Here is a 57,671-nt window from a genome sequence, read left to right as displayed (position 1 = left end):
GGAGCAAAGTACTCAGCCCGTAGGGTGACATTGGGATAAAACAGGCGGCTGAGGCTTAGCTGTTGTGCGGAAGCAGCCGAATAATACAAAGACAATGCAAGAACCAGAACCAGTTGGTGAAGCTTCATAAGTAGGTACTTTACGAGTAGTGCTGTACGCAATAACGCCGGAATCAATACGGTATTGCCTGACCCGAATCAGAGTTTAGTTGTCAACTATATGTTGGTTTGAATAGATTGATTTTCTACCTTTTGGCCAAACATACCATTAAAACATGATAAAACTGCCCTCTGTTCAGAATCTGACGGGAGCTATTCAGCGAGTTGTACAGCGACTACCGTGGGTCGTACTGGTAGCAGCAGCCAAAGCTATACTACTCATCATCCTCATCGAAACGCCCCGCACCGACGAGGCTACCCATAATCTTCTGGTTCGGCTGATCTTTCTGCTATTTCTGGCCCTGCCCCTCCTGCTTACCGTAAGGCTGGTCGGTGAGCGAAGGCACTGGAGCCATACCGTACAGCTGGGGGCCGTAGCGGGCATAGTAGCATTGCTCATCGGGTACTTCTTTACTATCAACGAAACTCCCATTCAGCGCGACTACTACCGATTCGGGCTATTTATGGCCGCGGCTCACCTGCTCGTATCGTTTGCGCCCTTTATAGGCTACCGCGAGCAGCAGGGCTTCTGGGAGTATAACAAAACGCTGTTCCTGCAGATACTCTCCGCTACTCTGTACGCGGGTACCCTGTACATAGGACTCATCATTGCCATCGAGACCGTCCATTTCCTGTTTGATGTGGATTATCCGTTCCGTATCGAGGCCGACCTGTTCGTACTTATATTCAGCTTTGTCCACACCATCCTGTTCCTGAGCGGCCTGCCGGAGCGGCTGGATACACTGGAAGAAAACCTTGAATACCCCAAAGGACTCAAGCTGTTTACGCAGTACGTACTCCTGCCCCTCGAGGTAGTGTACCTCATTATCCTGTACGTGTACTCTGCCAAGATACTTGCTCAGTGGCAACTGCCCGAAGGGGGTGTAGCCTATCTGGTGGTGGCTTTTTCGGTAGCGGGTATCCTTGCGCTGCTCCTGCTGTATCCCCTACGCGACTCCGCCGAAGAGCGCTGGATACAGCTTTTTACGAGACGCTTTCACCTGGCCCTGCTGCCCCTGATCGTACTGCTTTTCATAGGCATATTCCGCCGGATCAGAGACTACGGCATTACCGAAAACCGGTACCTGGTAGGTATACTGGCGGTATGGCTTCTGGGCATCACAATCTACTTCCTGTTCAGCAAGCGCGACGACATCCGCCTGATTCCCCTGACACTCTGCCTCATCAGTCTACTGATAGCGGTAGGGCCGTGGAGCATATTCGGGGTGTCGCGCCAGAGCCAGGCCAACCGCTTCCGGGATATCCTGGCCCAGTACCAGCTCCTGAACGGCCAGCAGCAGGTGGAGGGGAAGGCCGCAGTGCCCCCCTCAGACTACGACCATCTGCTGTCGATAGTCAGGTACTTCCGGGACCGGGGCGAGATTCAAACGCTGCAACCCTTCTTTGCTCAGCTCCCCACCCGCAACAACCAAACTACGGTTGCCAATGCCATTGAACTACGCCTTCGGAATAGCCTTACGGCCAAAGCTGTACCGGGCGAAGGCAGCAGAACACTCAACTTCTCCTCCCGCTCAGCGCTCAACGATGTATACGCACTGGACATCAAAGGCTTTGAGCAACTGTGGATGTTTCAGGTGTACGGTGAGCAACGGATCGAGCAGGGCGGCTGGATGGTTCAACCGGTTCAGAATGGTCGTACGCTGAATATTTACCAGGGTAGTACCCGCATTACATCCTGGGACATTGCCACCCGCCTGGCCGAGCTGGAGCAGGAGTACGGTACCTCTTCGCACGAGGTGGATCCGGCGCGGCTCCGGTTCGACTTTCAGAATCAGACTCACTCGCTACGGCTGGTACTCAGGTCAGCTTCGCGCAATGGCAACAACTATTCGTACGAAGGAATCTTGCTGTGGAGGTAGTCCGAATGCCGGAATGTGGAGTACTAACGAGGTAGTAACTTTAGTAAGGAAACGGCTTTCCTATATCCAAACCTTATATCTGTTGTTCATGAAATATAGATTACTGATTATTCTCCTGATCCTGGCCACTACCACCTTTGCCCAGTATTCTGAAACTACGACCTACGCCGAAAGGCTGGGCTACCCTAAAGGCAAGAAGGTAATTATCATGCACGTGGACGACGTGGGGATGTCCTACGAGTCCAACCAGGGTACCATTAAAGCACTTACCGAAGGAGTGGCTACCTCCTTCAGCATTATGATGCCCTGCTCGTGGGTACCCGGCTTTGTTCACTACATGAAGCAGCACCCCGGGCTGGACGCTGGCCTGCACCTGACGCTCACCTCCGAGTGGAAAGACTACCGCTGGGGACCACTGGCTGGTAAGCCTACTGTAAAGAGCCTGGTAGACGCTGAAGGTGCCCTGTGGCCCAGCGTGAGCGACGTAGTCAAAAATGGCTCGCCGGATGATGTGGAGCGGGAGATCCACGCTCAGATTGACCGTGCCCGCTCCATGGGCTTTGAGCCTACGCACCTGGACTCACACATGGGTACTCTCTTTGCTACACCCGCTTTTATCGAACGCTATGTGAAAGTAGGGATGCAGGAGAAGATCCCGGTGATGTTCCCGGGCGGCCACAATACCGCCATTCAGGTTGACGAACGGATGTCCCCTGATATGCTGGCGATGACACGTCAGATCGGAGGTCAGCTCTGGAGCGCAGGCCTACCCGTACTGGACGACCTGCACAACAGCAGCTACGGCTGGAAAGGCAACAGTAGCATGTCCAAGAAAGAACTGCAGCGCTACAAGACCGAGAAGTACATCGACGGGCTGAAAAACCTGAAGCCCGGCCTCACGATGGTGATTATGCACTGTACCGATCCGTCGGAGATATTCCCCCGCATCTCCGACTCCGGTATTACACGCGAAGGCGACCTGCTGGCTATGATTGATCCCGAGCTACGCAAGTACATCGAGAAGGAAGGCATTATCCTGACTACCTGGCGCGAAGCCATGCAGCACCGCCAGCAGGTGAAGTAGGTAAGTATATCCACATAGAGCCTGTGCAGTGACTTCATAACCCACTGCACAGGCTCTGTTGTTTTTAGGCCTTTATAGGTCAGATGTATCGTATCAAAGGCTCCACTCTTACCATTAAATAAATTTACAGACAAAAAAATTGCCTCCTCTTCGAAGTCGTCCAAACAGCTAATATCTTTGTGTAGGTATAACAGTATCAGCCAATTAATTAGTAAATCTCTTTTTAATAAAAACTATTATTGAGAGATTATTCAGCACCCTCCTACTTAAAAGAATGAAAAGAGTATTTATTTATTCCTGCGTTTTTGCAGTCTATTTCCTATTTATTGAGATTGTATTGCGCTTATTTTATTTTGGGTTTAACGAAGGATTCTTCAATCCTCACAAGTCCCTGCTCACTAAACATTATCCCGAACTGATTCCAATTATTGATCAGGAAGTACAAAAAGAGGATAAGGCTAAGAAAATTCTGATCCTGGGTGGTTCGGTTGTGAGTACGAACTGGTCACATTTAGAAACCAGATTAGAAAAACTGCTCCAGCCTCATTACCCTGATAAAGCAGCCATTCGCGTTTACAATGCAGCTGCTCCCGCTAATACTTCGCTGGACAACCTCATTAAATACAAGTTGTTAGCCGACTATGACTTTGACTTAGTAATCTACTACGAAGCTATTAATGAGAACCGGTTCAACAACGTACCTGCCAAGTTTTTCAGGGAGGACTACAGTCATGTAGAATGGTATAGGAACATCTATATGATTCTGCAGCATCCCGAGCTAGACTATACAGTCGTACCCTATACATTCCATTTTATTTACAGGAAGCTCAATGACCTTTTTACAAAGTCGGCTAGTCTTGATATGAATGGCGTGCCCCAGAACGACATTGTGTATGGAAGCGAAATCAAAACATCTTCACCCTATCGGAAGAATATTCAGGAGCTGATCAACTTGGCTAATTCCAGAAACCAGCAACTACTGCTAATGTCTTATGCTCCTTTTTTTCCGGAGGGCGTACAGCTCACGGGAAGTAAAACGGATGAGAAGTACTTTGGAGGCTGTAAGTTTCGCTCGAATATATTGATCTGGGGAGATGTCACGAATGTGAAAAAGGGAATAGCTGCTCACAATAAGGAGCTCAGAGAGCTGGCTGCTTTGAACAAAGTGAATTTTCTGGATATGGACCAGGCCATGGTTCGGCGCAAAGAGTACTACTGTGACATATGCCACCTAAGCGAGGAGGATGGCGTACAGTACTTCGCCACTATCATCAAGGATCATATATTGAAGAAGCAATTACTTTGGCGAGATCATCAGAAGTACGCTATTGTCTACGCGGAAGCAACTCATAGGCAGTAAAGTCACATAAGCCTATCGGTAATCAAAATCTATATAATAAACTACTAACACTATAAGCTAAAACTGCATCTCACGAGCAATGGCATCAGGCTACCCAAATAAGAAGTGGAGATATGGGCGCCAATGAAAAAGGATAATAAAAAAGTAAAAACCTCCGGGGGCAGCCCCCGGAGGTTTTTTATTACAAAGTTAAAAGCTAATACCTAACCGCTAATAGCTACTAACTATTACAGATCAATGGCTTCGCCGTAGGCTGCTTCGGTAGCACCTTTCACCGCTTCCGACATGGTTGGGTGCGGGTGGATCGAGCGAAGGATCTCGTGTGACGTAGTTTCGAGCTTACGAGCCGCTACTACCTCAGCGATCATTTCGGTTACGTTAGCACCGATCATGTGAGCACCTAACCACTCGCCGTACTTGGCATCGAAAATCACTTTTACAAAACCTTCGCGTACACCACCGGCGGTAGCTTTACCCGACGCGGTGAATGGGAATTTACCTACTTTGATATCGTAGCCGGCTTCGCGGGCTTTCTTTTCAGTCAGACCTACCGAGGCGATTTCAGGCTGGCAATAGGTACAACCAGGAATGTTACCGTAGTCGATAGCTTCTGTCTTGTGACCGGCGATCTTCTCGGCACAAACGATACCCTCAGCCGTAGCTACGTGAGCCAGTGCAGGACCAGGCGTACAGTCACCAATGGCGTAGAAGCCGGGAACGTTGGTCTCATACCACTCATTCACCGTAATCTTGCCTTTGTCGGTTTTGATACCTACTTCTTCCAGACCAATGTTCTCGAGGTTAGCGATTACACCGGCGGCCGACAGTACTACATCTACTTCGAAAGTCTTCTCTCCGTCCGGAGTCTTCACCGACACTTTACAGCCTTTGCCGCTGGTGTCTACTTTCTCAACCGAAGAGTTCGTGTAGATCTCGATACCATTCTTCTTGTATTGCTTAGCCAGTTCTTTGGATACGTCCTCGTCTTCTACGGGTACTACGTTCGGCATAAACTCTACGATAGTTACCTTGGTACCCATGCTCGCGTACACGTAAGCAAACTCTACTCCGATTGCACCCGATCCGATTACCAGCATCGACTCAGGCTTATTCTCCAGGCTCATCGCCTTGCGGTATTCAATTACCTTCTGGCCATCGATCTTGATATTAGGCAGCTCACGCGCACGGGCTCCTGTAGCGATGATCACCCCCTTACTGGCTGTATAATCTGTTTTTTTGCCATCCTTGTCGGTTACCTCTACGGTCTTGTTGGCTTTCACCTTACCGGCACCCATGATGACGTCAATCTTGTTTTTCTTCATCAGGAATGATACTCCTTTGCTCATTCCATCGGCAACGCCACGGCTCCGCTTAATTACTCCGGTGAAGTCAGCTGAGTAATCGCCTACATTGATACCGTAGTCTTTGGCGTGCTTGATGTATTCAAATACCTGCGCACTTTTGAGCAGGGCTTTTGTAGGAATGCAACCCCAGTTGAGACAGATTCCACCTAAACTTTCTTTTTCTACGATCGCTACTTTCAATCCCAGCTGGGATGCACGGATAGCAGCCGGATAACCTCCGGGGCCGCTTCCGATGACGATCACATCATATGTTTGAGCCATTTCCTATTGATTTTTGGTAAAAATGGTTTTACTGAAAAACGCTACAAAGTTAAGACGATTTGCGGGAATGCCTACACCGACACCGGATGGTATTTGCCCGAACCCAAGGTCCCTGTCGAATTGTTATTATCTTTGCTGCCCCTGGTACCTATGTAGGGGTAAAGCCCTGACGGTCATAAATCATCGGGCGGCAACGATTGTTGGAGGAGTACTTCTAATGGATCCGGCAACCGTAGTAGGTAATAAGTATTTTAAAAATTAACTCTTTTCAATATGACACTTGAACAGTTGAAAGACTTGAAGGCCAGAGTAGAGGCCTTGGGGAGGTATCTTTGACTACGCTAATCGTAAGCAACAACTAGACGACCTCGAACAACAAACCGCCCAGCCGGAGTTCTGGGGTGACTCCGAACGCGCTGAGCGTACCATGAAAGAAATACGTGGCCTGAAGTTCTGGACGCAGGGCTACGAAGAGCTGTCGCGCCTGCGCGACGACCTGGATACCATCTGGGAGTTTTACGAAGCCGACGAAGCCACCGAAGAGGAGGTAGACGAAGAAGGCCGTAAACTCGCCGCCAAGCTGGACGAAATAGAGTTCCGGAAAATGATGGGTGAAGAAGGTGACGAACTACCCGCCGTGATCGAGATCAACGCCGGAGCCGGAGGTACCGAGTCGCAGGACTGGGCCTCGATGCTGATGCGGATGTACATCATGTGGGCCGAGAAGAACGGCTACAAAGTACGTGAAGTAGATATACAGGACGGTGACGTAGCGGGAGTAAAATCCGTAACGCTCGAAATCGACGGCGACTACGCCTACGGAAACCTCAAGTCCGAAAACGGAGTACACCGTCTGGTGCGCATCTCGCCCTTTGATTCCAACGCCCGCCGGCATACGTCCTTTACGTCGGTGTACGTGTACCCGCTGGCCAACGATGATATTGAGATTGAAGTAAACCCGGCTGATATTACCTGGGATACCTACCGCTCGGGTGGTGCCGGTGGACAGAACGTAAACAAGGTGGAAACGGCCGTGCGTCTGCACCACAAACCTTCGGGCATAATCATTGCCTGTCAGCAGGAGCGCTCGCAGCTCATGAACAAGGAGGTAGCCATCCGCCTGCTCAAGTCACGTCTGTACCAAATCGAGCTGGAAAAGCGTAATGCCGCACGCGCCGAGGTGGAAGCCTCCAAGCGTAAGATCGAGTGGGGATCGCAAATCCGCAGCTACGTACTCGACGACCGCCGTGTCAAGGACCACCGGACAAACTACCAGACTTCTAATACCGATGCGGTACTGAACGGTGAAATCAATGACTTCATCAAGGCGTATCTAATGGAGTCATAAAATAGAATACCTCCGGAAACAGTTATATTTCCGGAGGTATTTTTATAAATTGCTCTTATAACTACTATGTGCATTAGCCATGACAGGAATACGCTATATAACCGACGAAAAAGGGAATAAGACAGATATCGTTATTAATCTTGAAGAGCATCAGGAGCTAGTAGAAGATATTCTGGACGCCCTACTAATAGAATACCGTAAGAGCGAAGATTCGGTTTCACTGGAAGATTTTGTTACTGAATTAAAGAACGAAGGGAAGCTGGATGTCTGAGCAGTATTTAGTCAGAATAGCCTCCTCAGCGCAAAAGGAAATTAAATAACTACCTCCCAAAGAAATTGCCCGTATAATTCCTGCTATTCAAAAGCTTGCCGAGGAGCCTCGTCCATCAGGTTGTAAAAAGTTAGTGGGAAGTAAAAATTACTATAGAATACGCATCGGTGAATACCGCATACTTTATATAGTTGAAGATACCATACGGATTGTAGAAGTTTCGGGCGTCCGTCATCGCCGTGAAGCTTACGATTGATCTCTATGCCGCTCCACTACCACCGCCTGGGTCACGGCCCGCACGTACTACTTGCTTTTCATGGCATTGGTCAGGAAGGAGCCAGTTGCTACCAACCCCTTGCCGACGCCCTTGGCGACTACTACACCATCTACGCATTTGATCTTTTCTTCCACGGGCAGAGCAGGGATCTTTTATTACCTGACACCATTTCCGAAGACAAACCTATCACCAAAGCAGCCTGGAAACAGATCATCCAGGACTTTTTATCTTCCCATAGCATCGACAGGTTTGATGTAGCGGGGTTCAGCATGGGCGGCCGCTTTGCGCTGGCTACGCTTGAGGCTTTTCCCGAGCGTATTGATAAGGCTTTTTTGATGGCTCCCGACGGTGTCTCTGAGCACCCCCTATACGGATTGGCTACTCGCCTGGCTCCTGCCCGGAGGCTCTTTCACTGGGTACTTGATCATCATGAAACCCTTATACATGCGGCCCGGCTCCTGGAAAAGACCCGCCTGATCAGCGGAAGCCTCGTACGCTTCGTCCAGCACATGCTGGCTACTCCCGAAAGGCGACATACTGTGTACCATTCCTGGGTGGCGTTCCGGCAGCTACGCTTTGACATTCCTGCTCTCTATAACACTCTTCAAAAGCATGGCGTACTGGTATACCTCTTCATGGGGCGCCACGACCAGATGCTTCGCCCGGCTCAGGTCGCGCCTCTATCCCGCCTCCTTCCTCCTGACCAGTACCATATCCTCAACTGCGGACACACCCGATTAGTAGCCCATGCAACCCCTTATATCTCCACTTTATTAAAATAAGTTACTTATTACTTGACTTTATGCAAGTAAAGAGGTAACTTTCTCATCGTCATAAACTTATATACGCTATGAATGTAGTTCATCGTATTGAGCGCTGGGGTGAAACGCATCATCCGGCGTGGCTTGACATCGTTCGTATTGCCCTTGGAGTACTGCTTTTCGTAAAAGGAATCAGCTTCATCAGCGATACTACCCGTTTGGCCCAATTAGTTAACGGCTTGAACTTCGACCTGTGGTCTGTAATGGCGGTACACTACGTGGCCTTTGCCCATATCTTCGGCGGCTTCCTGATTGCCCTGGGCAGCATGACCCGTCTGGCCTGTATTCTACAGATACCGATCTTATTTTTTGCTGTATTTTTCGTAAACCTACGTATGGGATTCTCGTACCTCAACTCCGAGCTCTGGCTCTCTGTTATCACGCTCCTTCTAGTGATTGTCTTCACCGTTGCAGGATCCGGTAAATTTTCAATGGATGAATGGATGAGAACGCACGACCATTGAAATAGCTCACTGAGGACGATGATCATGAGAGGCCCGAATCGGGCCTCTCATTTTTTTGGCTTAAAAAACCAGCCTATCCCTACCGTCGAGATCAGCAAGAGCGCCAGCAGGAGCACCTGAGTAGCCAGACCCTCATTGGGATGTTCGAGCAAGTACCGGATTTCTTTGGCCTTAGTACCGGCCCATACAGTTAGTATAGTACGGGGTACCATTCCCAGCGCCCCTCCCAGCAGCATGCGCCTCAGGCTGGCTCCCGCCAGGGCAAACAACAGGTTGGTAACGGCAAAAGGAAGTACCGGTGAAAGTTTGGTAAAGAATATCAGCTTCAGCTGATTCTCCCGAAAGCGAGTCAGGATAGTTTTAGCACTGGGAAAAGCCTGTTCCAGATACAGTAGCATCTCATTCGCCTTCAGGTAACGGGCCAGGAAGTACACCATAGCAATCGCTACTATATTCATGGCAAACAGCAGGGGGAGCGAGATCCACCCCAGTATGTACCCATATACCAGCGCCAGGAAGCCCGGCGGTACCAGAGCCAGTGCCGACGCTACGGCCAGCGCCCCCGTCAGCCCTACCCACTGCATCAGGGTCCAGCCGGTAATACTACTCTCGTGGGTAATAGCCCAGCCCGTAAACAAGGAGCTGGTCACCAGTGGCATCACCGTCAGAAGCGTACTGAGCAGAAGCGGGAGCGGGTACTTGCGTAGAAAAGAATTAGCCAAGCAATAAGTATTTGTTTAGGAGCAAAGGAAAGCAGATTCAGCCATAAGTAAAACCAGGGACTCACAAAGCCGCTGATCCGGATCTTTTATTCCAACAATCCACCGAACGCGTCTGTTTTAAACACACAGCTCTTTTCCAGTACTTATACAAACGATACTACATACATGCGATTCGGAACCAAAGCCATACACGCGGGCGTAGAGCCTGATCCTACCACCGGCGCTATCATGACGCCCATCTACCAAACCTCTACCTACGTGCAGGAAAGCCCCGGCAAGCACAAAGGCTACGAATACTCCCGTACCCACAACCCTACGCGTACGGCCCTGCAGAAAGCCCTGGCTGCCCTTGAAAACGGTCAGCATGGCCTCTGCTACGCCTCCGGACTGGCCGCCACGGACGCCATACTGAAGCTGTTCCGTCCCGGCGATGAAATCATAAGTACCAATGACCTGTATGGCGGTACCTACCGGATCATGAAGCGGATATTCGAGCCACTGGGCCAGGTGTTCAGCTTTGTGGATATGAGCGATATCTCCAACGTGGAGCAGGCCATTACGGATAAGACCAAGATGATCTGGGTCGAAACGCCTACCAATCCGCTGCTCCGGATTATAGATGTAGCCGCCGTGGCAAAGCTGGCCCGCGATCGGGGTATTATGTGCGTTGTGGATAATACTTTTGCGTCGCCCTACCTGCAGAACCCGCTGGACCTGGGCGCTGACATCGTGATGCACTCCGTGACCAAGTACCTGGGCGGACACTCAGATACAGTAATGGGTGCCCTGGTATTGAACGACACGGAGCTGGCCCAGCAACTGGCCTTCATCCAGAACGCCAGCGGAGCCGTACCCGGCCCACAGGATTGTTTTCTGGTACTACGCGGCCTCAAGACCCTGCATATCCGTATGCAGCGCCACTGCGAAAACGCCGGACGCATAGCCCAGTGGCTGCAGGAGCACCCCAAGGTAGGTAAGGTATACTACCCCGGCCTGCCCGACCACCCCGGCCACGAGTTGGCCGCCCGGCAGATGCGCGGCTTTGGCGGCATGGTATCTTTTGAGCTGAAAGGTGATGTATACGAGGAGGCCGTCAAGGTGATGGAAAGCCTGGAGGTGTTCTCTCTGGGAGAGTCGCTGGGCGGTGTAGAGTCGCTGTGTACCCACCCGGCCAGCATGACCCACGCCAGTATACCGGCAGTAGAACGCCTGAAAGGTGGACTCAAAGATACCCTGATCCGGCTCAGCGTAGGTATAGAAGATGTGGAAGACCTGATCGGAGATCTGGAAAAAGCAATCGGTTGACGATTGCCGCCCCGAAAGCTTGGCGAAGCGTAGCAAAACCCGTAAATTTGGGGTAATCAAACACTACAATCCGTACAGTACTGTACCTTAACACAAGTCTAAATGGAATTATCCGGAAAAGTTATTTCGCTGCTCCCAGAGGTCAATGGCCAGGGGAAAAACGGGACGTGGCGTAAGCAGGAATTTGTTCTTGAGATTCAGACCCAGTCCCAGTTCCCGCGCAAGGTATGTATTACTATGTGGGGTGATAAAATTGATCAGTTTAACCTGAGAGAAGGTGATAATGTCACTGCCTCTATTGATATCGAAAGCCGCGAGTACAACCAGCGGTGGTATACTGAAGTAAAAGCATGGAAAGTGGAGAAAGCCGGTAGCGGCGGTGGAAGCAGCCGTAGCAATGCGGACTTTTCGGAGTCAGCAGCTCCCCTCCCACCCAGCATGACTTTCTCGGAAGACGAATCAGACGATCTACCGTTCTAACTAACAAAAAAGGAGAGCCCGGGCTCTCCTTTTTTGTTAGTCCTGGCTCCTATTACAGATCCAGCCTGGCCGCCAAACCTTTCATATCTCAGCAGGTTATACCAGAAGGTCCACACCTTTACTGCTATGGATATTAATAAAGCAATAGACTTACTTTCGGATAAATTATACAATTGGGTCAGAGAACTGATCCGGCTCCTGCCCAATATTGCTTTGGCAGCTCTGGTACTGGTGCTGGGGTTCTTTGTCGCAAAGTTTGTCAGGCGGCTGGCGCTACGGCTCATTCAGCGGGTTTCTTCGCACGGCACCGTCAACGCCCTTTTTGGCTCCCTGATCTATACCATCTTTGCCGGAGTTATCATCTTTATCGCGCTGAGCATACTCAATCTGGATAAGGCCGTTACGTCCATTCTGGCCGGAGCCGGTATTGCGGGTATAGCGCTGGCGTTTGCCTTTCAGGATATTGCCGCCAACTTCATGTCCGGTATCTTTCTGTCGTTCCGGCATCCGCTACGGGTAGGCGACCTGGTCAAGACCAACGACTACTTTGGTACAGTCATTGAAATCAACCTCCGGGATACGGTGCTACGAACTCTGCAGGGACAGCGGGTAATCATACCCAATAAGGAAGTATTCCAGAACCCCATCGAAAACTTTACTACCACAGGCAGGCGCCGGATGGATATGACAGTAGGCGTATCGTACGGAGATGACCTTCGTAAAGTACAGGACCTAACCATACGCGCGGTGGAGAAGGTCAGTGTCCGGGATCCTAATGAGGAAGTTACCTTGTTTTTCGAAGAGTTTGGGGACAGCTCCATCAACTTCAGCCTCCGGTTCTGGCTCAATGCACCCGACCAGCCTACCTTCCTGCAGGGGAGATCTGAAGCAATTATGTACATCAAGGAAGCCTATGATCAGAATGACATCATGATCCCATTCCCGATCCGGACGCTGGACTTCGGCATCAAAGGCGGCGAGAAGTTGTCCGAAATGGATATCAGCCTGCTGAACGGTACCCGCTCATAAGGGTACCTGTCTACTGGTTCAGACGCCGTACTACCAGAAATAACGGATAACTTATTATCATAAAGAGCAACGCGTATTGGCTGCTGGCCATATCCTGTACCACAACACCTATCAGAAAGGCAATGGAAGCAATCAGCATGACGATCGGGAGTGCCGGATAGGCCGGTACCTTCCACGGACGCGGCAGTGTGGGCTCTTTCCGGCGCAGCGCCAGCAGCGAAGCAAAACCTGAAGTATGCCCAAGCACAAAAAAGAAAGTAGCAATATCGGACAACTTCTCGGTAGCTTCCTTGCCAATCAGGATCAGCAAAATGGCCAGTGCGGCAGTGAGTGGCATAGCCAACGAAGGCGTACCACCCTTATTTACACGTGTACCGGCCCTTAGAAACAGACCGTCACGGCTCATGGAGTACAGCACCCGCGGGTTGAACAGTAGCTGGGCGTTGACAATACCTAGTATTGAAATCATCAGAAACAGCGTGACGATCTTACCCGAACTCTCTCCAAATATAAGCCCAATGGCATCGGCTGCCGCCAGCTTCGACTGGGCCAGTTGGTTCATGGGCATAATGTACAGAATAGCCGCATTACAAAGCAGGTAGATCACTATGATCAGCAGTACACCCCCTATCATGGAGCGGGGCAGGTTGCGGGTAGGGTCCCGGTCTTCTTCGGTAAAGTAGGCAGCCGTATGCCAGCCATCATACGTATAGAATACCGCCTGTAAGGAAAAGATCAGCGGCCCCAGCCAGCTACCGGTGGCGGCGATCTGGCTGGTGGTAGCCATCGCATCAGCCGCCGACACTTCCTGCCCGTAGATGTAGCAGATTGCCACAAAGGCAAACAAGCCTACTGCCTTAAGGAAGCTCATGACATTCTGGAAATTGCTGGCCAGTGCCAGTCCCAGCCAGTGTACCACTGTTAAAGCCAACAGCAGTACGATGGCCACGTAGGGCTCCTGCCCTTCCAACCCGGGCAGCAGGAGCGCCAGGTACTCACTCATGGTATACACGCCAAAGCCCAGTGCCGCGCAGGTACCCAGCCAGCTATTGATACCTACCACAAAACCTGCGTAGCTGCCGAATGCCCGCTGGGCGTACACGTACCAGGCTCCCGCTTTGGGTACGGAGGTACCAAGTTCGATGGTACACAAGGTACCCAGGAAGGCATATAGGCTCACCGCCAGCCATACGCCCATAATCAGCCACGGATCACCCAGCTGCGCCGCAATGGGTCCCGGCTTACGCAGGATACCCGTACCGATGGTACCTCCAATGGTAACGGCTATACCGAATCCAACACCTAGTATTTTTAAGAGCTCATTGCGGGAAGTCGTAGAAGCAGGCTGCATGCAGGAGGAACAGTAGATTAGACCATTCCGAAAGTACCGAAACTTTTAGATACCAGAGCAGACGGGATAGATATTTTTGCAGGAAAAGGTAACTTGCTTCAATAAACTGACGTACCGTACGTCTTCCGGATCCGGAACGACTTTCACTGATAAGCTTACACCGCTATGAAACTACAAGTACCTGCGATGCTGCTCTGGCTGACCCTGGCTACCTCCTGCCAGTTTGGAAAAGGAGCCAGCTATACACCCTCCCAACCCTTCCGCGATTACTGGTACAACGGCCAGGCCGAGATCAGCCGGTACAGCCTTCAGCAGGTACAGTACGGGGCACAAAACCCGGGCGAGGCAGTACTTATATTCGTAACCGAAGACTTCCTGACGGATAAGCAGGTGAAGCTCGAAACCGAAGATAACTCCGGCGACGCTACTTCGGTACTTAAACTCAACAGTATCCGCCGCTTCGTAACCGGCATTTACGACTACTCCCTTTACTCTTCCGTATTCACCCCCGTCAATACTGAAAAGTACCCTCATAGCCTGAAAGTAACCATGTCGGCTCAGGACTGGTGCGGACAAACTTACACTCAGCTCAACCGGCGTGGCAAAGGCTACGAGGTAATGGGCCGGTCGTATTTTGAGAAAAATGTCGAAGAAGATTACAGCTTCAACGACGCCTGGTTGGAAGATGAGATCTGGACCCGCCTGCGCTTCGCGCCGGATCAGTTACCTATAGGTGATACCGAAGCAGTACCTGCCGCCTACGCCGCCCGGCTGACCGGCCAGCCCCTCGAGCCTCAGAAAGCCATCGGCTCCATGACGGCCTACGAGGGTACTGTATTTAAAGGAAGAGCCCTGAATGTGTATTCACTGCTCTATCCGGAGCATAACCGCGAGCTGCGCATCGTATTTGAGAAAGCCTTCCCGCACGAGATAGCCGGCTGGGAAGAGACCTATACTTCACGGGGCAAAGTACTTACTACCCGCGCCGTCCGTACCAGCCTGATCCGCTCCGAGTACTGGAAACATAATGCTCCCGGAGACACTACACTACGGCAGCAGCTGGGAGCTAGGGGATTCTGAAACCGGGCTAAAAACAAAACCGGGCCACCTGATGGCGGCCCGGCTAATTAAATGATAGGATATAGTAGTTACTTCTGCTCCAGAGCTATTACCTGTTCTCTGGCGGTAGTGATAGTCACTTTCTTGGATACGACTTCTTCATTGGTAATCATCTCGAAGTAGTAGGTGCCGTCACCCATTTCTTTCAGATCAAACTTGCGCTTGTAGTACTCCATATCTTTGGGTAGTGATTCGCGGTGCAGTACGTTGCCATTTTCATCCTTGATCTGGATGGTCATACGAGACGTAGCGGATTTTACAATGGCCAGGTTCACTTTGGATGAATTGGCAACCTGATACATTCCCAAATTGAATGACTTAGGTTTCTCAGGGCCCACCATCATGTGGTTGTCGGCGAAGCTGATCAGAGGCAGCGACAGAGCAAAAACAAATAGTAATGTGCGGATTGATGATACTACATTTTTCATGGCTAATAGATGTTTTTAAATGGCTAATTTATTTTTCGTTCCTTGGCTAATACTATTATTCATGAAAAGTCTGTGCCATGTGCCATACCAAATAAAAATAAATCCATACACTAGTATAACCCATTGATAATCAATAAATAAATTACTTAAAAAATATATAGCAATCCATGCAACGCTCAAGTTAACGTTCGCTTTCGAACATTTTTGTTCGGTGGTGAACAGGCCGTACAGTAGTCTTAGTCCGGAAGCCGCCAAACGAAAAGAGGCAGGAACCTGCTGGTCCCTGCCTCTTCTATAATGCTACTATATACTTACAATACGGCCTCGGCTAATACAAGTACTTTATTGTTCAAGACCTCTACCACACCGCCATCAATCGTATATACCTGCTTTACAGCACCCGTATCCACTACTACATCTCCACGACCCAGTGTACTCACCAGTGGAGCGTGGCTGTTCAGGACCTGAAACTGCCCTTCAGTACCCGGGAAGGTAACGGCTGTCGCCTCGCCGGCAAATACTTTCTTATCGGGGGTGATTATTTCTAAGTTCATAACTTTTTTAGCTATTAGGGGTAACTATCGGGTAGTAATGGCCTAAGGCACCTCTACCCGGTAGCTACTGTCTGTCTTTTTATCGGACCGCTTCGGCAAGCATTTTCTCTCCTTTGGCAACGGCGTCCTCGATAGTACCTACCAGGTTGAATGCCATCTCAGGGAGGTGATCCAGGTCACCGTTCATGATCATGTTGAAGCCTTTGATAGTATCGTTGATATCTACCAGTACTCCTTTAAGACCTGTAAACTGCTCAGCTACGAAGAAAGGCTGTGACAGGAAGCGCTCCACACGACGTGCCCGTGATACCACCAGCTTATCGTCTTCTGAAAGTTCTTCCAGACCCAGGATCGCGATGATATCCTGAAGCTCTTTGTAACGCTGCAGAATGTTCTTCACGTTCTGTGCGCAGTTGTAGTGAGCATCACCCAGGGTCTCGGCCGAAAGGATACGTGATGTAGAGTCCAGAGGATCCACCGCAGGGTAGATACCTTTCTCAGATACTTTACGGCTAAGTACCGTAGTAGCATCAAGGTGAGCAAAGGTAGTAGCCGGAGCGGGGTCAGTCAAGTCATCGGCAGGTACGTATACGGCCTGTACCGATGTGATAGAACCACGCTTGGTAGAAGTAATACGCTCCTGCATGGCACCCATCTCGGTGGCCAGCGTAGGCTGGTAACCTACCGCCGAGGGCATACGTCCCAGAAGGGCCGATACCTCAGAACCCGCCTGCGTAAAACGGAAGATATTATCGATAAAGAAAAGAATATCACGTCCCTGTCCCTGGCCGTCGCCGTCACGGAAGTACTCCGCTACCGTCAGACCTGACAGTGCCACACGGGCACGGGCTCCGGGAGGTTCGTTCATCTGACCGAACACGAAGGTAGCCTGTGATTCTTTCAGAGTGTTGTAATCTACTTTAGACAGATCCCATCCGCCTTCTTCCATGCTGTGCTTGAAGTCGTCGCCGTATTTGATGATACCAGCTTCGATCATTTCGCGCAGCAGGTCATTACCTTCACGGGTACGCTCACCCACACCGGCAAATACCGACAGACCTGAGTAAGCCTTGGCGATGTTGTTGATCAGCTCCTGGATCAGTACGGTCTTACCTACACCCGCACCACCAAACAAACCGATCTTACCACCTTTTACGTAAGGGGCCAGCAGGTCAATTACCTTGATACCGGTATAGAGGATCTCAGTACCCGTAGCCAGATCTTCAAATTTGGGAGCTGCCCGGTGAATAGACATACCATTGGCAGTATCTATAGACTCAAGTCCGTCAATGGCTTCACCTACCACGTTGAAAAGACGGCCTTTGATTCCCTCACCAATCGGCATTCTGATAGGTGAGCCATATGATCTTACTTCCATGCCGCGCTGCAAGCCTTCGGTACCATCCATCGCGATCGTACGAACGCGATCTTCACCCAGGTGCTGCTGACATTCGAGTATTACTTTTTGACCATTCGGTTTTACGACTTCCAACGCATCGAGAATAGCTGGGATGCGCTCGCTGTCTTCAAACGATACGTCTACAACTGGACCAATTACCTGCGTAATTTTTCCTATGTTTGTCGCGTTTGCCATTGTGAGATATGATTATCGTCAAGTTGTTATTTCAAGGCCGCAAAATTAGAATATAATTTGGTCAGTACCAATAGCTGCCCCACGCATTTATTGGATATTTTTTAGAAAATAACCCTGTTTTTACGATGAGTCTATTGAAGTTTTTTAGAATGGCGACGTTTAGTAATTATGAGACAATTATTTTTTCAGAGAGACTGGAATACCAACGAACTACGCAGCGCTTTGGGAGCGCTCATCGTACTGGTCATAGGTTTAGTTTTTTTTAGTGTTAAAATCGTTAATCCGCTCGCTAACGCAACCCGTTGGGATGTGCTCAGCGAGCTGTCCGAAGTGTCTGCCGCAGTGGATGTTCTGCGTCTGGAAAACTGGCAGTACGGGGTATCCGTGCCCTCTTACCTGGTGACGGAGCAGTTTGTAGCATCCACTATGGAAGTAGACTTCATGTCGGTGTGGATGCTGCTGGGTCTGGGGGGGATAGGTATATCTCTTATTCTGGCGGGCCTCACGACACTGCCCCGCTTCTGGTACCTGGGTAGTATGGTGGTTTTTATCCTGCTACTGGGCGCCTCCCAAACCGAAACCCTGGGTATATTCGGTGAAGGCAGCCGTACTTTTTTTATTTTGATGTTGCTGCTGTATGGTGGCCTCAGCTACTACTTACACGCGTTCAGGACCGACGTATCCGTTGGCTTTCGTATCCTTGCCTTTCTGGCTGTATCGGTAGGCCTTGCGGTGCTGGCTGCCTTTACGTCTACCGTTCCCTATCCTGCGCTCACCGCTGCTGCATACTCCACACCTCTGTGGCTGGTACTGTCGGTGCTGTTTCTGCTCATCTCGGCTACCGAGATCATGGCCGGACTGGTGTGGCTTAGTACCAGTTCCAGGGTAGGCATGGGTCGTTCGTCGCTGAAAAACTTCCTGATCATCGCTATTCTGTACCTGGTGTACCTGCTGCTGCTATTCCTGCGCAACACCCGCCAGATCGACTGGGACATGACGCTCGTAAACCCGGCGGTACTGGCCATAGTAGCCGGCCTGCTCGGGATCTGGGGCTTCAGTGCCCGCAGTGAGTCTACCAATGGAGTACTCTACTACCGCGAAGCCGGCTTCTGGATCTACATAGGACTCTTTGTGGTTACGGCTGCTTTTGCGGGTTATGCGGCCGCTATGGCCAATGACCCCCTGCTGGAAGTACTCGAAGACGTAGTAGTAAATGGTCAGCTTGCCATGAGTGCAGTCTTTCTGTTTTACGTCCTGGCCAACTTTCTGCCGCTGCTGCAGCAAGGACTGGCAGTACATAAGGTACTCTACAAACCCCTCAGGTTTGGCCTTACCCAAACCCGCCTGCTGGGCTTTGCCGGATTTGTGATCCTGATCTCTACCCAGACACTGCTGCCCATATACCAAGCTGTGGCCGGGTACTTCAACGGCCTCGGCGACCTGTACACTACTACCCGCGAGTACACGCTGGCCGAGCAGTACTACAAAATGGCGCTGCAGCAGGAGTTCCAGAACCACAAGTCCAACTACGCGCTGGCTTCACTGGCCCTGCGGCAGGGCGACCGCACCGCCGCGGCCTTTTACTTCCGGCAGGCTACGCTCAAGAACCCATCCCCGCAAGCTTACGTGGGGCTCGGCAATGTACTGGTACAGGAAAACCTGTTCTTTGACGCCGTATTCAGCCTGCGCGAGGGTATCACTACCTTCCCTAAGAGCGGTGAGCTGCTCAACAACCTGGGTATGCTGTATGCCCGTACCAACGTAGCTGACTCGGCCTACCTGTATCTTGAGCAGGCCGAGCGTACAGCGCTTCGCCGGGAGGTACCCGCTACCAACCTGCTGGCTATATGGGCCCGCAGTGCCGACGCTACTCTGCTGGACTCGCTGACGCGGCAACTGGATGAGCGGGAGTATCCCTCCTGGCAGGCCAACTGGCTGGCCGTGCAGAACCTGCGTCAGGACTTTACTGATCGCCGCTTCCGGCAGGAGGCCATTCCGGCTGACTCGCTCCTGAGTGTATCGGGGCTGGCCTATGTATACAACTTTGCCCTGAATCAGGCCCGTCAGGATAGTCTGCTCATACAACTGGCGCCTAGTCTGGCGGACAAAAACCCTTTCCTGGCTGACGACCTGCTGCTGGCTTCGCTTTACTCGGAGTTCTACAGTGGTAATAAGCTCCGGGCCCTGGAGATTATGAATGCCTGGGTGGAGGAAGGCGGTGAAAAGGAGCCGCTCTTCCGCAAAATAATAGGACACTGGTACCTGCAGCTGGGCCTGTATGACATGGCCATTGAGGAGCTGTCGCTGGTCAAGGGGCCGGAAGGTCTGCTGGGACAGGCACTGGCGCAGGCCCTATCGGGTCAGGTAGCGGCCGCGGCCATACTGCTCGAGAGACTGCAGGACGAAGGGGCTAATCCCGCGGTACAGGCCCTGCAGCAGAGCCTCTCCGACGGGATGAAACACGTTACGGCTACCGACACGCTCCTGGCTACTGCCCAGGCTAAGCCTTCGCCCGTGACCTTCCAGAGGGCGCTGCAGGCCAATCCGCTGGATGCTGATGTCGTGGTGGCAGCTTCTAACTATTTCAGGCAACAAAAGCAACCCACAAAAGCTTACCAGATAGTAGTGAACGCGTTGAGATTCAACGATAGTTCGTCCCGTATCTGGGAGCAGTATGCACTGCTGAGTCTGGATCAGGGTCTGCTGCAACAGGCTGACGAAGGGGCCGCCAAAGTACAGACCTACGCGTCGGCCGCCGACTATCAGGCTTTTACTGAGCGCTATCAGCCCAGAAAGGCTCTTATCGAAAAACAGCGCGAGGAGTTTCGTTGATTTTTTATTTTTGATCTGACCAGTACTACCTATGACTGTACACTGGAAAACCACCGGCTGGCAAAGTGAATACCGGATATTCAGGGAAAAGACCATCGTCGGAATCCTGAAAAAAAGCTTCTGGGATAAGACTGCCTACGGTGAATATAACGGACACCTGCTGCGCTTTCAGACCCAGGGACTCTGGAAGCCCTCTACCCGCATCCTGGATATAGAAGGGACGCGGGAGCTAGGCAGGATTGAGTATGACAGCTGGAAAACCTCGGCCCGCATAACCTACGAAGATCAGCACTTTGACTGGAAGCGAGCTTCGTGGAGGAGCAGTAGCTGGTCGGTATCCAATGAAGAAGAGCAGGTAGACTATCAGCAGCAGGGATTCTGGGAAAAACAAGGTGTGATCGAATACGAATGGGCCAGTCCGGCCATAGTACTGTGTGGTCTGTTTATATCGTAGCTCCTGATGCAAGTAGCTTTCCTGGCTGGCTGTCCAGCTGAGCGTCCATAATCCTAAGTGAGACTCTATGAAAATCATCGAAACCAGTAATATCTCCAAACGCTATGTAATGGGTACAGAGGTGATCGAAGCCCTGAAGTCTGTGAGTATAGCAGTCAACAGAGGGGAGTATGTGGCCTTTATGGGGCCATCCGGATCGGGCAAATCTACCCTGATGAACATCATCGGCTGCCTGGATACCCCCACTGCCGGCCGCTACGTGCTCAACAACAAGGACGTAAGCGACATGAGCGAAAATGAGCTGGCTGAGATCCGCAACAAGGAGATAGGATTTGTGTTCCAGACCTTTAACCTGCTCCCGCGCATGTCGTCGCTGGAGAACGTGGCTCTGCCGCTCATCTACGCCGGCTACAACAGGACCGACCGTACCGAAAAAGCCATGCTGGCCCTCCGGAATGTAGGCCTCGAAAACCGCGCCGGCCATAAGCCCAACGAGCTATCGGGGGGACAGCGGCAGCGCGTGGCCGTAGCCCGGGCGCTGGTCAATGACCCGAGTATCCTGCTGGCTGACGAGCCTACCGGTAACCTTGATACCAAGACCTCCTACGAGATCATGGACCTCTTTGACCAGCTCCATAGCAAAGGCAATACTATAGTGATGGTGACGCACGAAGAAGACATAGCCCGCTACGCGCACCGCATCATCCGCCTGCGTGACGGCCTTATTGAGTCGGATACCGTCAATCCCAATCCTACGAAGGTGGAACATCTGGCCAAAGAAGCCCGCGAACAGGACCATTAATGACACTTGTTGGTATCCTGTATAGATCAAAACCTGTTTTCTCTTAAAATCTTCCGAACTTTGCCCGGAAGATTTTTTGTTTTCTATGAATCGGCCCCCGTACCTACGGGCTGGCTTCTCTTTTTATTATTGATCAGTACTTTATGAAGATTAACTTTTCGGATATAATACTTTTTGAAAACGACGACTTCCTGCTCGTCAACAAACCACCCCACCTGGCTACCCTCGACGAGCGTACCGCCGACCGGGGCGGCAGTGTACTGCGCCTGGCCCGGGAGTACCATCCCGACCTGCAGGCAGCCCACCGCCTCGACAAGGAGACCTCCGGGGTACTGGCCTTTGCCAAGCATCCCGAAGCTTACCGGCACCTGTCGATGCAGTTTGAGCACCGCGAAGTGACCAAGCGCTACCATGCCGTCACCAACGGCATCCACGATCTGGACAGCATATCGGTATACCTGCCTATCCTGCCGCTGAAGAATGGTACCGCCGTTAAGATCGACAAGGTCAACGGTAAGATAGCCGAAACCATATTCAACACCCTGAAAGTGTACCGCGGCTATACGCTGGTGGAGTGTATTCCTATTACGGGACGTATGCACCAGATCCGTATCCACCTGTCGTGCCTCAACGCACCCATTGTCAACGACCCTCAGTACGGTGGGAAGCCCATATACCTGTCAAGTATAAAACGCAAATTCAACCTGAAGAAAGAAACCGAAGAGCAGCCGCTCATCCAGCGGGTAGCGCTGCACGCTTTTGCGCTGTCATTCGCACTGATGGATGGCGAGCCCATTCGCATTGAAGCTCCCTACCCCAAGGACTTTGACGTGCTGGTAAAGCAGCTGGATAAATTCGGTGTATAACTAAAAAGAGCGGAGGCCAGGCCCCCGCTCTTTTTGTTTATGAATCCTTCGTACTTACATCACGCAAAGCCAAAGGCAGCAATAGCGTATATAGCCAGGAGAAGGAAAAGGATAACGGCCCCGCCGAAGATAAGACCAAGCAGAGCGGCAGCCTTGGACGACCGGGGCGACTCTCCTCTTCTGATCTGACTTAGTCCTACGATACCTAGTACCAGTCCTGCTATACCAAATAGTATGGCTATTCCAGGTACAATGCCCAAAATCAACATCAGTAGCCCAAGTCCGCCAAATATCAGGGACAGTCGGGGTATGGTTTTGGACTGTCCGTTGGCTCCGGCTTCCTTAGGTGCCGAGGCTTTGCTGATCTTTTTCTCCAGTTTTCTGGTGATCATCCGCTCCTTCCAGCTGGGTTTTGCGTGAGTTTTTTCGGCTTTGTACGCCTCTCTTATCGCCTCAGCAGGAATTACGGCGGAAACATCAGCAGGTGATACTACTGACTCCATACCTTCAGCGGCAGAGGCCGTTGCCACGGGGGCCGTTGCCACATCACTTGAGACCACGGCAACATCTTCCACGGTACCTACTGGTTGTGTTGATGGAGCCGGGCTTGATGAAAGTCTTGTTTCTTTCTTTGTACTAAAACTTTCAAATTGGGGCTTACTCATTTGGGGGTACTGGTGCTTTTGGCAAGCAGAAATAATACTGATCAGAACGAGGAAGAGTAGAGTTGTTTGTTTCATGTACAAAAGGTTAAAAAAAGAATAATACATTTTAGAACAATTAGGTAATGGTCAGGCACCTACCTATAGCTCCTAGAGCAATTAAGATGCCGCATAGGCTACAAAGAAGGCCAAAAAATAAAGAAAGACAAGTACCAATACTCCATTGAGTACAAGACCTAATATAGACAAGACCTTAGAAGATCGGGGGGCTGCTCCTCTTTTTGCCTTTTTAAGTCCAACTATACCAAGTATCAATCCGACAATTCCAAGAAGAAAAGCAACAGCCGGTATACCCGCCACAAGAAGTACTACTCCTGCTACTCCGGTAAGAAATGACAGCAAAGGTGCTACTTCGGTTTTGCCACCAGCCCTTGCTTTTTTAGCTATGGCCGCTCTCTCCGGTTTCTGATATTTCCTGCTGACGAGTTGTTCCTTCGAAGATGATGGAGTCTTTGTGGCTGAAATATGGAGGCTATTTTTTTTGTCGCCAATAGTTTGGCCAACAGATTTATCGGGTACTATTACCTCTATACCTTCTGCCGACGAGGCTAAATAATCAATACCTGGAGCTGTCAGTTGTGGATCAGCCTTTAGCTGAGTCTCCTGTACAATTGTTGGGTTATGGTCCGCAGAGGCTGGTTGATGATAGCTTATAAACTGCGGCTTACGAATAAGCGGATAGGAATATTTCTGACAAGCAGAAGCAAAGACGAGTAGAAATAACAGTAGCTGGATCGGTCTTCTCATATACATGGCGCTGGATGATATACTAAGTAAGGCCTTGGTACTTTGTGCAAAAAAAAGCGTGAGGCCAGGCCTCACGCTCTCTCTATATATATTGCTTCTGTTAGAATTTGAAGGCAACTCCGGCGTGCAGTACGCTAAATCCAGAGCCTAATTCAGCGAATAAAGCCGTGCTGGGTTTGAAGTAGTACCTGCCTCCAATGTGGGCCAGAAGTGAAACGCCATCGCCATAGCTATCGTAGATACCACCATAGTTGATATTACGGTAAGCAAGTCCTAAACCGGCATAAAGGTCGAATCTTTCGTCATTCAGGTTTAGTAGCTCGTTGAAGTGGTATGAACCACGAGCACCAATGGTAAGTACTGACCATCTGTAGCCCAGATACCCTCTGCTTGAATAACCTCCCAATGCACCTACGCTGATAGCGTCATGTACACCTACTTCGAAGGATCCGCCAAGACCTATACCGCCGTAGCCGTATGTACCTAAGCCGATACCTACATTTAATAATTTATCGCCTTTTTCATACTGTGCGAATGCAGACTGAGATGCCAGTGTAAACATGGCCATTACAACAAAAGTCAAGAAGAATTTTTTCATGTGCTATTGAGAATTGTTTGGGTGAGTAATTAATAAGACAAAGTAAAGCTATTTTTGTTTGCTCATGAACAAATGAACTTGTCAACTTAGCAAATGGCTAGTTAGAGCGTATAAAAACACGTATGAACTGTATAAAAGCCTTTCTCCTGAAGTAGTGTAGCTTCCTAACTAGTTGTACTTTTTCTAAAAATCCACGTCCTGGTTGTAAACAGTCATACCTATACTGACTACTAAGTACAGGATTCATTAGGGCTTTCCAGTGACCATTCAGCTCTCATCCATACGTCTGTTTTAAGTAAAGTACAGGTACTGCATGGGTAAGTAGAGGCATAAAAAAAACCGCCCCGGCATTGGTAGTGACCGGGGCGGTTTGTAATTATTCAGGGGCTATGTACTAGTTATAGCCCGGGTTCTGAGGTTTCAGATTCGGGTTGTTCAGCATCTCCTGTACACCCAATGGGAACAGCAGGTGCTTCTCAGCCAGGGGTACGTTGGTGTTCAGGTTCACGTGACCTACGAAGTTGTCAAAGCCTTTGGTCTTTTCGTTGAACACCTTGCGCAGGCGCACCATGTCAAACCAGGTAATGCCTTCGTACGCAAACTCGTACCAGCGCTCCCGCCATACCGCCTCCCGGAATGAAGCCTGGGTGAAAGTACCCAGCTCCGGCGTCTTGAGCTGAGCGCGGTCACGTACCTTCTTGTACGCGTTGTAAGCTTCCTGCGTAGGAGCTCCCAGCTCATTCTGCGCCTCCGCGAAGATCAGCAGTACTTCGGCGTAGCGGATCAGTGGTACGTTCAGGTTGTCGGTACGGGTACCGGCTACACCTTCCGCGCCGTTGGCCGTCTGGTTGAAGTGCTTGAACACGTAAGGTGCTCCCAGTTCGAAGCGGGCACCGTTACCGTTGGTAAAGTAGGTCGTATAGAACCAGCCTTCCTGATCTTTAGTACGCAGATCGCCTGCTTCGTACGAGTTGTAGAACGATGTAGTAGGCACCGTACTACCTGTACCACCCGGTCCGGCAAATGTAACGGGCTTAAAGTTCGGGAAGTAGTTACCCATAGGGTTACCGGCTACCGAAGCATTGTACTGAATCATGAACAGATGCTCAACGCGGTTTTTCAGGCTCTCGCGGTGTACATCCTTGTAGGTAGGGAACAGGTTGATTTCCGACGGGTTGGCATTGGCATAATCAATCACCTCCTTGGCCTTGTCAGCCGCCAGCTTGTAGTGCGAAGCACCTTTGCTCAGCGGGAATCCCGCCATGGTCAGATACACCTTCGACAGCAGCGCCTTCACTGCCGCCTGGTTGGCGCGTCCTGATGGATCCATCCAGGGCAGTCCGGCTTCCTCGGCCGTTTTCAGATCGCTCACAATAAGATTATAAATCTCTTCCTGAGAAGCTCTGGAAGGTGAGAAATCTTCGGAAGTAGCGGTTTGCGGCTTGGTAACCAGCGGAGCATCCCCCCACAGGCGAACGATATTAAAATAACTCCAGGCCCGGAGGAAACTAGCTTCGCCCAGAATCTTCTTTTTCTGAGTATCAGGCATCGGCGTAATAGGCGGTACCTTTTCCAGCACCATGTTGGCATTGGCTACTACGCGGTACAGGCCATTCCACCAGTTGACGATGTGCATCGTATACCCATCGTACGAGAGCGAGTACAGGTTGTTCAGGTCCGAGTTCTGAGCAGTTTCGGTGGTAGCGGTACCTGTTACTGCTTCCAGCATCTGCCAGTTAGATGAAAAGATACCGGCGCCATCCCCGTAGAACCGCAGTCCTGAGTAAGCCGCTGCAATGGCCGCCTCGGCGTGGTCTGGAATGTTATAAAAGCTTTCCGGCGTAAGGTTGGATGGATCCTTCTCCATCAAAAAATCATTACAACTGGTAGGCCCGAGCAGTACAGCCCCACACAGGAGTATCTGACCAGCCTTTTTCAAATTATATAACTTCATATTGAATATTATTTAGAAAATAAATATCAAACTTATAATGTAAGTTGAATACCTCCCATGTAGATGGTTGGCTTGGGATAGCCATGCCAGAGGATACCCTGCGAGAATACGTTGCTGGCTGCATCTCCGTTGGTAGGTGTAGCCTCAGGATCGCCATGTGGGTACTTGGTCAGCAGGAAGAAGTTCTGAGCCGACAGGTACACGCGCAGACGGCTGAGTCTCATCCGTGACGTCAGTTCTGAGGGTACGTTGTAGCCCAGCAGCAGGTTACGACCACGAATGAAAGAGCCGTCAAACACCCAGCGGGTATCTACATTGGTTACGTAGCCGGCACGGGTCTCACGAATTTCGGCGATGGGTGAATTCTGGTTCTGCGGTGTCCAGGCATCCAGTACTGACTTGTAGCTATTGGCAATAGCCTGGCGGTCTTCGCTTGGGTGCAGGGTCAGATCAAGTACGTCGTTTCCGTATACATACTGCAGGTCAAGGGTCAGGTCAAAGTTACCGAAACGAACTGTGTTCATTACAGAACCCCAGCCTTTAGGGTTACCGTTACCGATGATGGTACGGTCGGCATCTGTGATAGCCTTGTCACCGTTCAGGTCGCGATACTTGATATCTCCGGGCTGCATAGGCAGGTTGTTACGGTAGCTACGGAACTGAGCTGCCTCATCACGCTCGGCTTCACTCCAGACGCCATCCCGGATAAGTCCCCAGAAGGAGCCTACCGGCTGACCAATGCGGATGATACTGGTTGGGTTCGTGAAGTTAGGACCACCCACTCCGAAGATGTCCGAAGGAGTAGCCAGCGACAGTACCTTGTTGCGGTTGAAAGAAGCATTGAAGTTAGTTGTCCAGCTGAAGTTGCTTCTTTCTACGTTAACAGTATTCAGAGATAGCTCTACACCCTGGTTCTCCATTGAACCAATGTTCTTCCGGATTACAGCGTAACCACTGGTACGGGGTACGGGAGCATCCAGTAGCATATCCGTTGTCTTACGGTAGTAGTAATCAGCTTCGAAAGATATCCGTCCTTTCAGGAAGCCTACTTCTACCCCTACGTCACTCTGGGCAGTTCTTTCCCAGCGCAGGTTAGGGTTAGCCAGACGGTTGATACCAGTACCACCTACACGGGTATCTCCGTATACAGCAGAGTAGTTGGAGCTAAGCAGCGACAGGGATGAGTACGGTGGAATCTCGGAGTTACCCGTTACGCCATAGCTGGTACGTACTTTCAGGTTAGAGATCAGGTTATTTCCTTTCAGGAAGTCTTCCTCGGATACTTTCCAGGCCAGAGCCGCCGACGGGAAGAACGAGAACTTGTGGTTGTCTCCAAACTTAGACGATCCGTCGGCCCGGCCGGTTACAGTCACCAGGTACTTGTCTCTCAGGCTATAGTTAATACGGCCAAAGTACGAGTTAAACGCGAAGCGTGAAGCGCCCGATCCAACCTGAGGGTTAGTGGCACCGGCACCCAGGTTATCAAAGCCAAAGTAGTCCGTAGCAAAGTTCTGGATGTAGGCCCGCATAGCAGTAGACCTGGTTTCCTGCCACGAAATACCTGCCAAACCCGTAAAAGCATGGATACCATTAAAGGTCTTGGTATAGGTAAGGTAATTCTCCAGCGACCAGAACATCTGTTTGTTAAACACTTTCTCGGCCGTACCAAACTGCGATATGGCCAATGTACGGGTGCTCGACTGGTTTATTTCCTGGCCAATGGCGTTTACACCCAATACGGTACGCATTTCCAGGCCTGGTGCCAGCGTGAGGTTCGTATACAAGCTTCCCAGGGTAGTCTGGGTACCTATGATATACTTCCGGCCCATCAGGCGGTGTATTGAGCTCATAGTACCTTCAGCCTGTGGGTAGTCACGGTTATTAGCGAAAGTACCGTCGGCATAACGTACCGGCAGGAACGGGAAGTCCTCTACGATCTGACGCGATACGGCATCATTGATATCCGACAGGTTCTCGGTCTGGTGGTTGTAGCTGAGGGTAGCACCTATTTTCAGCCATTTTTTCACCTGGTCGTCGATACTAAACCGGGTGGCGTAGCGGGTCTGGTAGGTAGTCTTGATCAACCCCTGCTCGTCGCGGTAGTTGAGCGACAGGGCATAGGTAGTGCGGCTGTTACCTCCGCTTATACCCAGCTGGTGGTTCTGCGACACCCGGTTCTGGGTAGCTTCTTTGAACCAATCCGTATCGTGCAGGGGATTCAGGTCAGCATCAAAAACACCGGGGAATTTAGCCGCATAGTCTCTACGACGCTTAACAGGGTCCAGGTTAGCATACTTGCCCGATGCCCAGCCGGCCGGATCATACTTGGCGATGTTGGCATAGGCCAGATCTTCCACTTTCAGATATTCTCTGGCATTCAGTACCTGAGGCCGCTTGGGACCAATGGTAGGCACGCTCAGGTCAGTGCTGTACGTTACCTGTCCTTCACCCGCTCTTCCTTTCTTGGTAGTTACCAATATTACCCCGTTTGCACCACGGGCACCGTAGATAGCCGTTGAAGAAGCATCTTTCAGTACCTCTACCGATACGATATCGTTGGGGTTGATGTAGTCAATGGGTGAGCTGTATTGAGCAAGGTTAGCCTGAGGGAGCATTACTCCGTCCACTACGTACAGCGGGTTGTTGGAAGAGTTGATAGAGCTGAATCCGCGGATACGTACGTTGGTTCTACCCCCCGGACGACCGGAGTTGGTATTGACCTGTACACCGGGCAGGCGACCTGCCAGCATCTGGTTCAGAGAAGGAGCCGGACGCTCTTTAAGTTCGGCCTCTTTTACTGAGCCTACGGCACCGGTCAGATCTGATTTTCTAGCCGTACCGTAACCGATTACCACCACTTCATTCAGTACCCGGGTATCTGATCCAATGGCTATATCAACGGTGCTGCGGTTACCTACCGGTACTTCCTGGCTTGTATAACCTACAAAGCTGAAAACCAGAACGCCCCCGTTGTCAGGCACCGAGATGGTATAGTTTCCGCTTCCGTCGGTAGTGGTTCCGACATTGGTTCCTTTCACAACCACGTTAACACCAGGCAGACCTTCTCCGCTCTCCTGATCAGTCACCTTACCTTTTACTGTTTTGTCAACAGTTGCGCTTTTAATAACTAAGCTGGATGCGTTGAGGGCACTGGCCTGGGTTCCGATCGGGCAGGCTAGCACCAGCAGTATGGGCAGACTCTTATAGAATATGTTCCTGGGGCGGAACATATATAGTGAAGTAGATTTTTTTTTCATTGGTTAAGTCTAAGTTGAGATTTTCACTGTATATACCTCATATACAGGCAAGAAAAGGCGAGTAGATCAGGATGTGTGCTCTGTCATAGTGTTTCATTTTGGGTTAAACATTACATAATTAGAGAGGTACATAAAAAATGATTATTACACTGATGCAATAATCATTTAGCTAAAAACTACCTGATGATCGAAACGATGAAGCATATAAGTGTATAATGGTTACACCTTATCGGTTACAATCTGATGAAGCAGTAGTACTATTAAATCAGATAATGACACATTATACTCATATAAAGTAAAATTTTTTAAAAAGATTTATTCAGCGGTCTATTCCTCTGTATAGTTGTATTATAAGGCACCTTATTCAGCTACTTACCAGCATAAAAAAGCCCGGCTGCCATAGGCAGCCGGGCTCTGTTGCGTATCACTACTACCTGTCAGGTACAGATAGCAGAATTAATATAGTGGGGACCGTCTCAGTTCGTCAGCTCTTTTCTGAGCTTGTCCTTAAATACCTTCTTAAATTTATCCAGCTTGGGTGCTACCACAAACGCGCAGTATCCCTGCTCGGGGTTATTGGCGAAGTAGTTCTGGTGGTAGTCTTCGGCTCTGTAAAATGTCTCAGCTTCGGATATCTCCGTCACAATAGGCTTACCGAACGCTCCTGATTGGTCGAGCTCACGCTTCACCTGCTCAGCCAGTTGCTTCTGCTCTTCATTGTGGTAGTAGATCACCGAGCGGTACTGCGTACCTACGTCGTTACCCTGGCGGTTGAGCGTGGTAGGGTCATGGCTGCGGAAGAAAGCCTCCAGTAGTTCGGCGTAGCTGATCTTGCTGGGGTCGTAGTTGAGTTGTACGCACTCGGCATGGCCGGTGGTACCTTCGCACACGGCCCGGTAGGTAGGGTTAGGTACCTGACCGCCCGAATACCCTGATACCACATTGTACACTCCGTCCAGTGATTCAAAAACGGCCTCTGTACACCAGAAACAGCCCGTTCCGAAGGTTGCCGTTTCCAGTCCTGCCGCGGTTGAAGTAGGTTCGCTATTCATTTTTTTGGTTTGGTTTTTGGTTGATTGAGCATAGGACGCCCCTGTTACCATACTCAGTAGCACAAGCGTGAAAAGCAGGAGGGTTGTTTTCATGCGAACTATGTTGTTCTTTTGATTAGATAATTTAGTAACGTATCGTGGCTGCGGAAAGTTTATCCGCTCAGGCCCTGATTCCATAGCCATTTTCATGACCTATCTTCACGTCAAAGCTCTGCATATAATATTCGTAGTAAGCTGGTTTGCGGGCCTGTTTTACATGCCCCGGCTGTTTGTGTACCATACCGAAGCCCAGCAGCTCCCCGAGCCCGGCCGCGACGTACTGTTCAACCAGTTTATCAAGATGGAAAAGCTGCTATGGGGGGCCATCATGGTACCAGCTATGTGGCTGACCATTATTACCGGTGCTACTATGCTGTACATCACGCCCGACTGGATCAACCAGGGCTGGATGCAGCTCAAGCTGGGATTTGTGGCGGGCCTGCTGGCGTACCACTTCTATACCCGCGAGCTTCTGCTCGAAATCCGCCGCGGACACTTCCGCTTCTCGTCCCTGCAGCTGCGCCTCTGGAACGAAGTAGCTACGGTATTTCTCTTTGCTATAGTATTTCTGGTAGTACTTAAGAATACCCTCGACTGGATCTGGGGCGTAGTAGGGCTGATAGCCTTCGCGGTAGTGATTATGTCCGCCGTACGAATTGCCAAGAAGGTACGGGAGAAAAAGCGGGGGTAGCCTTTAATTTTAATATGGTAGCAAGGAGGTTATAAAGGCTCTTAGATATTTATTTCACCGGTGCCTACTGTTACGTCTCTGTATACAAATAACCAAAGGAGCCAAAGGCTACCACCTCTGGCTCGATTACTCTAACTTCTGCCGTCTATACCTGCGTATAGATATTATTATCTAATCCTGCGTTCCTGTTACTTTATATACGATGGTATCGAAGAGCTTAGTACCTGAATTAGTAGCAATAGCGTTTTTAGAGATAGTAAAAGTATTGCCACTGATGGCAGTAATATAAGTACCCAGCGCAATACCAGCCCCTGTAATGTGATTACCAACTTTCCATGCATCAGGCTTGCTAACGTTTCTAATCACATTTTGCCCGGAAATCACATCGCCTATTGTTGGTTCATGGTAGCGCGACCACCAGGTGCTGAACAGGTTATAGTTTCCGCTATTAATACTTTCTGGAATTCCGCTGATAGTTATAGTACTTCCGCTGATAGCCGAGATTGTACCAATTGGGCTTACATTACTAGATAAGGTTTTTGTTCCCAAATAGCTTTCATAGTTAGTAGTAGTCCGGTTAATGATGTGATCTCCCACCTTAACAACACCAGGATCATCTACAGTAAAGGTTGCAGTACCAGTAGCAGGATCTTTGGTTAATGTCTGAGTGCCTAAATTAATAGTATTAACAGCCTTATTTACGTAGTATATGGAACCAGGATCATCAGCAAATTGAATAGTTTGTACTGTTAGTGTATGTCGATTCAAAGCGGCCTTTGAAGCTGCACGCTTGTTGCTGGTCAACTCAGTACTTCCCTGGCTGCCTCCCTGATTATGTCCACCTTCTGCCAATGAGTTACCTATAAAGTTATACTCCGAGTCAGCCCATACGGGTAGAGCCAAGTTGCCCCCTCCGCTACTCAGGCTACAGTTCTGGAAAGTGATATTTACAGCTCCCCACTTCCAAATTCTGAGTGGTGCTCCCTCATATTCTGCTTTTGTATTGGCAAAGACGCAGTTTTGAAATAAGATTGATGAATACGCTACTATGTGATGATCTACCGAAGAAGTAGGAAATCCAAAACTAAATCTGCAATCTGTAAGTATAGCCGGATTAGTACCAGATACACCTGCTCCACCAAAAAAACCAATACCACCAAATCGTTCAGCATGCATACCCCATGCCTTAACCGTAGATTCACCGTTGGCATTCTTTGCATTGAATAAGTACTTCCCCCCGTAGTTTCCTCCAAAAATATGGGGTATATTCCCTGTTCTAGTTCCATAACTAGCCCCATCAAATGCATAGTAGCACGTTCCAACGCTTCCACCATACCAGAGCAGATTCCGATTTTGATTGTTGCAGCTAGCTACTCCTACCTTGTTTCCTTTTACGACACAGTTCCTCCACGTAATTTCGCTGCCCAAAGGGGCGCCAGGCATATAGGGTTCAATTAGGAACCCAACCACAAAATCTGTAACCACAACGTCTTCAAAGGTACATTTGGCTGTTCCGGAAACACTGCTGTTATAATATGCAGTCATACCAGGATATCCTCCATCCTCAGGAACTGTTTTCGAAAATGGATCAATAACGATTCCTGCATATGGTGAATACTGACTGTCCCTAGATCCATTAAGTACATAGTTATTAATATCAAGAAGGGGCTCCTGGGCCGCAGTCAAAATCTTATTGACAGGGTTTTGCCCGTCAATTTTAATCTTAGAAATTTTTATACCCCGACTATTTGTAATACCAATTGCGAAAGTATTGTTATACGAGGGTAAAATACGAGTGGCATTCTGGCTGCTTTCTAGCTGGGCAGCTTCCCCTTCTATACTTAATGATGCATAGTTGCTGAATGTATAAGCCCCTGATCTTCTACCAATTATCCATGGTCTTGAAATGTTGTAATCGCCTGCCGGTATGTATAAATTACGTTTAGCTTTAATACAGTAGTCACTGGCCTTTTGCAAAGCCACAATATCGTCCTTCCCATCGTTAGGCACAGCTCCCCAAATCTGGGGGGTGATACGCTCCACGTTTATTACATACCGCCTGTTACCATGCCGTAAGACCGTAGCCGAGTCGTCTTCGGTGCTGCAGTTTGCATCATAACAGTAGGTAAAAATCTGACCATTTTTGATAATCTGTACTACTTGGGACGTATCAGCTTTACCAGCCCTAAGCTGTGTTGCTGTCAGAAATGGCACTCGTTGCGAAGCATAATCAATAATCTTATTTAAAGCTTCAATTTCCCGGTCTGGATGGATATATTGATGTTTAGATATGTCATAGTTTTCAAAAACCTTAGTGCGAGCCTCGCTTTCCGAAACCGGCTTTCCTTGCGAAAAGCTTAAATAGGGGAACAACAATAGTATAAAAAAGATGTATTTCTTGGTCATCATGGTAGAGGAGGAGTTAGTAATAGCATAAAGCTTAAAAATGATTATTTACAGTAATTTTATTCTTATGTTACCTTTAATACTATGATATATTTCTACATTCAATTAGCTAATGGACTATATTTTTACATACAGATAATATATTATATACGTATCTTCTTATGAATATCGGGAGCCATGTATATTAGCAAAAGTATTAACTAATGTCCCTAGTTATGTACATATACAACTGTATAGTACAGATCTTCTCCCCACTCAATATTTTCATTGTATCTATCTACCTGACAGCATAACAATCAGGAATAGAGCTTTGCTACCGTATACTAAACCAGACTAATAAGTAAATAAAGCAAGAAGTTGACTCACATACCACCATCAAGAAATCTATAATAATAAACAGGTTGAAGAGTTAGAAAAAAAATCATAGCATAACTGTTATGCACAATTTTGAACAATCAACTTTGGTGCCAAAATGAATATTCAATATCTATTTATAGAAAAAACAACTATATCAGACTTTGAAATAAATAATGCTCCGCTTATCAGAACATTATTCCAACAAATCTTTACTTAAAATACACTCTAAACTTATAATACATTTATATGCCCATAAATAAAAACAATTCATAACCTGAAGTACATCAGTACAAGTCTCACTATAAAGGCTTCACCCACTGTCCCTCAGCTCTCCTAGATATTGACAGGTGAATAATTAAGAAATATCTATCTTCATAGCTTTTGGCAAGCTACAAAAGAAGTAATTACGAGTCGCTACTAAACCGTTGCGTCGAGCTGAGAAATAAAGGTTGAGAGCAGACATAGATAGCTACAGCTTTCAGACTATGCCAAGGTTGGGTAAGCCAGACCTTGAAGAAATACCGAGAATGAGGAAGTGCGGCATTAAAGGAAGGCAAGCGTACGGGAACTCCTACTCGTCTGTCCGACAAGCAACTTATTGAACTAGTGACCGAGTTAAAGCATCATGGTTTAAGTGGTGCTGTATGGACTATAGTACGATCCGTCACAAGTAGGCAGATTGCTCAAGAAGGCTGTTGAATAGAAAAGGTCGGAACGCCGAAGCGGCCCCAGCGTAAAGCGCGTCAACAGGATGTTCAAGCGCTTAAACAATGGCGAAAAAAATGTCTTCCTGAACTAAAAATAGCTGAGGCTGAACAGCGAGTAGCTTTATACATAGATGAATCAGCTTGTTACTAACTACTCTGTTTGCTCATACGTATGCTCTCAGGGGGAGAGCACCGGTTATAAAAGAACGAGCAGGAAGAGAGCATTAAAATCCTATCGCTGCTGCGGTAGCTCCCAACGAACGCTTTTATGTAGCTGGTCAAGCTCAGCCCTTTACAAGCGGGGATATAGTTTGCTTCCTAAAAAAGTTGTGCGGGCACAATCATAGGAAGAATCTGCTTATTATTTGGCGAGGCCGCTCGGCGGATGGCGCAACTATTCATCGTTCTCAGGCAGTGGAATATTTATTACGCTCAAAGCCGGGACGAATTCATGTAGAGAAATACCTGTTTACAGTCCAGAGCGGTCCGCCGCCGTGGCTAAATCCCGCAGAGCTATTGTGGAGCCAGCTTAAAGGAAGAATGAAGAACGTAACATTCATGAATCTTGAGCAACTCACAAAGACAGTTACACAACAAATTAACCTATTTTGAAAAGAGCTTCAATTAATCAAGACGTTCTTCCGAAATATGAAGTTGCTTTTACTATCAATTATTTCTCGTAGCAGTAATAATGTTCACTTCATAAATAGACTACATACTTCACCTCCCTCCTTTATTCTTTTCCCTTAATAAGTGGTAGTCGTCGTTGAGCTGGCGGGTGTATATATCCAGTTCGTCGGATACGGCCTTCAGCATGCTCATGTACTCTTTTTGCGTTTCTTCATCCAGGCCGTAGTCCTGAATGATAGTCACCAGGTTGACCATGTTAGCGATGGGCTTGCGCAGGACGTGGGAGATATCAAACAGGATCTGCTCAAGGGTGCGGGCGTACTCTTTCCGTTCGGTCACATCCTGCAGCATACCATACCAGGTGATCGCTCCATCTTTGTTTCTTTCCAGTACCGAATCCACAAAATGCCAGGTGGTCTTCTCCTCCTCCGAAATAATCCGGAATTCTACCTTCCAGACATTCTTATCCCGGAGCGCCTCGTTGATGCTCCCCTGCACGTGGGCTATATCATCAGGATGAATGACAGTAAAAAAATGGTTCGGACTGGCTTCGAGCAACTCAGGAGTCAGTTTGCGATGTACCTTCGTGATTCCCTTGCTCACGAATGAAAAAGACATTCTACCGGATTCATTAATTTCAAACTGAAAAATAACGCCCGGAACATAGTCCGTCAGCTTTTTCAGCCGTACTGCATCCGATTCGATTTTATTGGCCTGCTCTATGATCAGCCGCCTTTTTTCCAGCAGGTCCATAGCGCGCTTGGCAAGCAGTTGCAGGGCTTTCTTTTGGATCTCCGGCAGATCTCGGGGCTTATCATCTATGATGCATACCGTTCCTAATACGGCTCCCTGCGGCGTCTCGAGAGGGGCTCCGGCATAAAAGCGGATATTAGGCTCACCCACTACCATAGGATTGTTCCTGAATCGTTCGTCGTCAAGGGCATCGTTCACCACTAACACTTCATTGGGCGTATGCAGCGCATGCTGGCAAAACGAATACTGGCGGGGTGTTTCTTCAACGTCAATACCTACTTTGGCCTTAAACCACTGCCGCTTTTCGTCCACCAGCGATACCAGCGAAATAGGAGTATTAAAAATGGCCGATGCGATTTGTGCCAGTTCGTCCAGTTCCTTTTCGGGTGGCGTATCCAATATACTATACTTCGACAGCTCGCGCAGCCTTTCTTCTTCAGTCATGGCTATGTGGGTTAATCCTATCCGTTAGTGCAGATAAGCAGACAATTTGTACTCCTGTATACTTATACAAATAAAAGAGATTAAGTAACCATTTTTACCTTATTGACCAGCAAAGTACCGCACTAGCTTGTGAATGTACTGGAGAAATAATAGTCTACTACTACCTTTTGATAAGTAGAGGCATATTCTAACCTGTTACTAATTAACCGATGAAGTATACTGAGAGGCACTATATGTCCCGGAGCAGGGACTCAGCGATAATAGGAGGAGCGAAGCGTGCGGATGCAGGTCAGACTACTTTAATAGCCGTAAAAGCAATAATCCTTCTAATTCCTGTTGCCAGTCCTTAGAAGGATTATTTGTGTACCGAAGGCGGGACTCGAACCCGCACAGGGCAACCCCCACACGCCCCTGAAACGTGCGTGTCTACCAATTCCACCACTTCGGCGTACGACGTTTGAGAGTGCAAATATACAGCAACAAATTTTAATTAAGCAAGAGATCAGGCGCAGTAAATGCAGAAAAATTATCGTCCATTGCCTACCCTCTTCTTTTTCAAGCGACTAGAGAGTTACGCTTTCGTACAGTGCCGGAATATGTACCGTAGCAAAGCCGGCCTTCTCCAGCTTAAGCTTGAAGGCTACCTGGGTTTCGTACTCGCCGTGTACCAGAAATACCTGCTTTACCCGCCCGGGATCCTGACAGGACAGGTAGTCGATCATTTCGTTATAGTCGCCGTGGGCGGAGAACGAATCCATTACCTCTACCCGGGCCCTGACTGGTACAGTCTCCCCAAAGATCTTAACCTCCTTGTCACCCCGCCTCAGGGCTCCGCCCAGGGTATTGGGTGCACTGTACCCCACGATCAGGACGGTAGTACTGTGGTCTTCTACGTTGTTGCGGATGTGGTGCTTGATGCGGCCCGCCTCGGCCATTCCGGATGATGATATAATGATACACGGCTCATCCCGCTCGTTCAGCGCCTTGGAGTCGGCCACATCCGAGATGTAGTGCAGGTACGGGAAAGCAAAGGCATCGCCATCCTTCTCGATGTAGTCCAGAATATCTGGATTGAAGTAGTCGCTGTTTTCCTGCATCACCCGCGTGGCCCGTACTGCGAGTGGACTATCAATGTACACCGGCAGCCGGGGTAGTTTACCCTCGCTGGAGAGTTGGTCGAGGGCGTAAATCAGCTCCTGCGTACGATCTACGGCAAAGGCCGGAATCAGAAGCTTGCCGCGTCGCTCTACGCAGGTGTCGTGCACGATCCGGAGCAGGTGGTCCCTCATGTCTGTGTGGGGCTCGTGCTGCCGGTTACCATAGGTAGATTCACAAATGATGTAATCAGCCTGCGGGAATGGCTCCGGGCTCCGTAGTATGCTATCGTTGGGCCTACCGATGTCGCCCGTAAAGGTCAGCTTTTTATATGTACCTCCATCCGGTATAGATAGATGCACCGCCGCACTACCCAGCAGATGGCCCGCATCCGTAAAGAAGGCCTCTACCTCATCATCTCCCAGACTAAAGGGCTGATGGTACTGTACGGCGCGGAACTGGCTCAGGGCCCGCTCGGCATCCTGTGCGTCATAGAGTAGCTCCAGCTCGGGGCGTCCCTGTTTGCGACGACGCTTGTTGATCCGCTCCACATCCTTCTCCTGGATATAGGCGCTGTCCAGGAGCATGAGCCGGCACAGATCAGCCGTGGCGGAAGTGCAGTAGATAGGTCCCCTGAAGCCCTGACGTACCAGCCGGGGTATCAGCCCCGAGTGGTCGATGTGGGCGTGCGAAAGGATCAGGTAGTCGATCTCCGAGGCCTTGAAGCCAAAGTCCTGGTTGAACTCATCCGTCTGGATACCCTGAAACAGGCCGCAGTCCAGCAGTAGGCGGGTACCGCGTTCGGTGGTGATGAGGTGCTTGCTGCCGGTAACGGTACGGGCAGCCCCGAAGAACTGAATACGCATAGGCTAAAAGGTTAAGTCCAGATCAGGTGCGGCAGCGTATTGTGTTACTCCGCCAGCACGTATACAGCATCAAGGTTACGTCCAAGACCGTCATAGTCCAGCCCGTACCCTACCACAAAACGATTCTCGATTTCAAAACCTACGTAGCGCAGGCTAATGGGAGTTTTGAGCGCCTCCGGCTTGTGCAGTAGTGTAGCTACCTCCACCGACGCGGCTCCCTGCTCCTTAAGCTGACTGATCAGCTGGCTCATGGTAAGCCCGGTATCGACGATATCCTCGATAATCACTACCTCACGATCCTGCACCGGTTCGCCCAGGCCCAGGATCTGCTTTACTTTTCCCGTCGACTGCGTCTGCTCGTACGAAGCCAGCCGGATGAAAGTCACACAACAGTCCACCTCCACCTTTTTGAGCAGATCCGACGCAAACATAAAGGCTCCGTTGAGTACCACCACAAACAGCGGATTCCGGCCCCTATATTCACGGTTCATAGTCTCAGCCAGCTCATCAATTCGTTGTGACAGAACCTCCTGGCTAATAAAAGGCGCAAAAACTTTATCTTTTACAGTAACCATATCGTTAATAAGAAGGAGGCGAAATTAGTCTATTTTTCAAAAACACGCCCCCTGCCAAACGTAAATCTCAAATCTAACGTTACTTGGTCAGATTTCCGTAACACCCAAAAATGAAAAGACTGAAAGACCTGTTAATCCTCCTGTTTGTAGTTCTTTCTGCCCTGCCTCAAGCCCAGGCTCAGTTATACTCCTCGGCCGAGCTGGACAAGAACTACGACATGCTCCTGAAAAACCCCGGTGTGCAGATCGAGGCCACTGAGGCTATTAACCTTTTGTATAACTATAAGTTTGACGAAGCCGACAAAGAGTTTCGCTGGCTTAAGTACCGCTACCCCAACCACCCCATGCCGCACTTCCTGATGGGACTGGCGGAGTGGTGGAAAATCGTACCAAATACCGAAAACACCGCCTACGACGACCGGCTGATCGCCCAGATGGACTCCAGCATAGCCCTGGCCGAAAAGCTCTACGAAGAACGGGACAATAAGGTCGAGCCGGCCTTCTTCCTGGCGGCTTCGTATGCTTTCAAAGCCAGGTTGTATTCAGAGCGCAAGATGTGGACGAAGGCGACCTTCGCCGGCAAAAACTCCCTGAAGTACATGGATCAGTCCAAAGGCAACGCTGAGCTGAGCCCGGAACTGCTGTTTGGTGATGGCATCTATAACTACTACGCTGAGTGGATTCCGAAGGAGTACCCCCTGCTCAAGCCCATCCTGGTGTTTTTCCCCAAGGGTAATAAGAAGCTCGGTGCCCAGCAACTGGAAAGGGTAGCCAACAACGCCTTCTATACCCGTGTGGAGGCCCGGTACTTCCTGCTGCAGATTTACAGCATGGAGAACGAATACGGCAAGGCCTACGAAATGGCCAAGTACATGTGGCAGACCTTCCCGGACAACCCTTACTTCGAGAGGTACTTCTGCCGGACGGCCTTCGTAACGGGTCACATGGCCGAAGCACAGCAGGCCGCTTCTAACATCCTGGACAAGATCAACCGAGGTATGCCGGGCTACGAAGGCGTGAGCGGACGCAACGCGGCCTATGTACTGGCCTACTACAACCACAACTACTTCCGCAACTACGACGAAGCCAAAAAGTACTACCAGCAGGCTATCAACTACTCTGTACAGACCAAATCGCTCAATGCTGGGTACTACGTGTCGTCGCTGCTGGGACTGGGCAAGGTGGCCGAAGCCGAAAAAGACCTGGACGAAGCGCAACGCTACTACAAGTTGGCCCTTGACAAAGCCGATCGGAAGTCGAGCCAGCACGACGAAGCCAAGAAAGCCATCGACAACCTCAAGAAGGCCCGCCGTGAAGCTCGTCGCCAGCGCAGGAAATAGGTTTTTAGCTAGTAGGTGTTAGGTATTAGCCGTTAGTATTCTTATCCATGGCCTGTGTCCCCACAGGCCCCGGTTTTCTTCTTTACCACTTATATTTATAATCTAACTAACCAATACAGTTATGCATTAGCGGTTAGTATTTCCTTCATTGAGCCTGATAGCCTATATAAACAAAAATCCCCGCCAGCACCGGCGGGGATTTTCTTTTGAAGAATCAAATGCTATAAACGGTGCTTTCCCTCGATTCAGGGGATAGGCATGGTCTTGCTTTCTTTGAAGGTCGACAGGATCACCATCGTCTGGGTGCTGGCTACCTCTTCTATCTCATTGATCTTTTCCAGCATCAGTTTCTGATAGGTACTGATGTCCTTCGAAATCACCTTGATCAGGAAGTCCCCGGTACCGGTGATATGGTGGCACTCGATGATTTCGGGTATCGAATTTACTTTTTCTACAAATGACTCCGTAACGGCTTTCTTATGACCTACCAGCGATATCTGCACGAAGGTAGTGACGCCCAGGCCTACTTTCTCGGGATCCAGCTGCGCATGGTAACTTTTGATTATGCCTGACTGCTCCAGCTTCTTCACTCGCTCCAGGGTTGGAGCTGGCGAAAGTCCAATTTCTTTGGAAAGCTGCGCATTGGTAATCTTGGCATTTGATTGCAGAATCTCGAGTACTTTACGATCTATGTGATCGAGTTTCAACGTGGAAGACATCTCTTTATGAATGATTTATATGCTATCTGGTTTTGCTCCGCAAAGCTACCAAGATTCCCGAATATAATTACAAAGAAATACTGAATTTTTGTTCAGTGATAAAATTATCGTAGGCAAATATTGGTTTTAACCTTTAAATATTAGGTTTTGAGAATTATACACCTAATCGGCCAAAACGGTAAATTAACCCCTGCACCACCCGCAATGCCTGTGGTTACACCTAAGTACATCTGTATACTACCGGCAAGTACCTGCCACCAGCCGACCGTCGGTTTCCATAGTCAACTCTCCGGCCCCATGTTGTTGCAGTCCAACTAGTAAATGTCTACTATTGTACGTATGTCGGTATCTGCACTACTATCTTTTACTACGGCACTGGCTATCCTGGTACGCATCATAGCCAATCCGCTTTCGAATGTCTTCCAGAAACAACTGACTGCCCGGTCGGCGCACCCGCTATTTATTACTACTACTACCTTTGGCTTCCTGAGTATACTGTGTCTGGCCTTCTCCCCATCGCTCCATCTGCTCCGCCTGCCCCCCACTTTCTGGACTACCATGCTGACTATCGGGTTGCTGTCAGCCGCCGGTAATGTCCTTCTGGTGAAGGCACTTCAGCTGGGTGACCTTTCGGTGCTGGGGCCTATCAATGCCTACAAGTCGGTGGTAAGTATAGTACTGGGGGTTGTGCTGCTGGGCGAAGTACCCGGCTGGCTCGGCCTCGCCGGAGTGGTGTGCATCATAGCAGGCAGCTACTTTGTACTGGATTCGGGTACTTCCGACTCCTGGTCGTGGGACGTACTCCGCCAGCCCGAAATACGCTACCGGCTGGCGGCTCTGGTATGTACCGCTACCGAAGCTGTCTTTATCAAGAAGGCCGTGTTGCTTTCTTCACCGGCCATCTCCTTTGTCTTCTGGTGTATCCTGGGCTTTGTAGTCTCCCTAGTCTGGGTAGCCATCGCGCTACGTCACCAGTGGCGGCAGCAACTGGCACTGGCACATACCCACTGGCGTACGTACCTGCTGCTATTTCTGTCGGTGGGGTTGATGCAGCTTTCGACCAACTTTGCCTTTGAGGGTATTCAGGTAGGGTACGCGCTGGCCCTGTTCCAGCTTTCGGCGGTACTGAGCGTACTATTTGGCTACCGCTTCTTTCAGGAGAAGAACATCCGCCGCAAGCTCATCGGCGCGTTTATTATGGTGGCCGGGGCCGTACTGATTACGCTGACGGCCTAAATACCAGTAGCCCCTGCCGCACAGGAATGGATCCTACCCGGCAGGGGCTACCTGAGAAGTATATTCTATTATACCGCGTATTCTTCGATCTTCTGCAGGAAGTCCTGGTAGGTAGCGCGTATGCCCTCTTCCAGTTCAATCCGGTGCTTCCACCCCAGCCCGTGCAGCTTGCTTACGTCCATGAGTTTACGGGGGGTACCATCGGGTTTATCCGTGTTCCATTTGATCTCACCTTCGTAGCCTACCACGCTCCGGATCAGCTCGGCCAGGGACTTGATGGTGACGTCATCCCCTACTCCGATGTTGATCAGTTCCGGCTCGCTGTAGTGGTCCATGAGGTAGCAGCAGGCATCGGCCAGGTCGTCGGCGTGCAGAAACTCCCGGCGGGGCGAGCCCGTTCCCCATAGCTCCACGTACGGCTTACCCTCTACCTTCGCCTCATGAAACTTCCGGATCATGGCCGGCAGCACGTGTGAGTTGTTCAGGTCGTAGTTGTCGTTGGGGCCGTACAGGTTGGTAGGCATGACGCTGATGAAGTCACAGCCGTACTGGCTGCGGTAGGATTCGCAGAGCTTGATGCCCGCGATCTTGGCAATGGCATAGGGCTCGTTGGTCGGTTCCAGCAGGCCGGTCAGCAGGTAGTCTTCCCGCAGCGGCTGGGGAGCCATCTTGGGATAGATACACGACGAGCCCAGGAAGAGCAGCTTCCTGACTCCTACCCGGTAGGCGCTGTCGATGACGTTATTCTGAATCTGTAAGTTATCCAGCAAAAATTCGGCACGATAGATGTTATTAGCCATGATACCTCCTACCTTGGCAGCCGCCAGGAACACGTACTCAGGGCGTTCGGCCTCAAAAAAATCACGAACCGCCTGCTGGTTGCGCAGGTCCAGCTGGGACGAGGTACGAAATACGAAATTGGTAAATCCATCGGCCTGTAAACGGCGCAGAATAGCAGAGCCCACCATACCCCGGTGGCCGGCGATGTAGATTTTAGCGTTTTTTTCCAAGGTGCAGAGAAGTTTGTTAATTTGTGGGTCAATAACCCTGATCTCCATTCGTTACAAATGTACTAATCTTGCCCAGAAACAATAGTTAAAAATTATCCTATGCAAAGGAGTATTATCGGATGTTGTATGGTGTGGATAAGCCTCTCTGCCGTGGCGTGGGCTCAGACCGATAAACCCAAAAAATCAGGCAAAGAACGTATACAGCAAACGCAGGCCCGAACGGATTCCCTGCGTGACCGGCTACGTTCGGCCGGGCTGGACGTGCAGTTGCCCGGGCTCAGCCCTACCGGCTCAGTAGCCCTGCCTGGTGGCAAGAGCAAGGCCGCCAGCCTCTCTACCCTGCTGGGAGAAGACATCCCTGATCTGGGCCTGAAAGTACAGGAGTATAAAGACCGCCGCAGCGAGAAACGCCGCAAAGCCCAAAAGTCCAAGCTAGCCAGGGTACAGTACGAGGGGGTACCTATGGAGAAAATGGCGGTGAAGTTTGGAAGTGGCGACCGCGCTACCATCGAAGAATTTCACGTGCTGAAAGAGTACCAGCCTATCAATCCCTACGTCCGTAACGCCCAGACTCGCTGGTACGATCTGAAAAAGAAAAACCTGAGCTCGTCGTTGATCAAGGAGAAGAAAGAGGCCCTCCCGCTGCACGGCCCCTACAAGCGCTACGTAGCCGGTGTCCTGGTCGAGGAAGGGTACTACTATATGGGTACCAAAGATGGCCGTTGGGCCCGCTACGACTCCAAGTACACCCTGCTCGATAAGAGCCACTGGTACCGGGGCTTCCCCGCTGAGTCACGCATCACCTGGTACGACTCGGCTCATACCAAGATCAAGGAAGTCATACCCGTACAGTACGGCATCGTGGACGGCGAGTACCTGAGATTCTACGACGGAGGCCAGCTCATGACCTCAGGCAAGTACGAGCGGGGCAAAAAGGTAGGCCGCTGGGTGGAGTACTACCAGTACCGCCGCCAGCGCAAGCAGGAGGTCCAGTACCCCAAGAGCTGCTGGGACGAAGAGTTCGAGCCGTTCGTACTGCGCGAGTGGGACGACAAAGGAAAAATGCTCTATGACTACTCCAAAGATCCGCGAGCTTCGGCGGAAGCAGAAGCGGAGGTTGAGAACGATAACTAAGCCTTTACGGGTAGTTACTCCAAATCTTTTCTATTTTTGGCGTTGTGTTCTACTAACAGAGCGCCTTTTTTATGGAAATACTCCCACGGAACCAGTATTTGTCAGAAAAGAATCAAAGGCTTACGTCCCCACGGATGCCTCCCCACTGGCTGGCGGTAGCAGCCTGCCTGCTCCCCCTGCTCCTGTACGCATGGGCTTTCTTCAGGGTAGCCTATAATGTCAATTACATTGCCTACGACGATATCACCATCCTCAGCGTGATTCCCGGCTTTGACGAAGCCTCCTGGCCCGAGCGCTGGCGTCGTCTTACGGATCTTTTCCCCGAGCACCGCCTGGTATTCTCCCGCTCGCTGGTCCTGCTATTCTACGAACTGTCCGGGCGCGTCAACCTGGTTTGGCTCATGATCATTGCCAACGTAGCCTGGGCAGGCTGCGCCTGGCTTTTCTACCGGGTCTTCCGCAGGCTCCACCTCTCCCTCTGGTACTTTGTGCCGGTGATGTGGATCTGGTTTAATATCCAGTCTTTCGAGAATATCTACTGGGGTGTTAGTTCTCTGGCCAACTTCGGAGTACTATTTTTTGCCCTGCTGGCCCTGTACCTGGCTACGCACTATCCCCAGCGACTCCTGGCGTCTCTGCTGGCGGCTATCGCGGCTACCTTTACCTATGGCAATGGCCTTATGATCTTTCCGGTACTGGCTGGGCTGGCCTGGATCACCGGCCGCAAGAAAGACTTCTTCATTATAGCGGCCGTAGCGGTCGCTACCAGCATTATCTACTTCATCGACTTTACGCCCATTACCGAGAGCATGAGCCTGACCAACCCTACGCAGGTGCAGCAGGCCATTGCCAGCCTCTTCGGCTTTATTGGCTCCATAGCTACGCTCTGGGGCTACGCCGCCTACAACGGCCAGACCCACATGCTCTACCTGGCCGTACCCGTAGGGGTAGTGATGGTAGCTCTGCTGCTGTGGGTCTACCGGGCCCATCTGCCCTCTATCATCCGCTCCGTCTGGAGTAAGCCGGTGCAGCTTTCACCGGCGGCGCAGTTTGCGCTGGTCACTGCGCTCTTTGTAGCCATCACTACCTTTGCCGTGGTTTACAAGCGTATTCCTATTGATGAGTTCCACGGTATGTTCAAGGGCCGTTACCGCATGTACTCGGCCATGTGGCTGGTAGCGCTCTATCTGGGGGCCATTACCCTGCATACCCTTCGTTTCCGTATGCTGGGGCTACTGATTGCCGGCAGTATGGTGCTGAACCTCGCCCTGCTGTATACCAACTTTGCAGCGGCCGTTGAAAACCGCCGCCAGGCTATTGCGCTGGAGTTTAACTCCCGCTACAATGCCGATTGGCTGGGTCTGAAGATGTTTGATATAGATCAGGCCTATTTCGAGAAGATTCGCTCCTACTACGGCTCCGACGATCCGCTGGCCGAGGGCTGGAACCCGCGGCAGGTGAGCGCCCCCCTGCCCTGCGTGGGATCTTACCCGATCGATAGCGTCTACGCGCAGGGGGGAGGTATCAATGTGTACTCGACGCAGGATTTTTTTGAAGCGGAAAAAGACTATACCGATGGCCCTTACGTCCTGCTCAAATCCGACACCCATATTTACGCCTCTCCCCCCGGCTTGAACGCCCTACCGGCGCGTACCTTTTTCCGGAGGCTCCGGTACTTTGGCCGCGGGTTCAACGCGTCCTTCTTCCAGGCCAGTATTGAGCCCGGTACCTACCAGATCTACCTGCTGGTTCGCCAGAACGGCATCAATAAGATCTACTGTACCGACCGTACCTGGGTCGAAAAGGACTGACGGACTTAGTACCGCCGGTGCAGCCCCGTTAATACCCGCTCTACTTCTTTCCGGATTTCGGACGTAGGGCGGGTATAGTTATTATTCATGAAGCTAAACAGCAGCGTCCGGCCCTTCCGGGTTACCAGGTAGCCACTCAGGCTGTAGTTATTGCTTAGCGATCCGGTCTTGGCAAACACATAGGGTTCCCCGCTGCCCTTGAACATATTCCGTAGGGTACCCGTCTTGCCTCCCTGCGGCAGGATCGCGAACAGCCGCTCCCGGGGTACCTTGTTGTATATTTTGTCCAGCAGCTTTACCTGGGTGCGCGGCGTAAACAGGTTGTAGCGCGATAGTCCCGAGCCATCACGCCATACCGGCCGGTCGGGCAGGTCGGCCAGGTGGTGCTCCAGGACGTGCTCGATGGCCTGTTCAGTGTTGAGCGGCAACCCATTGGCTGTCGCGTAGAGCAGCATCAGTTGCTCGGCCAGCATATTGTCACTCACCTGCATCATACGGGCGTAGAGCGAATCCGAAGGTATACTGTACACGGTACTGAAGCGTACCTCTTCCAATGGCTCCTCTATCACTCCCACCGGCCGGTTCAGCGCATGGGCCAGCAGGTCCGCCGTGACCTGGTGCGACATCTTCACCGGTACGTCCTGCTCCAGACCCGCCGGGAGCGCGTACAGCGAATGGCGAAACAGGTTCCGGTCCTCATCGCGCCGGATCCCCGATACGGCCGGGTCGGTCAGCAGGGAGTCGGCCCAGTAGCGCGGGCCCACGTACAGCAGCCGGGCCGAGTCACTCACAAAACGTGCGAAGTTACCGTAGACCGGCAGCGGCGACCGCTCGGGCTGGTAGTAGTCGTTGTAGTCGCTCCACGCCCAGCCCGGCCCAAAGCGCTCGTCCTGGAAGTTAGTGGGGGAGAAATAGAGCTGCTCCGGACGCCCTCGCAGAAAGCTGTATACCGCGCTCCTCGTCAGGTCGGGGTGCAGCAGCGACGGATCACCCGTGCCCCAGAATATCAGGCTATCCCCCCGGAGGATGTACTGCAGCCCCGGTAGTGAGTCGCCCAGGGCCGAAAGTCCGGCGTAGAGGCTGAATAATTTAGTATTGGACGCTGGCGTAAAGTACTTGTCGGCCTGGTGGGCCGCCAGTGTTTTCTGCCGGGCCGGGTCGTATATCGCTATGCCTACGTGGTGTCCGCTCAACACCGGTGATTTTTTCACTTCCCGCTTCACGTAGTGGGACACTGAGCAGCTGGATAGGGAAAGAATACTTAATACAAAAAGGAGTAAACGCATGTAGGGTGAAGGTAAAAGGATAATATATAAGTTCAATATTCTGATGTAGGCTCAATATTCTGAAGTAAGCTCAATGCTATTTTGAGGATATTCAGACTTTTTAGAGCTAGCTAACGTTTGCCCTCACGGCCGGGCGGGCCCCGCCCTCTCAACGCCGCTGGCATATTTATAGCCCTGCGCTGTCCAGCCGCACACAGGCCATAAATATAGGCGGCTTATGAGAGGGCTGCTAGATTTTGCATATTTCATGTTTAGTAGCGTCAGTACTTTTACTTCATACTTGACAGTAAATGCTTACGCTACCAATAGGCACACTATCGAGATTCCCAGCTCTCCCTTAAGCTGTTCACCAATCTAATTTTTTAACCTGTTTTGCCTTAATCTTACTTTTAGGATAAAGCTTAGGCTCGCCCTCCTCCACCGGGCGGGCCAATTCCATTGCGGGACGTTCTCCCCACGCCTCTGTAAACTGTGGGCCTGCGCTAGGCTCACGCACAAATGCCCACACTTTAAGGTCGGCTTAGGGGAGAGCTGAGAAACTTAGCAGATTGCATATTGGTAACGATGAATCCATTTTAATTAGTAACTCTTACCGTTACTAAACATGAATAATGTTAACTCTAACAGCTACCCCATAAGCCACCTTGTTTTACAGCCATTTGTGCGGCTGGCTTTGCGCAGGGCTGTAAAATTTAGTGGTGTTGGGGTAGCGGGGCCCGCCCGGCCGCGAGGGCGAAAGCTGGCATTAACCAAGAAGGCTAGGAAGAGGACAAACATTGGCTTAACCCGAACAACTAGGCTTTAAGAGCTTTGTAATAGTATCGATCAAAACATACGCTACCTCTAACACCCACTAATCAACGAATATAGGGGATGAGGTGGGATATTTGGCAGGACAATTATCTGAATTATGGCCCTGATTTAAGTACTTTGCGGGTAGGAACAGCTACGGCAGAAGAGCGCTATGAACGATATTCAGGGAATATTAAAGCAATACTGGGGTTACGACGGTTTCCGACCGGTTCAGGAAGAGGCGATCCGGTCGGTGCTGGCGGGGCACGATACCCTCGTACTGCTCCCCACCGGCGGGGGGAAGTCGGTCTGCTTTCAGGTACCGGTGCTGGCTCAGGAGGGGGTGTGTATCGTGGTCACGCCGCTGATCGCCCTCATGAAAGACCAGGTCGAGCAGCTCCGGCGTCGCCATATCCCGGCGGCGGCTATCCACGCCGGTATGAACCGCCACGAGATCGACATTACCCTCGACAACTGCATCCACGGACAGACCAGGTTCCTCTACGTATCGCCGGAGCGCCTGCGCACCGACATCATGATCGAGCGTACCAAGCAGATGAAGGTATGCCTGCTGGCAGTCGACGAAGCCCACTGTATCTCGGCCTGGGGCTACGACTTCCGCCCTTCGTACCTGCTCATCGCGGAGTTCCGCGAGTTACTACCGGGTGTACCCATCATGGCCCTCACCGCGTCGGCTACGGCGGAGGTGCAGGCTGACATCCAGGAGAAGCTGGAGATGCGGCAGCCCCGGGTATTCCGGCAGTCGTTTGCCCGCGCCAACCTGTCCTACTCCGCTTTCCACGAAGAGAGCAAAGACCGCAAGCTGCTCCAGATCCTGCAGAAGGTACCCGGTACGGCTATCGTATATGTACGTACGCGCAAACGCACCCAGCAGGTTTCCGACTGGCTCAACCAGCAGGGCATCCGGTCCGACTTCTACCACGCGGGCCTCACCTTTCGCGACCGCTCCGATAAGCAGACGGCCTGGCTGCGCAACCGCATCCGCGTCATTGTAGCCACCAATGCCTTTGGTATGGGTATCGACAAGCCCGACGTGCGCAGCGTGATTCACCTCGACCTGCCCGATACCCTCGAGGCCTACTACCAGGAAGCCGGGCGGGCCGGACGCGACGGGCGCAAAGCCTACGCGGTAGCCCTGTTTCAGAGCAAAGACGCCGGGGAGATGGAGAAGAACATCGAGCGCCAGTACCCACCCGCCGAGCTGCTGCGCCGGGTGTACCAGTCGCTCGCCAACTACTTCCGGGTACCCGTGGGCGGGGGCGAGTTCAGCAGCTACGACCTCGACATGCACGAGTTTACCGGTATTTTCGGATTACCCGTTTCTGATACCCACTTTGCCCTGCGGCTCCTCCAGGACGAAGGTTTCATCCAGCTCAGCGAAGCCTACAACTCCCCGTCGAAGCTGCACTTTATGGTTGATAACCAGCAGCTGTACGACTTCCAGATCCGCTACCCCGACTACGACACCTTCGTACGGCTACTGCTCCGGATGTACGGCGGCGAGCTGTTTACGGGCTACGTCAATATCTCCGAAACCGACATTGCCCAGACCTACTACGTGCCGGTTCCGGAGGTACAGCAGCGTTTGAATTTCCTGCAGGAGCGCGATATGGTCCATTACGAGAAGCAGCGCGACAAGCCCCAGCTTACCTTCCTGACGCCCCGCTATGAGGCCAGCCAGCTGCCCCTGAACCTGTACGAGATCCAGAAGAAAAAGGAGCGGGATCTGAGCAAGGTCCAGGCGGTGATCCACTACGTACAGCACCAGCAGCAGTGCCGTACCCTGCTCCTGCTCGACTACTTCAACGAGCCCAACGGTGAGCCCTGCGGCCTCTGCGACGTGTGCATCCGCAAGCGCAAATCAGATACCGTTCACGAAACGGATACACAGTTGAGGCAGAATATCGTGTTACACTTACAGCAGTACGGTCCCGTGGCCCCGCGCCCGCTGAGCCAGGCTTTTGGTACTGTTCCCGAAAAACAACTGCTCCATACGGTGCGTTACCTTATCGAGCAGGAGATTCTTGTGTATGACGAAATCGGAAAATTAGCTTTAAACCCGCGCCAGCCCCCATGACCAAACCTCTTTTCAGGTACTTTGCCTTTTTGCTACTAGCCATTCTCACATTACCCTCTGCCCGGGCTCAGCAGGTACCCGGCCTCCACCTCAGCAACTACGGCGGCCTCTACCGCACCACCTACAACCCCTCCACGCTCGGAGGCTCACGCTACCGCTGGCAGGTCAACTTTACTACCCTGGGTAGCACCATCAACAACCGCTACTTTATTTTCCTAGGCCGCAACTCCCTGTTTTACCCGCTGCTGGCCCCCCACTCCACCGACGAGCTGTACGGCCGCTCCCGTACCATGGGCTCCATTACGCAGCAGGATCCGGTCCACCTGGTGAGTGATATACGCTGGCCTTCGGCCATGGTATCCATCGGCAAGCGCCACGGGGTAGCCTTCCAGCTACGCTCACGGGGGTACGTACAGGGTACCAACATTCCCGAAGGCATTCGTACCCTCTACTTCCGACGCCTCGATACCCCGGCTACGCCCGTACAGGAAGGGATCTGGGGCGACTTTAATCTTCTGCAGCAAAGTTTTTCGGAAGCCAGCTTCTCGTACGGACTCATGCTGCTGGACCTGCCCTCGCACAAGCTCCGCGTAGGAGGTACTGCCAAAAAAATATTCGGAGCGCGCGCTGCCTACCTGCGTGGCTCCGTCGATAGCTACGAGATCCAGGCCACCGGCACCACCGAAGACGAAAAAGAACTGGCCCTGAACGGCTTCACCTACGAAAGCGGGTACAGCCATCCCAACCAGCCACTGCAGCTCAACAACCTGTTCGACGCCAACCAGTACGCGCAGGGCTGGGGCTACGACCTGGGCGCCAGCTACGAGCTGGGCTCCTACTGGACCAACCGGGGCAACAATAAGAAACGAACCGAAAAATTCACCGACGGCCGTCCGGGCTACCTGGTCCGGTTGTCGGCCTCGCTGACCGACCTCGGCTCCATCCGGTACGGGACCACCAACAGCCGCGTCATCAGTGGGCAGCAGAGCCGGTCCGTGATTGGGCAGAGGGCTCTGGAGACCATCGCCGACCGCGGGCCGGAGGGCTTCGCGTCGTTGTTCCCGGCTCAGTCTACTACCGCACTGGCTGGTAAGGTCTCCCTGCCCTCGGCCGTGCACCTCGAAGCGGATGTTCAGCTGCTCAAGGCATTCTTTGTGAATGTCGCCCGCACCCGTCACTACGGACAGCCTGACTCGCCCCTGGCCGTGATGCAGCCCAGCATCATGACCATCACGCCCCGCTTTGAAGGCGAAGACTCCGACTTTGCCTTTCCCATATCCTTCATTGAGGGCAACGGCAAAGCGTCCATTGGTTTTCTGGCCCGCTTCGGTCCCGCCCACGTTGGGTTCAGCAACTTCAACGGCCTCATCGGGAAAGGCGCCACCCGGGGCTCCTTTGTCTACCTGGGCCTCTCCGCCTGGAACTTCAGGAAGCAATAATCAGTGACCAGTGACCAATGACCAACTAGTAATCAGGAGGAAAGGGCACCAGTCAGTGAGCAGTGACCAATTACCATTTATAGGGGATGGGAGGAGAATAGCAGGAAGGGCGGTGACAGGATGAGAGAACCAGTTACCGCCCTTCCTGATAGAAGTACAAACAGATTAGCATAAAAGTAACTTACTTATCAGGAGGAGGAAGCACCGGATTTTCACTTTCCCGTATATACCCCAGCCCCCTGCTGGGGCTGTCCATCCCTATATTAACTTCCTACCCATTCCCCCTTTATAAAATGACTAACGGTCATTCCTCACTAACAATTGGTCATTGAATAATTTGATCCCTCTTTTTGCCTGCTTCAAACTCTATATTTGGCAATTCATCTTTTTTTAGTTTTTCCGTGCAACCTTTCTTTCCAAATTTGTATCCATAGTACAATGAGGCACTTTTGCATCCATTAGCCAGACAGAAAGCGGAAAAGCAGCAGAGGGAGACTCCTATTGACTACCAAAGGATTACCCTCTTATTTCAGGAATATTAATTTTAATAAATTTTAACAAAAAACAAGGTACTATGTGTTGCATAGTACTATATAAAATTCTACCTTTGTTGAGTAGATGATCGATTGAGGAGCCAGTGAGTTAACGATATCAACAACCCAAAGCCAAAAGCAGACTGCTGAGAGCTTACTATCCTTAAATACAGCCATGAAAACGTTGAAACTACTGATCGTGATGATGTTGATTAGCCTCCAGGTAAGCGCTACGGGCTACTCTCACAATATGTTTGTGGCCCAGAAGATGCTCAAGGCTAAGAAGGAGGTGCGTAAGTCGGCTCCCAAAGCGCAGGAAGCGGCCAGCGTGGCACCGGCCAGCGTGGCACCGGCCAGCGTGGCACCGGCCAGCGTAGCATCGGCCCGCGTGGCGGTAGTGAAAGCAACTCCTCGTGTCACTACTACTCCTTCGGATCAGGAGGAAGTAAAAACAGCTGAGCTGACTCCCGCCGCATTTACACAGCACCTGGCCCGCTGGATCGTAGGCTTTGTATGCTCCGACAGCAACGGGGACGAGAAAGCCAGCGGTGACTCTGATGGTGAGCGCTCCATGAGCAGCCATCTGGTAACGCTGGTAGAGCGGGTCATCTACGCACTGGTATAGCCCATCCGGCATTCCCTGCCCGACTATTAGATTTTACAGATAAAAAAAGCAGCTACAACCCAAGTTGTAGCTGCTTTTTTTGTTGCATTCCCCAACGTACAAGATTTTCCCCAGACTTTGTAACCGCTTCCCGCCCCGCTTCCCCCTCAATCCGCTTTTCAGGGCATTTTGGGGGCATCTGCCCCAGCGGGTCTGGTTTTTTAAAGCTCTCTCCTCACCTACTTGATTGTTCTCAACTATACAAACTTTAAATTACCATGAAGAGAGAAGTTATACCCTGCGTGGAAGCATGCCTGGCCTGCTACACCGCCTGTCTGGATTGTGCGAATGAAGGCATCAAAATGGCCAGCGAAGCCATGATCAACTGCATCCAGACCTGTCTGGACTGCGCCGAAATGTGTAACCTCTGCGCACGCTTTTCCGCTACTGACTCTGACTACCTCCGCAAGGTTTGTACGCTCTGCGCCGACCTATGTCACGCCTGCGCCGCTGAATGCGAAAAATTTGATGATGAATACTGCCGCATCTGCGCCGAAGCCTGCCGTACCTGCGCCGCCGAGTGCGAAGCCATGAATGAGGTAATGGTATTTTGAGGCTTTGATAAAGCTATAAGCCGTATGCTTTAGGCCATACGCTTCAGGCGACCGGCTTACCAAAGACACTACTGATACTATACACACTACATAATTATATACACCTATATCAACTGTATGAAGCCTGCTTTTGCCCACGGCCCGGCCTCCAGCGCCGGGCAGGCCAGTACATCCAGGTTGATGTAGTACTTACAGCATACTTCCACACTACAAAGTACCTCTCTATTCTTTCCCCCGTTCAAAGGAAACACATGAGGTATTGTACCACGCCCCATACCACCTGTAGCGTTCACTAACCAATGGTCACTGCCCAATTGGTCACTGGTCACTGTATAATTGGTCACTGGATATTGGTCACTGGTCATTGCCTGTCAAACTCCATCCGTTCCCCCTGCTTCGTCTCGTGGAATCCCCCCTCTTCGTAGGCCAGGTGTCCCGATACGAACGTATGGGTCACGCGGGAGCCGAAGGTCGTACTTTCCAAGGGCGACCAGCCGCACTGGTAGTGAACCGATCCGGGGGTTACCTCTGTCTGCTGGTTCAGGTCCACCAGCACCAGGTCGGCCCAGTAGCCCTCGCGCACGTAGCCCCGCTCCCGGATCTGGAAGCAGTCCGCTACGGCGTGGCACATTTTATCCACCACCCGCTCCAGCGTAATCTTTCCCTGCCGGTGGAATTCCAGCATCACATGCAGCGAGTGCTGCACCAGCGGCAAGCCTGATGGCGCCTGCCAGTAGCCCTGTCCTTTTTCATCCAGCGTATGGGGGGCGTGGTCGGTCGCGATCACGTCGATGCGGTCGTCGAGCAGGGCCTGGAAGATCTGCTCCTTGTGGTGCGGCGCCTTGATGGCCGGATTGCACTTGATCTTATTACCGAGCCTCCGGTAGTCTTCCGCACTAAACCACAGGTGGTGTACGCAGGCCTCCGCCGTCACCAGCTTGGGCGAGCCATCCGGGCGCAGGATCTTCCCGTTGGTGCGAGTCCCCACCTCGAACAGGGCCGTCTCCTCCCCCGTCGAGATGTGCAGGATGTGCAGGCGCGTGCCGTGCCGGTGCGCCAAGGCCGACGCAAACTGTGATGATTTCAGGCAGGCCTCCTCGTTGCGCACAATGGCGTGAATGTCGTAGGGCACCTGATCGCCGTACTTCTCCTTATAGTACTCCATGCGCTGCCGCACCGTAGGCTCATCCTCGCAGTGGGTGGCAATGATACAGGGCGCACCCGCAAACAGCCGCTCCAGTACTTCCGGCGCATCTACCAGCATATTGCCCGTTGAAGAACCCATGAATATCTTGATGCCGCACACCCGGCTCGGGTCGGTACGCATGACCTCGTCGTAGTTGTCGTTGGAGGCACCCATAAAGAAGGAGTAGTTGGCCAGCGATGTCCGGGCCGCGATCTGGTACTTGTCTTCCAGCAGGGCCTGCGTGAGCGCGTTGGGTACCGTATTGGGCATCTCCATAAACGAAGTCACCCCACCCGCTACGGCGGCCCGCGCCTCCGAGCCAATGGTGGCCTTATGCGTCAGGCCCGGCTCCCGAAAGTGTACCTGGTCATCGATCACACCCGGCAGCAGGTACTTCCCACCCGCATCCACGGTCCGGTCAGCCGCTTCGTGCTGCAGGTCCTTACCAATTTTCTCAATGCGTCCGTTCCGGATCAGCAGGTCCGTTTCCTGTATGGTTCCTTCATTGACCAGGCGAGCGTTCAGTATGAGCGTACTTTTGTTCTGAGTATATGAGTTCATGAGTCTATGAGTTTATGAGTACAGTGGCTGGTTAGGTTTTGAACCGCCCGGCGGCCCGGCACAGAGGAGAATGAGCGGTACGCCGCCCGGGTTTTGCACCGAGTTACACAGAGTCTGTACCTCTATACCTTTGAGTAGCCACTCCCACAAAAGTACACCATTTCATTTTCCCACGACCAAAATCCCCCTCCCCTATTTATCCCCCATCCATCATCAGCAACTGAAAACTAACGATCACTGGTACCTGGACATTGGCAACTGACGGTCCGCCGCTGCGGTCAATGTACATTGGTCACTGGTCACTGGTAACTGGTAATTTAAAACTGGTCACTGGTCACTGGCGGCCCGCCGCTGCGGTCATTGAAAACCTGTGGCTGCTTTTCCCCATTCACCTTCTCTTCCGTAGGAGTATACGTAGGGAATACTTTTAGTAAAGTAGGCTGGTAGTAGTATGGCTGGGGAGAGACGGGAGAGGCAACAGAAAAGGCTATATTCCTGAGCAAGCTAACACCTAATCACTAACAGCTAAATACCTGATATATGAAAACACTCGGAATCATCCTCGCGGTAGTAGGTCTGGCGATGCTGCTCTTTGGCGGCTTCAGCTACCAGACCGAAGAAAAAGTGGCCGACATCGGTCCCATCGAAATCAACGCCGACAAAACCAAAGAGGTCGCCTGGCCTACCTACGCCGGCGTCATCGTCCTCGTCGCCGGCATCGGCCTGGTCGTGCTGGATAGGAAAAAATAATTTTTTCAGTGACCAGTGACCAGTTATCAGTGACCAATGTGCAGTGACCAATAACCGTCACGGTGGCTCCTCCGGGAGGAGCTTTGACAGGTAAGGGGACTCGGAAGGAAAGGCGTGATGTCCGATTCTTACTGAGTCCTCTATTACGTCTTCCGGTATTTACGACTAAATTGTATCAAAAGCTAGACATAGATTAATGAATAAACAACGCAATCCCTGTCACTGATTGATTCTTGTTGTTTTCAGGATGGCGAACATCAGCTTGGAGAGCTCCTGGGCGTCAGTATCCATACTGGTATATATTTTTTCCTCTATGAACCCTGTATCTTTTAGCAGAGAGAGCCAGTACTTCGTCTCTAGACACTCTTTGTAGGCAATGGATATCTTATTGGAGAAGTCAGCCTTGGATATGGCTCCGTTGGCTTCGGACACATTAGCTCCAATTGAGGTACCCGCCCGCAACAACTGCTTCGAAAGCACAAACTCTTTCTTCTCCCCACTTAGGAACTGATACAACTTTACAATACGTATGGCAAAAGCATACGCCTTCTGATATAAAAGATTATCCTCTTTCATATGTATCTAGCCTATTTAATACATTAATAAATTCCCCTTTACTCATCATTGTTCACCCCTGGCTATATTCTTTTCTTTTCTAAATTTAGAAAATCTCATCCCAAATTAATAGATATGTTGCATCGGTGAAAACTAGCTAGTTAGTCAAGTAGAAGTTCCACAATCCGGCGCAAACCTCCACTGTATCACTGTACATTTTACAATTGTGGATTCGCAAACGGTCGGACAGAATACGGTAACGTTTCATACCGCCGATAGCATGTTC

At 50.9% G+C, this 57,671-nt stretch carries 49 protein-coding genes and 1 tRNA gene (1 of these 50 running past the window's edge); 27 read left to right on the top strand and 23 right to left on the bottom strand.

Annotated features, from left to right (window positions below):
• Positions 1–128, bottom strand: partial view of a hypothetical protein gene (locus JTN23_RS15525; protein ID WP_247235775.1) — the 5' portion only. Its footprint begins 853 nt before the window's first position; 128 of the gene's 981 nt are visible here — the first part of the coding sequence; the start codon lies at positions 126–128; its stop codon lies off the left edge, out of view.
• 146 nt (positions 129–274) lie between these two features.
• On the opposite strand from JTN23_RS15525, the gene JTN23_RS15520 reads away from it, so the two are divergent.
• The 3 genes from JTN23_RS15520 to JTN23_RS15510 all read left to right on the top strand — a co-directional run bounded on the left by JTN23_RS15520 (position 275) and on the right by JTN23_RS15510 (position 4,482).
• On the top strand, positions 275–2,038 hold the full coding sequence (locus tag JTN23_RS15520) for a DUF4153 domain-containing protein (RefSeq protein ID WP_247235774.1): 1,764 nt from the start codon (positions 275–277) through the stop codon (positions 2,036–2,038).
• Positions 2,039–2,126: 88 nt separating this feature from the next.
• On the top strand, positions 2,127–3,122 hold the full coding sequence (locus JTN23_RS15515; protein ID WP_247235773.1) for a polysaccharide deacetylase family protein: 996 nt from the start codon (positions 2,127–2,129) through the stop codon (positions 3,120–3,122).
• Between the two features lie 337 nt (positions 3,123–3,459).
• Complete coding sequence (locus tag JTN23_RS15510; protein ID WP_247235772.1) at positions 3,460–4,482, top strand: hypothetical protein; 1,023 nt, start codon at positions 3,460–3,462, stop codon at positions 4,480–4,482.
• A gap of 227 nt (positions 4,483–4,709) precedes the next feature.
• Here the strand turns inward: JTN23_RS15510 and lpdA are convergent, their stop codons facing one another.
• On the bottom strand, positions 4,710–6,107 hold the full coding sequence (gene lpdA, locus JTN23_RS15505) for a dihydrolipoyl dehydrogenase (protein ID WP_247235771.1): 1,398 nt from the start codon (positions 6,105–6,107) through the stop codon (positions 4,710–4,712).
• A gap of 273 nt (positions 6,108–6,380) precedes the next feature.
• Between lpdA and prfB the strand changes: the two genes are divergently transcribed.
• From prfB to JTN23_RS15485, 5 genes are all read left to right on the top strand, one after another.
• A protein-coding gene (prfB, locus tag JTN23_RS15500; protein WP_247235770.1) for a peptide chain release factor 2 occupies positions 6,381–7,455 on the top strand; the annotation gives its coding sequence in 2 pieces (ribosomal slippage) (positions 6,381–6,440 and positions 6,442–7,455; 1,074 coding nt in all).
• A 79-nt stretch (positions 7,456–7,534) separates the two neighbouring features.
• Positions 7,535–7,726, top strand: coding sequence for a hypothetical protein (locus JTN23_RS15495; protein ID WP_247235769.1), 192 nt, complete (start codon positions 7,535–7,537; stop codon positions 7,724–7,726).
• A 64-nt stretch (positions 7,727–7,790) separates the two neighbouring features.
• On the top strand, positions 7,791–7,982 hold the full coding sequence (locus JTN23_RS26040) for a type II toxin-antitoxin system RelE family toxin (RefSeq protein ID WP_409049454.1): 192 nt from the start codon (positions 7,791–7,793) through the stop codon (positions 7,980–7,982).
• Between the two features lie 5 nt (positions 7,983–7,987).
• Positions 7,988–8,785, top strand: a complete 798-nt coding sequence (locus tag JTN23_RS15490; protein WP_247235768.1) for an alpha/beta fold hydrolase — start codon at positions 7,988–7,990, stop codon at positions 8,783–8,785.
• 68 nt (positions 8,786–8,853) lie between these two features.
• A complete protein-coding gene (locus JTN23_RS15485; protein ID WP_247235767.1) occupies positions 8,854–9,288 on the top strand; it encodes a DoxX family protein in 435 nt (144 codons plus the stop codon).
• 47 nt (positions 9,289–9,335) lie between these two features.
• On the opposite strand, the gene JTN23_RS15480 is transcribed toward JTN23_RS15485, so the two are convergent.
• On the bottom strand, positions 9,336–10,010 hold the full coding sequence (locus JTN23_RS15480; protein WP_247235766.1) for a TVP38/TMEM64 family protein: 675 nt from the start codon (positions 10,008–10,010) through the stop codon (positions 9,336–9,338).
• A gap of 72 nt (positions 10,011–10,082) precedes the next feature.
• Between JTN23_RS15480 and JTN23_RS15475 the strand changes: the two genes are divergently transcribed.
• The 3 genes from JTN23_RS15475 to JTN23_RS15465 all read left to right on the top strand — a co-directional run bounded on the left by JTN23_RS15475 (position 10,083) and on the right by JTN23_RS15465 (position 12,824).
• Positions 10,083–11,315: a cystathionine gamma-synthase gene (locus JTN23_RS15475; RefSeq protein ID WP_262918546.1), complete on the top strand. Its 1,233-nt coding sequence runs from the start codon at positions 10,083–10,085 to the stop codon at positions 11,313–11,315.
• 102 nt (positions 11,316–11,417) lie between these two features.
• The gene (locus JTN23_RS15470; RefSeq protein WP_247235764.1) at positions 11,418–11,795 is read left to right on the top strand and encodes a DUF3127 domain-containing protein; all 378 of its coding nucleotides are present in this window, start codon (positions 11,418–11,420) and stop codon (positions 11,793–11,795) included.
• 126 nt (positions 11,796–11,921) lie between these two features.
• Positions 11,922–12,824, top strand: a complete 903-nt coding sequence (locus tag JTN23_RS15465) for a mechanosensitive ion channel family protein (RefSeq protein WP_247235763.1) — start codon at positions 11,922–11,924, stop codon at positions 12,822–12,824.
• A 10-nt stretch (positions 12,825–12,834) separates the two neighbouring features.
• Here the strand turns inward: JTN23_RS15465 and JTN23_RS15460 are convergent, their stop codons facing one another.
• Positions 12,835–14,175, bottom strand: coding sequence for an APC family permease (locus JTN23_RS15460; RefSeq protein ID WP_247235762.1), 1,341 nt, complete (start codon positions 14,173–14,175; stop codon positions 12,835–12,837).
• A 165-nt stretch (positions 14,176–14,340) separates the two neighbouring features.
• Here JTN23_RS15460 and JTN23_RS15455 point away from each other — a divergent pair, with 165 nt between their 5' ends.
• Positions 14,341–15,255 carry a hypothetical protein gene (locus tag JTN23_RS15455; protein ID WP_247235761.1) on the top strand — a complete coding sequence of 305 codons (915 nt, stop codon included), beginning with the start codon at positions 14,341–14,343 and terminating at the stop codon, positions 15,253–15,255.
• Between the two features lie 68 nt (positions 15,256–15,323).
• Here JTN23_RS15455 and JTN23_RS15450 read toward each other — a convergent pair whose 3' ends face one another.
• From JTN23_RS15450 to atpD, 3 genes are all read right to left on the bottom strand, one after another.
• Positions 15,324–15,722, bottom strand: coding sequence for a T9SS type A sorting domain-containing protein (locus tag JTN23_RS15450; RefSeq protein WP_247235760.1), 399 nt, complete (start codon positions 15,720–15,722; stop codon positions 15,324–15,326).
• Positions 15,723–16,033: 311 nt separating this feature from the next.
• Complete coding sequence (atpC, locus tag JTN23_RS15445; protein WP_247235759.1) at positions 16,034–16,276, bottom strand: ATP synthase F1 subunit epsilon; 243 nt, start codon at positions 16,274–16,276, stop codon at positions 16,034–16,036.
• A 79-nt stretch (positions 16,277–16,355) separates the two neighbouring features.
• Positions 16,356–17,870, bottom strand: coding sequence for a F0F1 ATP synthase subunit beta (gene atpD, locus JTN23_RS15440; RefSeq protein ID WP_247235758.1), 1,515 nt, complete (start codon positions 17,868–17,870; stop codon positions 16,356–16,358).
• A 168-nt stretch (positions 17,871–18,038) separates the two neighbouring features.
• Here atpD and JTN23_RS15435 point away from each other — a divergent pair, with 168 nt between their 5' ends.
• The 4 genes from JTN23_RS15435 to JTN23_RS15420 all read left to right on the top strand — a co-directional run bounded on the left by JTN23_RS15435 (position 18,039) and on the right by JTN23_RS15420 (position 22,824).
• Positions 18,039–20,702 carry a hypothetical protein gene (locus tag JTN23_RS15435; protein ID WP_247235757.1) on the top strand — a complete coding sequence of 888 codons (2,664 nt, stop codon included), beginning with the start codon at positions 18,039–18,041 and terminating at the stop codon, positions 20,700–20,702.
• A gap of 31 nt (positions 20,703–20,733) precedes the next feature.
• On the top strand, positions 20,734–21,156 hold the full coding sequence (locus JTN23_RS15430; RefSeq protein ID WP_247235756.1) for a hypothetical protein: 423 nt from the start codon (positions 20,734–20,736) through the stop codon (positions 21,154–21,156).
• 67 nt (positions 21,157–21,223) lie between these two features.
• A complete protein-coding gene (locus JTN23_RS15425; RefSeq protein ID WP_247235755.1) occupies positions 21,224–21,958 on the top strand; it encodes an ABC transporter ATP-binding protein in 735 nt (244 codons plus the stop codon).
• A 143-nt stretch (positions 21,959–22,101) separates the two neighbouring features.
• A complete protein-coding gene (locus JTN23_RS15420; protein WP_247235754.1) occupies positions 22,102–22,824 on the top strand; it encodes an RluA family pseudouridine synthase in 723 nt (240 codons plus the stop codon).
• 59 nt (positions 22,825–22,883) lie between these two features.
• On the opposite strand, the gene JTN23_RS15415 is transcribed toward JTN23_RS15420, so the two are convergent.
• The 6 genes from JTN23_RS15415 to msrA all read right to left on the bottom strand — a co-directional run bounded on the left by JTN23_RS15415 (position 22,884) and on the right by msrA (position 31,154).
• Positions 22,884–23,399 (bottom strand): DUF4190 domain-containing protein, encoded by a 516-nt coding sequence (locus JTN23_RS15415; RefSeq protein WP_247235753.1) that lies wholly within the window; start codon positions 23,397–23,399, stop codon positions 22,884–22,886.
• Between the two features lie 246 nt (positions 23,400–23,645).
• A complete protein-coding gene (locus tag JTN23_RS15410) occupies positions 23,646–24,293 on the bottom strand; it encodes a DUF3040 domain-containing protein (RefSeq protein ID WP_247235752.1) in 648 nt (215 codons plus the stop codon).
• Positions 24,294–24,393: 100 nt separating this feature from the next.
• Positions 24,394–24,891 (bottom strand): hypothetical protein, encoded by a 498-nt coding sequence (locus tag JTN23_RS15405; RefSeq protein ID WP_247235751.1) that lies wholly within the window; start codon positions 24,889–24,891, stop codon positions 24,394–24,396.
• Between the two features lie 394 nt (positions 24,892–25,285).
• Positions 25,286–26,845, bottom strand: coding sequence for a RagB/SusD family nutrient uptake outer membrane protein (locus tag JTN23_RS15400; RefSeq protein WP_247235750.1), 1,560 nt, complete (start codon positions 26,843–26,845; stop codon positions 25,286–25,288).
• Between the two features lie 32 nt (positions 26,846–26,877).
• Positions 26,878–30,102 carry a SusC/RagA family TonB-linked outer membrane protein gene (locus JTN23_RS15395; RefSeq protein WP_247235749.1) on the bottom strand — a complete coding sequence of 1,075 codons (3,225 nt, stop codon included), beginning with the start codon at positions 30,100–30,102 and terminating at the stop codon, positions 26,878–26,880.
• 476 nt (positions 30,103–30,578) lie between these two features.
• On the bottom strand, positions 30,579–31,154 hold the full coding sequence (msrA, locus tag JTN23_RS15390) for a peptide-methionine (S)-S-oxide reductase MsrA (protein WP_247235748.1): 576 nt from the start codon (positions 31,152–31,154) through the stop codon (positions 30,579–30,581).
• A gap of 187 nt (positions 31,155–31,341) precedes the next feature.
• Here msrA and JTN23_RS15385 point away from each other — a divergent pair, with 187 nt between their 5' ends.
• A complete protein-coding gene (locus JTN23_RS15385; RefSeq protein ID WP_247235747.1) occupies positions 31,342–31,884 on the top strand; it encodes a CopD family protein in 543 nt (180 codons plus the stop codon).
• Positions 31,885–32,055: 171 nt separating this feature from the next.
• On the opposite strand, the gene JTN23_RS15380 is transcribed toward JTN23_RS15385, so the two are convergent.
• On the bottom strand, positions 32,056–34,293 hold the full coding sequence (locus tag JTN23_RS15380) for a hypothetical protein (RefSeq protein ID WP_247235746.1): 2,238 nt from the start codon (positions 34,291–34,293) through the stop codon (positions 32,056–32,058).
• Between the two features lie 1,295 nt (positions 34,294–35,588).
• Between JTN23_RS15380 and JTN23_RS26035 the strand changes: the two genes are divergently transcribed.
• On the top strand, positions 35,589–35,966 hold the full coding sequence (locus JTN23_RS26035) for a transposase (protein WP_409049453.1): 378 nt from the start codon (positions 35,589–35,591) through the stop codon (positions 35,964–35,966).
• Positions 35,967–36,074: 108 nt separating this feature from the next.
• On the opposite strand, the gene JTN23_RS15375 is transcribed toward JTN23_RS26035, so the two are convergent.
• The 4 genes from JTN23_RS15375 to hpt all read right to left on the bottom strand — a co-directional run bounded on the left by JTN23_RS15375 (position 36,075) and on the right by hpt (position 39,717).
• Positions 36,075–37,181: a GAF domain-containing protein gene (locus JTN23_RS15375; protein WP_247235745.1), complete on the bottom strand. Its 1,107-nt coding sequence runs from the start codon at positions 37,179–37,181 to the stop codon at positions 36,075–36,077.
• Between the two features lie 364 nt (positions 37,182–37,545).
• Positions 37,546–37,629 (bottom strand) — tRNA-Leu (locus tag JTN23_RS15370).
• A 115-nt stretch (positions 37,630–37,744) separates the two neighbouring features.
• Complete coding sequence (locus JTN23_RS15365; protein WP_247235744.1) at positions 37,745–39,142, bottom strand: MBL fold metallo-hydrolase RNA specificity domain-containing protein; 1,398 nt, start codon at positions 39,140–39,142, stop codon at positions 37,745–37,747.
• Positions 39,143–39,186: 44 nt separating this feature from the next.
• Complete coding sequence (gene hpt / locus JTN23_RS15360; protein ID WP_247235743.1) at positions 39,187–39,717, bottom strand: hypoxanthine phosphoribosyltransferase; 531 nt, start codon at positions 39,715–39,717, stop codon at positions 39,187–39,189.
• Positions 39,718–39,827: 110 nt separating this feature from the next.
• Here hpt and JTN23_RS15355 point away from each other — a divergent pair, with 110 nt between their 5' ends.
• The gene (locus tag JTN23_RS15355) at positions 39,828–41,057 is read left to right on the top strand and encodes a tetratricopeptide repeat protein (protein WP_247235742.1); all 1,230 of its coding nucleotides are present in this window, start codon (positions 39,828–39,830) and stop codon (positions 41,055–41,057) included.
• A gap of 245 nt (positions 41,058–41,302) precedes the next feature.
• On the opposite strand, the gene JTN23_RS15350 is transcribed toward JTN23_RS15355, so the two are convergent.
• Complete coding sequence (locus JTN23_RS15350; RefSeq protein WP_207507443.1) at positions 41,303–41,776, bottom strand: Lrp/AsnC family transcriptional regulator; 474 nt, start codon at positions 41,774–41,776, stop codon at positions 41,303–41,305.
• Positions 41,777–42,097: 321 nt separating this feature from the next.
• Between JTN23_RS15350 and JTN23_RS15345 the strand changes: the two genes are divergently transcribed.
• Positions 42,098–43,012: a DMT family transporter gene (locus tag JTN23_RS15345; RefSeq protein WP_247235741.1), complete on the top strand. Its 915-nt coding sequence runs from the start codon at positions 42,098–42,100 to the stop codon at positions 43,010–43,012.
• Between the two features lie 68 nt (positions 43,013–43,080).
• On the opposite strand, the gene fcl is transcribed toward JTN23_RS15345, so the two are convergent.
• Positions 43,081–44,022, bottom strand: coding sequence for a GDP-L-fucose synthase (fcl, locus tag JTN23_RS15340; protein WP_262918542.1), 942 nt, complete (start codon positions 44,020–44,022; stop codon positions 43,081–43,083).
• A 99-nt stretch (positions 44,023–44,121) separates the two neighbouring features.
• Between fcl and JTN23_RS15335 the strand changes: the two genes are divergently transcribed.
• Positions 44,122–45,156 carry a toxin-antitoxin system YwqK family antitoxin gene (locus JTN23_RS15335; protein WP_247235740.1) on the top strand — a complete coding sequence of 345 codons (1,035 nt, stop codon included), beginning with the start codon at positions 44,122–44,124 and terminating at the stop codon, positions 45,154–45,156.
• 71 nt (positions 45,157–45,227) lie between these two features.
• Complete coding sequence (locus JTN23_RS15330) at positions 45,228–46,967, top strand: hypothetical protein (RefSeq protein WP_247235739.1); 1,740 nt, start codon at positions 45,228–45,230, stop codon at positions 46,965–46,967.
• Between the two features lie 5 nt (positions 46,968–46,972).
• Here the strand turns inward: JTN23_RS15330 and JTN23_RS15325 are convergent, their stop codons facing one another.
• The gene (locus JTN23_RS15325) at positions 46,973–48,253 is read right to left on the bottom strand and encodes a D-alanyl-D-alanine carboxypeptidase/D-alanyl-D-alanine-endopeptidase (protein ID WP_247235738.1); all 1,281 of its coding nucleotides are present in this window, start codon (positions 48,251–48,253) and stop codon (positions 46,973–46,975) included.
• 964 nt (positions 48,254–49,217) lie between these two features.
• On the opposite strand from JTN23_RS15325, the gene JTN23_RS15320 reads away from it, so the two are divergent.
• The 4 genes from JTN23_RS15320 (at position 49,218) to JTN23_RS15305 (ending at position 54,333) form a co-directional block, all read left to right on the top strand.
• Positions 49,218–51,143: a RecQ family ATP-dependent DNA helicase gene (locus tag JTN23_RS15320; RefSeq protein WP_247235737.1), complete on the top strand. Its 1,926-nt coding sequence runs from the start codon at positions 49,218–49,220 to the stop codon at positions 51,141–51,143.
• Positions 51,140–52,582, top strand: coding sequence for a DUF5723 family protein (locus JTN23_RS15315; protein WP_247235736.1), 1,443 nt, complete (start codon positions 51,140–51,142; stop codon positions 52,580–52,582). The genes JTN23_RS15320 and JTN23_RS15315 overlap by 4 nt, the downstream gene beginning before the upstream one ends.
• 708 nt (positions 52,583–53,290) lie before the next feature.
• Entirely contained in the window at positions 53,291–53,740 is a 450-nt protein-coding gene (locus tag JTN23_RS15310; protein ID WP_247235735.1) for a hypothetical protein, read from the top strand.
• Between the two features lie 257 nt (positions 53,741–53,997).
• On the top strand, positions 53,998–54,333 hold the full coding sequence (locus JTN23_RS15305; RefSeq protein WP_247235734.1) for a four-helix bundle copper-binding protein: 336 nt from the start codon (positions 53,998–54,000) through the stop codon (positions 54,331–54,333).
• A gap of 361 nt (positions 54,334–54,694) precedes the next feature.
• Here the strand turns inward: JTN23_RS15305 and JTN23_RS15300 are convergent, their stop codons facing one another.
• The gene (locus JTN23_RS15300; RefSeq protein ID WP_247235733.1) at positions 54,695–56,080 is read right to left on the bottom strand and encodes a dihydroorotase; all 1,386 of its coding nucleotides are present in this window, start codon (positions 56,078–56,080) and stop codon (positions 54,695–54,697) included.
• A 540-nt stretch (positions 56,081–56,620) separates the two neighbouring features.
• On the opposite strand from JTN23_RS15300, the gene JTN23_RS15295 reads away from it, so the two are divergent.
• On the top strand, positions 56,621–56,830 hold the full coding sequence (locus JTN23_RS15295) for a hypothetical protein (RefSeq protein WP_247235732.1): 210 nt from the start codon (positions 56,621–56,623) through the stop codon (positions 56,828–56,830).
• Between the two features lie 219 nt (positions 56,831–57,049).
• Here JTN23_RS15295 and JTN23_RS15290 read toward each other — a convergent pair whose 3' ends face one another.
• A complete protein-coding gene (locus tag JTN23_RS15290) occupies positions 57,050–57,406 on the bottom strand; it encodes a four helix bundle protein (protein ID WP_247235731.1) in 357 nt (118 codons plus the stop codon).
• Positions 57,407–57,671: the final 265 nt, after the last annotated feature.

It is taken from the genome of Telluribacter roseus (assembly GCF_017355915.2).
In the GTDB taxonomy this organism is placed as follows: Bacteria; Bacteroidota; Bacteroidia; order Cytophagales; family Spirosomataceae; genus Telluribacter.
This window is presented reverse-complemented; position numbering and strand designations above follow the sequence as displayed.

Bases quoted from the DNA above. Each gene is read 5' to 3' on its own strand.
- JTN23_RS15365 (WP_247235744.1), bottom strand. From the start codon at position 39,142: ATGCGTATTCAGTTCTTCGGGGCTGCCCGTACCGTTACCGGCAGCAAG.
- JTN23_RS15310 (WP_247235735.1), top strand. From the start codon at position 53,291: ATGAAAACGTTGAAACTACTGATCGTGATGATGTTGATTAGCCTCCAG.
- JTN23_RS15305 (WP_247235734.1), top strand. From the start codon at position 53,998: ATGAAGAGAGAAGTTATACCCTGCGTGGAAGCATGCCTGGCCTGCTAC.
- JTN23_RS15460 (WP_247235762.1), bottom strand. From the start codon at position 14,175: ATGCAGCCTGCTTCTACGACTTCCCGCAATGAGCTCTTAAAAATACTA.
- atpD (WP_247235758.1), bottom strand. From the start codon at position 17,870: ATGGCAAACGCGACAAACATAGGAAAAATTACGCAGGTAATTGGTCCA.
- JTN23_RS15315 (WP_247235736.1), top strand. From the start codon at position 51,140: ATGACCAAACCTCTTTTCAGGTACTTTGCCTTTTTGCTACTAGCCATT.
- JTN23_RS15335 (WP_247235740.1), top strand. From the start codon at position 44,122: ATGCAAAGGAGTATTATCGGATGTTGTATGGTGTGGATAAGCCTCTCT.
- JTN23_RS15355 (WP_247235742.1), top strand. From the start codon at position 39,828: ATGAAAAGACTGAAAGACCTGTTAATCCTCCTGTTTGTAGTTCTTTCT.
- JTN23_RS15435 (WP_247235757.1), top strand. From the start codon at position 18,039: ATGAGACAATTATTTTTTCAGAGAGACTGGAATACCAACGAACTACGC.
- JTN23_RS15455 (WP_247235761.1), top strand. From the start codon at position 14,341: ATGAAACTACAAGTACCTGCGATGCTGCTCTGGCTGACCCTGGCTACC.
- JTN23_RS15515 (WP_247235773.1), top strand. From the start codon at position 2,127: ATGAAATATAGATTACTGATTATTCTCCTGATCCTGGCCACTACCACC.
- JTN23_RS15450 (WP_247235760.1), bottom strand. From the start codon at position 15,722: ATGAAAAATGTAGTATCATCAATCCGCACATTACTATTTGTTTTTGCT.
- atpC (WP_247235759.1), bottom strand. From the start codon at position 16,276: ATGAACTTAGAAATAATCACCCCCGATAAGAAAGTATTTGCCGGCGAG.
- JTN23_RS15300 (WP_247235733.1), bottom strand. From the start codon at position 56,080: ATGAACTCATATACTCAGAACAAAAGTACGCTCATACTGAACGCTCGC.
- JTN23_RS15520 (WP_247235774.1), top strand. From the start codon at position 275: ATGATAAAACTGCCCTCTGTTCAGAATCTGACGGGAGCTATTCAGCGA.
- JTN23_RS15495 (WP_247235769.1), top strand. From the start codon at position 7,535: ATGACAGGAATACGCTATATAACCGACGAAAAAGGGAATAAGACAGAT.
- hpt (WP_247235743.1), bottom strand. From the start codon at position 39,717: ATGGTTACTGTAAAAGATAAAGTTTTTGCGCCTTTTATTAGCCAGGAG.
- JTN23_RS15320 (WP_247235737.1), top strand. From the start codon at position 49,218: ATGAACGATATTCAGGGAATATTAAAGCAATACTGGGGTTACGACGGT.
- msrA (WP_247235748.1), bottom strand. From the start codon at position 31,154: ATGAATAGCGAACCTACTTCAACCGCGGCAGGACTGGAAACGGCAACC.
- JTN23_RS15330 (WP_247235739.1), top strand. From the start codon at position 45,228: ATGGAAATACTCCCACGGAACCAGTATTTGTCAGAAAAGAATCAAAGG.
- JTN23_RS15490 (WP_247235768.1), top strand. From the start codon at position 7,988: ATGCCGCTCCACTACCACCGCCTGGGTCACGGCCCGCACGTACTACTT.
- lpdA (WP_247235771.1), bottom strand. From the start codon at position 6,107: ATGGCTCAAACATATGATGTGATCGTCATCGGAAGCGGCCCCGGAGGT.
- JTN23_RS15420 (WP_247235754.1), top strand. From the start codon at position 22,102: ATGAAGATTAACTTTTCGGATATAATACTTTTTGAAAACGACGACTTC.
- JTN23_RS15375 (WP_247235745.1), bottom strand. From the start codon at position 37,181: ATGACTGAAGAAGAAAGGCTGCGCGAGCTGTCGAAGTATAGTATATTG.
- JTN23_RS15395 (WP_247235749.1), bottom strand. From the start codon at position 30,102: ATGAAAAAAAAATCTACTTCACTATATATGTTCCGCCCCAGGAACATA.
- JTN23_RS15405 (WP_247235751.1), bottom strand. From the start codon at position 24,891: ATGAAAAAATTCTTCTTGACTTTTGTTGTAATGGCCATGTTTACACTG.
- JTN23_RS15465 (WP_247235763.1), top strand. From the start codon at position 11,922: ATGGATATTAATAAAGCAATAGACTTACTTTCGGATAAATTATACAAT.
- JTN23_RS15385 (WP_247235747.1), top strand. From the start codon at position 31,342: ATGACCTATCTTCACGTCAAAGCTCTGCATATAATATTCGTAGTAAGC.
- JTN23_RS15325 (WP_247235738.1), bottom strand. From the start codon at position 48,253: ATGCGTTTACTCCTTTTTGTATTAAGTATTCTTTCCCTATCCAGCTGC.
- JTN23_RS15425 (WP_247235755.1), top strand. From the start codon at position 21,224: ATGAAAATCATCGAAACCAGTAATATCTCCAAACGCTATGTAATGGGT.
- JTN23_RS15410 (WP_247235752.1), bottom strand. From the start codon at position 24,293: ATGAGAAGACCGATCCAGCTACTGTTATTTCTACTCGTCTTTGCTTCT.
- JTN23_RS15380 (WP_247235746.1), bottom strand. From the start codon at position 34,293: ATGATGACCAAGAAATACATCTTTTTTATACTATTGTTGTTCCCCTAT.
- JTN23_RS15485 (WP_247235767.1), top strand. From the start codon at position 8,854: ATGAATGTAGTTCATCGTATTGAGCGCTGGGGTGAAACGCATCATCCG.
- JTN23_RS15345 (WP_247235741.1), top strand. From the start codon at position 42,098: ATGTCTACTATTGTACGTATGTCGGTATCTGCACTACTATCTTTTACT.
- JTN23_RS15350 (WP_207507443.1), bottom strand. From the start codon at position 41,776: ATGTCTTCCACGTTGAAACTCGATCACATAGATCGTAAAGTACTCGAG.
- JTN23_RS15295 (WP_247235732.1), top strand. From the start codon at position 56,621: ATGAAAACACTCGGAATCATCCTCGCGGTAGTAGGTCTGGCGATGCTG.
- JTN23_RS15470 (WP_247235764.1), top strand. From the start codon at position 11,418: ATGGAATTATCCGGAAAAGTTATTTCGCTGCTCCCAGAGGTCAATGGC.
- JTN23_RS15400 (WP_247235750.1), bottom strand. From the start codon at position 26,845: ATGAAGTTATATAATTTGAAAAAGGCTGGTCAGATACTCCTGTGTGGG.
- JTN23_RS15290 (WP_247235731.1), bottom strand. From the start codon at position 57,406: ATGAAAGAGGATAATCTTTTATATCAGAAGGCGTATGCTTTTGCCATA.
- JTN23_RS15430 (WP_247235756.1), top strand. From the start codon at position 20,734: ATGACTGTACACTGGAAAACCACCGGCTGGCAAAGTGAATACCGGATA.